At 66.4% G+C, this 57,671-nt stretch carries 39 protein-coding genes (2 of these 39 cut by a window edge); 19 read left to right on the top strand and 20 right to left on the bottom strand.

The features are described 5' to 3' along the window. Positions 1–25, bottom strand: the 5' portion of a protein-coding gene (locus ACCQ10_RS12445; protein ID WP_372360826.1) for a hypothetical protein. It extends 317 nt beyond the left edge of the window; the window shows 25 of its 342 coding nt (coding positions 1–25); its start codon is at positions 23–25; its stop codon lies off the left edge, out of view. A gap of 144 nt (positions 26–169) precedes the next feature. Here ACCQ10_RS12445 and ACCQ10_RS12440 point away from each other — a divergent pair, with 144 nt between their 5' ends. The 5 genes from ACCQ10_RS12440 (at position 170) to ACCQ10_RS12420 (ending at position 6,801) form a co-directional block, all read left to right on the top strand. Beyond that, the gene (locus ACCQ10_RS12440) at positions 170–796 is read left to right on the top strand and encodes a hypothetical protein (RefSeq protein ID WP_372360825.1); all 627 of its coding nucleotides are present in this window, start codon (positions 170–172) and stop codon (positions 794–796) included. Then, the gene (locus ACCQ10_RS12435) at positions 750–1,244 is read left to right on the top strand and encodes an imm11 family protein (protein ID WP_372363115.1); all 495 of its coding nucleotides are present in this window, start codon (positions 750–752) and stop codon (positions 1,242–1,244) included. Before ACCQ10_RS12440 ends, ACCQ10_RS12435 begins: the two co-directional genes overlap by 47 nt. A 158-nt stretch (positions 1,245–1,402) precedes the next feature. Further along, the gene (locus ACCQ10_RS12430) at positions 1,403–2,062 is read left to right on the top strand and encodes a DUF1629 domain-containing protein (protein WP_007964593.1); all 660 of its coding nucleotides are present in this window, start codon (positions 1,403–1,405) and stop codon (positions 2,060–2,062) included. 32 nt (positions 2,063–2,094) lie between these two features. Next, on the top strand, positions 2,095–6,111 hold the full coding sequence (locus ACCQ10_RS12425; protein WP_372360824.1) for a hypothetical protein: 4,017 nt from the start codon (positions 2,095–2,097) through the stop codon (positions 6,109–6,111). A gap of 39 nt (positions 6,112–6,150) precedes the next feature. Next, positions 6,151–6,801: a hypothetical protein gene (locus tag ACCQ10_RS12420; protein WP_039407376.1), complete on the top strand. Its 651-nt coding sequence runs from the start codon at positions 6,151–6,153 to the stop codon at positions 6,799–6,801. 236 nt (positions 6,802–7,037) lie between these two features. On the opposite strand, the gene ACCQ10_RS12415 is transcribed toward ACCQ10_RS12420, so the two are convergent. From ACCQ10_RS12415 to ptsP, 4 genes are all read right to left on the bottom strand, one after another. Beyond that, the gene (locus ACCQ10_RS12415) at positions 7,038–8,315 is read right to left on the bottom strand and encodes a carbohydrate porin (protein WP_372360823.1); all 1,278 of its coding nucleotides are present in this window, start codon (positions 8,313–8,315) and stop codon (positions 7,038–7,040) included. 173 nt (positions 8,316–8,488) lie between these two features. Further along, positions 8,489–10,222, bottom strand: a complete 1,734-nt coding sequence (locus tag ACCQ10_RS12410) for a PTS fructose transporter subunit IIC (protein WP_372360822.1) — start codon at positions 10,220–10,222, stop codon at positions 8,489–8,491. A gap of 152 nt (positions 10,223–10,374) precedes the next feature. Next, positions 10,375–11,331 carry a 1-phosphofructokinase gene (pfkB, locus tag ACCQ10_RS12405; protein WP_372360821.1) on the bottom strand — a complete coding sequence of 319 codons (957 nt, stop codon included), beginning with the start codon at positions 11,329–11,331 and terminating at the stop codon, positions 10,375–10,377. Beyond that, entirely contained in the window at positions 11,328–13,844 is a 2,517-nt protein-coding gene (ptsP, locus tag ACCQ10_RS12400; protein WP_372360820.1) for a phosphoenolpyruvate--protein phosphotransferase, read from the bottom strand. Before ptsP ends, pfkB begins: the two co-directional genes overlap by 4 nt. 161 nt (positions 13,845–14,005) lie before the next feature. Between ptsP and ACCQ10_RS12395 the strand changes: the two genes are divergently transcribed. Then, positions 14,006–14,998, top strand: coding sequence for a LacI family DNA-binding transcriptional regulator (locus tag ACCQ10_RS12395; protein WP_372360819.1), 993 nt, complete (start codon positions 14,006–14,008; stop codon positions 14,996–14,998). Between the two features lie 431 nt (positions 14,999–15,429). Here the strand turns inward: ACCQ10_RS12395 and ACCQ10_RS12390 are convergent, their stop codons facing one another. The 3 genes from ACCQ10_RS12390 to ACCQ10_RS12380 are packed head-to-tail and all read right to left on the bottom strand — an operon-like array spanning position 15,430 to position 20,582. Beyond that, on the bottom strand, positions 15,430–18,600 hold the full coding sequence (locus tag ACCQ10_RS12390; RefSeq protein ID WP_372360818.1) for a multidrug efflux RND transporter permease subunit: 3,171 nt from the start codon (positions 18,598–18,600) through the stop codon (positions 15,430–15,432). 12 nt (positions 18,601–18,612) lie between these two features. Beyond that, on the bottom strand, positions 18,613–19,908 hold the full coding sequence (locus tag ACCQ10_RS12385) for an efflux RND transporter periplasmic adaptor subunit (protein WP_166751160.1): 1,296 nt from the start codon (positions 19,906–19,908) through the stop codon (positions 18,613–18,615). Positions 19,909–19,922: 14 nt separating this feature from the next. Next, positions 19,923–20,582, bottom strand: coding sequence for a TetR/AcrR family transcriptional regulator (locus ACCQ10_RS12380; RefSeq protein ID WP_372360817.1), 660 nt, complete (start codon positions 20,580–20,582; stop codon positions 19,923–19,925). Positions 20,583–20,859: 277 nt separating this feature from the next. Between ACCQ10_RS12380 and ACCQ10_RS12375 the strand changes: the two genes are divergently transcribed. Together ACCQ10_RS12375 and ACCQ10_RS12370 are read left to right on the top strand one after the other, a co-directional pair. Then, complete coding sequence (locus tag ACCQ10_RS12375) at positions 20,860–25,869, top strand: NAD-glutamate dehydrogenase (protein ID WP_372360816.1); 5,010 nt, start codon at positions 20,860–20,862, stop codon at positions 25,867–25,869. A 517-nt stretch (positions 25,870–26,386) separates the two neighbouring features. Next, entirely contained in the window at positions 26,387–26,683 is a 297-nt protein-coding gene (locus ACCQ10_RS12370; RefSeq protein WP_033481698.1) for a hypothetical protein, read from the top strand. A 268-nt stretch (positions 26,684–26,951) separates the two neighbouring features. On the opposite strand, the gene ACCQ10_RS12365 is transcribed toward ACCQ10_RS12370, so the two are convergent. Continuing rightward, positions 26,952–27,953, bottom strand: a complete 1,002-nt coding sequence (locus ACCQ10_RS12365) for an NADP-dependent oxidoreductase (RefSeq protein WP_372360815.1) — start codon at positions 27,951–27,953, stop codon at positions 26,952–26,954. Positions 27,954–28,167: 214 nt separating this feature from the next. Then, positions 28,168–28,956, bottom strand: a complete 789-nt coding sequence (locus ACCQ10_RS12360; protein ID WP_372360814.1) for an SDR family NAD(P)-dependent oxidoreductase — start codon at positions 28,954–28,956, stop codon at positions 28,168–28,170. Positions 28,957–29,133: 177 nt separating this feature from the next. Here ACCQ10_RS12360 and ACCQ10_RS12355 point away from each other — a divergent pair, with 177 nt between their 5' ends. Then, positions 29,134–29,712 carry a TetR/AcrR family transcriptional regulator gene (locus ACCQ10_RS12355; protein WP_184440199.1) on the top strand — a complete coding sequence of 193 codons (579 nt, stop codon included), beginning with the start codon at positions 29,134–29,136 and terminating at the stop codon, positions 29,710–29,712. A gap of 173 nt (positions 29,713–29,885) precedes the next feature. Here the strand turns inward: ACCQ10_RS12355 and ACCQ10_RS12350 are convergent, their stop codons facing one another. The 6 genes from ACCQ10_RS12350 to aptA all read right to left on the bottom strand — a co-directional run bounded on the left by ACCQ10_RS12350 (position 29,886) and on the right by aptA (position 41,270). Further along, a complete protein-coding gene (locus ACCQ10_RS12350; RefSeq protein WP_372360813.1) occupies positions 29,886–31,319 on the bottom strand; it encodes a DHA2 family efflux MFS transporter permease subunit in 1,434 nt (477 codons plus the stop codon). A 614-nt stretch (positions 31,320–31,933) separates the two neighbouring features. After that, the gene (locus ACCQ10_RS12345; RefSeq protein WP_372360812.1) at positions 31,934–32,920 is read right to left on the bottom strand and encodes an HD-GYP domain-containing protein; all 987 of its coding nucleotides are present in this window, start codon (positions 32,918–32,920) and stop codon (positions 31,934–31,936) included. Between the two features lie 33 nt (positions 32,921–32,953). After that, complete coding sequence (locus tag ACCQ10_RS12340) at positions 32,954–37,048, bottom strand: CHASE domain-containing hybrid sensor histidine kinase/response regulator (RefSeq protein ID WP_372360811.1); 4,095 nt, start codon at positions 37,046–37,048, stop codon at positions 32,954–32,956. Positions 37,049–37,199: 151 nt separating this feature from the next. Next, entirely contained in the window at positions 37,200–38,504 is a 1,305-nt protein-coding gene (locus tag ACCQ10_RS12335; protein WP_372360810.1) for a DUF445 domain-containing protein, read from the bottom strand. Positions 38,505–38,699: 195 nt separating this feature from the next. Further along, a complete protein-coding gene (locus ACCQ10_RS12330; RefSeq protein ID WP_372360809.1) occupies positions 38,700–39,572 on the bottom strand; it encodes a plasmid replication/partition related protein in 873 nt (290 codons plus the stop codon). A 345-nt stretch (positions 39,573–39,917) separates the two neighbouring features. Then, positions 39,918–41,270, bottom strand: a complete 1,353-nt coding sequence (gene aptA / locus ACCQ10_RS12325; RefSeq protein WP_372360808.1) for an omega-aminotransferase AptA — start codon at positions 41,268–41,270, stop codon at positions 39,918–39,920. A gap of 201 nt (positions 41,271–41,471) precedes the next feature. Here aptA and ACCQ10_RS12320 point away from each other — a divergent pair, with 201 nt between their 5' ends. From ACCQ10_RS12320 to ACCQ10_RS12295, 6 genes are all read left to right on the top strand, one after another. Then, positions 41,472–41,654, top strand: a complete 183-nt coding sequence (locus ACCQ10_RS12320; protein WP_372360807.1) for a hypothetical protein — start codon at positions 41,472–41,474, stop codon at positions 41,652–41,654. Next, the gene (locus ACCQ10_RS12315; RefSeq protein WP_039407881.1) at positions 41,651–43,330 is read left to right on the top strand and encodes an OFA family MFS transporter; all 1,680 of its coding nucleotides are present in this window, start codon (positions 41,651–41,653) and stop codon (positions 43,328–43,330) included. The genes ACCQ10_RS12320 and ACCQ10_RS12315 overlap by 4 nt, the downstream gene beginning before the upstream one ends. Positions 43,331–43,336: 6 nt before the next feature. After that, positions 43,337–44,182 (top strand): formate dehydrogenase accessory sulfurtransferase FdhD, encoded by an 846-nt coding sequence (gene fdhD / locus ACCQ10_RS12310; protein WP_372360806.1) that lies wholly within the window; start codon positions 43,337–43,339, stop codon positions 44,180–44,182. Beyond that, on the top strand, positions 44,179–46,527 hold the full coding sequence (locus ACCQ10_RS12305) for an FdhF/YdeP family oxidoreductase (protein WP_179453917.1): 2,349 nt from the start codon (positions 44,179–44,181) through the stop codon (positions 46,525–46,527). The genes fdhD and ACCQ10_RS12305 overlap by 4 nt, the downstream gene beginning before the upstream one ends. After that, positions 46,517–46,795 carry a hypothetical protein gene (locus tag ACCQ10_RS12300; protein WP_372360805.1) on the top strand — a complete coding sequence of 93 codons (279 nt, stop codon included), beginning with the start codon at positions 46,517–46,519 and terminating at the stop codon, positions 46,793–46,795. The genes ACCQ10_RS12305 and ACCQ10_RS12300 overlap by 11 nt, the downstream gene beginning before the upstream one ends. A gap of 386 nt (positions 46,796–47,181) precedes the next feature. After that, entirely contained in the window at positions 47,182–48,489 is a 1,308-nt protein-coding gene (locus ACCQ10_RS12295) for an MFS transporter (RefSeq protein ID WP_372360804.1), read from the top strand. Between the two features lie 72 nt (positions 48,490–48,561). On the opposite strand, the gene ACCQ10_RS12290 is transcribed toward ACCQ10_RS12295, so the two are convergent. From ACCQ10_RS12290 to ACCQ10_RS12275, 4 genes are all read right to left on the bottom strand, one after another. Then, a complete protein-coding gene (locus ACCQ10_RS12290) occupies positions 48,562–49,023 on the bottom strand; it encodes a bacteriohemerythrin (RefSeq protein ID WP_372360803.1) in 462 nt (153 codons plus the stop codon). A gap of 128 nt (positions 49,024–49,151) precedes the next feature. Further along, complete coding sequence (locus ACCQ10_RS12285; RefSeq protein ID WP_039407869.1) at positions 49,152–50,450, bottom strand: diguanylate cyclase; 1,299 nt, start codon at positions 50,448–50,450, stop codon at positions 49,152–49,154. A gap of 100 nt (positions 50,451–50,550) precedes the next feature. After that, positions 50,551–51,867 (bottom strand): NAD(P)/FAD-dependent oxidoreductase, encoded by a 1,317-nt coding sequence (locus ACCQ10_RS12280; protein WP_372360802.1) that lies wholly within the window; start codon positions 51,865–51,867, stop codon positions 50,551–50,553. Beyond that, positions 51,864–53,243, bottom strand: a complete 1,380-nt coding sequence (locus ACCQ10_RS12275; RefSeq protein WP_372360801.1) for a glutamine synthetase family protein — start codon at positions 53,241–53,243, stop codon at positions 51,864–51,866. Before ACCQ10_RS12275 ends, ACCQ10_RS12280 begins: the two co-directional genes overlap by 4 nt. A gap of 147 nt (positions 53,244–53,390) precedes the next feature. Between ACCQ10_RS12275 and ACCQ10_RS12270 the strand changes: the two genes are divergently transcribed. The 4 genes from ACCQ10_RS12270 to ACCQ10_RS12255 form a co-directional block, all read left to right on the top strand. Further along, complete coding sequence (locus ACCQ10_RS12270; protein ID WP_372360800.1) at positions 53,391–54,146, top strand: gamma-glutamyl-gamma-aminobutyrate hydrolase family protein; 756 nt, start codon at positions 53,391–53,393, stop codon at positions 54,144–54,146. Positions 54,147–54,152: 6 nt separating this feature from the next. After that, on the top strand, positions 54,153–55,538 hold the full coding sequence (locus ACCQ10_RS12265) for a glutamine synthetase family protein (protein WP_372360799.1): 1,386 nt from the start codon (positions 54,153–54,155) through the stop codon (positions 55,536–55,538). Between the two features lie 254 nt (positions 55,539–55,792). Continuing rightward, positions 55,793–57,160, top strand: coding sequence for an aspartate aminotransferase family protein (locus ACCQ10_RS12260; protein WP_372360798.1), 1,368 nt, complete (start codon positions 55,793–55,795; stop codon positions 57,158–57,160). A 246-nt stretch (positions 57,161–57,406) separates the two neighbouring features. Beyond that, positions 57,407–57,671, top strand: partial view of a polyamine ABC transporter substrate-binding protein gene (locus tag ACCQ10_RS12255; RefSeq protein ID WP_039407856.1) — the start only. It continues 851 nt past the right edge of the window; the window shows 265 of its 1,116 coding nt (coding positions 1–265); the start codon lies at positions 57,407–57,409; its stop codon lies beyond the right edge, outside the window.

Below are 57,671 nucleotides of genomic sequence, written 5' to 3'. Positions count from 1 at the left end.
TGGCGCGGCCGAGCTTCAGCGACATGGTCTGTCTCAAGCCATCTCAAACGCTTACCACGGCGGACGCTTGACCATATCGCCGAGGGGCGTGGCCCTGGTTGAGAACACCTTGGGCGAGGAAGCCGCCAGGCCTTTGCGAGTTCCTCGCGGTCAAAGCGGCGCCGCTTCCATGGAAGTGCTGCTCGGCACGGCGTCGGCCAGCACCTTGGTGCGCTCGGGCGGATTGCTGGCCACCGGCGCAGATGCGGTGTTGACTGCCCGCCGCTCGGCCGAGTTGCTGGAACAGGGCAATGCCACGGCCGCGCAGTCCGAGGTCACTCATGCCTTGGCCCGTAACGTCGGCGGCTGGGCTGGAGGTGCGTCCACGGCAGCAGTGCTGAGCGGAAGCGGCTTCGTGCCCGCGGCGTTGGTGGTCGGTGACGCGCTGCTGATGAGCAAAGCGTTCGACAAAGGTGCCGATCTGCTGGACAACCGCGCCATCTACCACCAGACCGACAAAGCGGGCGTGGAGTGGCAGTTCAACGGTCGCAATTGGCAGCGCGAAGCGGCCATCGACCTCGCTCCGGATGGCCGGCGCACGAGCGGCGAGCAGCCCGTGGTGGGCAGCTACGAAAAATCGCAGGAACTGGGCGCGCTGGCCAACGCCAAGGCAGTGGAGCTGGCGCTGGGCAAAGCATCGCCACCCCAGGACCCGTTCAATCTCCCGGCCCAAGCAAGCGACCAAGTGGGATTGGACAACCAGAACTGGCATCGCAATCCGACCACCGAGCTCTGGGCGACGTCCCCCCAATTTTGACCCCAGCGCAGGCCCCGAGCCACGAGACCTGGAGGCAGGGTTCAGTGGCTATTTGCTGATATCCGCGCGCCTCCATGACGTGATGGCGTCGGTGGATCCCGAGGCGTTTGCCTTTGCGGAGGTGAATTACCGCATGGCCGATGGAACTCCAGGTGCCCGCCACTACCTTTGCGACGTAGTGCGCGAGCGAGATGCGCTCGATGAGGCTGGATCGCGGTTGAAGATCAAGATTGATGACGACTATGTGCGTGGGAAATTCTATTCGTTGGCTGGCGGCGCGAGCCTGGCTTTCCGCAGCGAAGCGCTGAAGGGGGCTCATGTGTTCCGCACGCCCTTCAACCCCACGGCCTTCTGCGACCAAGTCTTCAAGGCCGCGGTCCTCGCATCCGGCATTCCTGACAGCGCCGAAGCTAGCGGCATTTCTTTTGTCGACGCATCGGATATTTGATGCCGCCAGGCGACAAGGAAGGAGCTTGCGCCATGCCAAAATATATGCCTCATTCTAGGCAACCAACTATCTAACTTAACTAGGCATTCCAGAAGTTTCTTACTCTTTCATCGGTGGCTGGGAGGTAAGCTTTCCCAGCACGCAGAGGCCAACCCAAAATGGACGAGATCCAGCACATGGAATCAACCATCCCGAACAAGCCAGCGCCAGGCTTTTTTTTCATGTTTGTGTCTGACATGGAGAGCAACCGCCCCGTCTGCGGGGTTCAGTTCACCAACGAGCGCGAGCTTCTTTCGCCGCCACGACTGATCCTACGGCCGGAAGATGGTGGGTTTCCGCCCCTTCGCGAAAGGCCACTGCTGACCTATGAGCCAAACGCAGGCCCCGAGCCACGTGACTTGGAGGCGGGATTCAGTGGCTACTGGCTGGTTTCCGAACGCCTCCATGACGTCATGGTGGCCGTGGATCCGAAGGCGTTTGCTTTCGCAGACGTGGACTACCGTCTAGCCGACGGAACGCCAGGCCCGCGCCACTACCTCTGCGACGTGGTGCGGGAGCTGGACGCTCTCGATGAGGGCGCATCGAGGTTGCGGATCAAAATCGATGGCGACTATGTGCGCGGGAAGTTCTACGCTATGGCGGGTGGCGCGAGCTTGATATTCCGCCGAGAAGCGCTCGCAGGGGCTCACGTCTTTCGCACGCCGTTTAATCCCAAGGCGTTCTGCGACCACGTCTTCAAGGCCGCAGTCCTCGCTGCCGGCATTCCCGACGATGCGGAATCCAGCGGCATCTCGTTCATCGACGCGTCGGATATTTGATTCCACGAGGCAACGAGGAAGAAGCCTAGGCCATGCCAAGCAGCAATCCCCTGTTCCAGAGCCACCATGCTCTCGAACAGCAAGTGTTCTCCGAAGATCCCCTGTTGCGGACGTTGGTGCGGTCAGGGCGTTTCGACAAGGACGCGGCCACCAATCTCATCAACCTGCCAAATGACAGAGCGCTGGCCCATGCTTTGGGTGTGAGCCCCCATTCGGGTGGGCCGCTACGCGCATACAGAACTGGCACGATGCTGGCTTTGTCAGATCTGGCTTCAACGAAAGACGGCTTCGCCGCGTTGAATGGGGACCAGGGCGCGCTGGACCGGATGGCGATGAAGGTCCAGCGGTTAAGCGATGCGGCACAGGTGGCATTGATCAACGGGGAACTCCACACCAATGCCGGTCTGAACCAAACCAGGGACCAAGCACGGGCCATCACAAACGCTTTTTTCGATGACCCGATAAGTAACCTGCCGACGAGCTACGCCTCGAAGAATGTGGCGCAGATGGATGCGCACGGGCAGGCGAGCTGGAACATACGGCAATGGGCGGCCGTCACGCACAACGAAGGTCGGATCGTTTCCACGCTCAATCACCTTCAAAGTTCAGGGCAACCGTTGACCCGCGGCGGCAACCCCGAGCTTCAGCGGCATGGCTTAAGTCAGGCTATCTCCGATGCTTACCACGGTGGAAAGCTGACGCTATCGCCCGGTGGCGTGGCCGTGGTTGAGAACGCCCTGGGCGAGGAAGCCGCCAGACCTTTGCGAGTTCCTCGCGGTCAAAGCGGCGCGGCGTCCATGGAAGTATTGCTGGGTAACGCGTCGACCAGCACTTTGGTGCGTTCGGGCGGCTTGTTGGCGACAGGTGCTGATGCAGTGCAAACCGCCCGCCGATCGGCCGAGCTGCTGGAACAAGGCAATGCCACGGCCGCGCAGTCTGAGGTTACACATGCACTGGCACGTAACGTCGGCGGTTGGGCAGGTGGAGCGTCCACGGCAGCAGCCGTGGGAGGAAGCGGCTTCGTGCCTGCGGCCTTGGTGGTGGGCGATGCGTTGTTGATGAGCAAAGCGTTCGATAAAGGCGCGGACTTGCTGGACAACCACGCCATCTACCACCAGACCGACAAGGCGGGCGTGGAGTGGCAGTTCAACGGTCGCAACTGGCAGCGCGAAGCGGCCATCGACCTTGCCCAGGATGGCCGACGCACGAGCGGCGAGCAGCCCGTGGTGGCGAGCTACGAAAAATCGCAGGAACTGGGCGCGCTGGCCAACGCCAAGGCAGTGGAGCTGGCGCTGGGCAAAGCTCCTCCACCCCAGGATCCATTCAACCTCCCTGCACGGGCCAGTGACCAAGTGGGATTGGACAACCAGAACTGGCACCGCAATCCCGAGAGCCAGGCATGGGAACGCCAAGTCAAAACCGCCGTGTCCGGTGCCAACGACCGGGGCAGCTACGAACACCAAACCGCCTCCCCGGAACGCGCGCAGCAGCTCAACCAGGAAGCCTTGGCGCGCATCGAAAGCAACATTGCCACCGGGCGCGAAGCCATTGCCGCCGCCTACCTGGAAAACCACGCCGCGCAGCGCGCCCGCGACTATGGAGTGGAGGTGCCGGCAGCCGTGGAAAGCGCCCTCGCCAAGCAAGGTCTCGTGCTGGGACACGACGGGCAGGTCTACCAGCGGAGCGACGCTGGACAGTGGGCCGGCGGGGACGGAGTGGCCACTGGCAACCTGGCGGTGGAACTGGAGTTGACGAACCAGGTGCGCCAGCCGTCGGTGGAGCGTGCCCAGGAGACCCTGGCAGCGATCCAGGCGCTTCCCGCGCCCACGGCTGCGCAGATAGAGCACAACGAGCTGCTGCACCGTTACCGGGCCGCAGGCGTCGATTTGAACGTGAACCCTCAGACCCAGCAGGCAGTGGAGCTGGCCGCGCAGCGGACCAGGGACGCCAATGGCATCACCGGGCCGACCATGCAGCAGCTACAACGCAATGAGTTGGGGCAATACGGGTATGACAGCCCCATCGCGCACCTTCAGCGCGGCAGCGATGGGGTGACTCGCGTGGTGGCCGTCACCAGCAGCGAAGAGATCCGGCAAGCGTTGAGCGAGGCGCAAGGCAATCTACTACAGTCGCCAAGCCTAGGGCGCGTGCCTGAGGGAACGGCAGAGGCGGACACCTCGGCCTCCGAGTCGTCCAATCCGCAACAGGTGCTGGATATCCAGGCGCGCATGCAAGCCTCTGTCGCGGCGCAGGCGCGGCAAGAACGCGAACAGCAAGATCGTCTTGCGCAAGAGCAGCACGCCGCGCAGGTGCGCGAACACCTCCAACAGGCACAGCCGGAGCGCGAAGAGCGGGCGCAGAGCGAACAAGCCGTCCAGGCCCACGCCGTGCTGGAAGGTCAGCGACAAGCAGAGCAGCAGCGTGAGCTAGAAGAGCGCCAACTACAGGAGCGGCAGGCACAGACCAGCCAGCAACGCGAGCTGCAGGAGCGTGAGGAAAGGGATGTCCAGGAACGTCAGGTGCAGGAGCGCCAAGCCCAGGACAACCAGCAGCAGCAAGAGCGCCAGGCTCAAGAAGCCACGCGGGTTGAAGTCCAGGAACGTCAGGCGCAGCAAGCGCATCAGCAAGACCCCAGCCAGCATGCCTCGCAACAAGCCGACCCTCGGCCGCACGCTCCGACTGCGGCGCTGGCTCAGCAAACGCCGCAGCCCGAGTTGCAGCAGGCAGACGCCTACCAGCAGTTCGAGACGAATAACCAACCGGTAGGCGAACGCGCGGCTCACACTACGCTTGACCCACGGACGCAGGCGCCTGGTCCAGGCGACGCGCAGCCGCATCAAGCACAAGAAGCGGCACGCGCGCTGGAAACGCATGCGTTGGAGAGTCGCGATGCTGCGCACCTCCATGGGTCTCCCTCTGGGGGCGGGGAATCCGGCGACGAACCTATGCAAAGCGTGCAGGCCGATTCGGGGTCCCCGGCGCTGTCTCGCCATGTGCAAACGCAGCCGATGAAGATGGAGCAAGCGTCGGTCCGCCAGCAAGACATGGCACGTGAGCAGGAGGCGGCGCCGGTTCGTGTCATGGCCCCAACGACGCCTGCGTCAGCAGACTCGTTGATTGCATCGAAGGCCGCAGCGCTTACAAATCCTGAGCAAGAAACCAAGGCCGAGCAGCCCCGTCCCTCCGATGGCTTGCTCACTGAGCATGGAGCGAATGTAGGGCCAGCAGAACACTTTGCGCAGGCACACGAGCAGTCCTTGGAAGCCAGCGCTGTGAATCGCTTCCCCGCAGGGTCGGCAGAAGTGGAGGACTTGCGCACCCAATCGACCCCGACGCACGACCGCAGTGCCGCAGACCCGGGTGGCGCACTGTTCCTGGAAGAGACCATGCGCTCGCTGCGTCAACTGCAACAGGAGATTGAGGCGGCGGATCGGGAGGACGAACGCTTCCACCGTGAGTGGAGGGAGTATCGCGAGCGCGGAGAACCTTATCCCTTCGCTCAAAAGAGGGCGCTAGACCAGGAAGGTAGCAGCATGGATGCACTCAGCGCGCACCAACCAAGTCACCGCTCGCCCAGAGAAGCGGCCGCGCAAGCCGATGCATTCCCATCTCCAGTTCAGCGCTTTTCCGGTTCAGGCGAAGGGAATGCGCCAAACGACTCGTCGAAAGCTGAGCGCAAATCCATCACGGGCGACCCTGACGTGGACGAAGTGCTCTATGCGCTCGACAGCAAGAACGAACTGGCGATCGAGCAAGCGCTGAACCGAGTCTCCAACAGCGCAGCGACGCAGGCGCTCATCAAAAGAGGCAACGAGTTCCTGGAGGCGCAAGCCCTGCAGGAGGCCCAGGAGCTCGCCACCACACGTCAGGCGCTGGGGATGGATGTCTCAGCGGAAATCAACACCAGCCGCGGGCCGGTCATGGTGATGACGCTGCCGGAGTTTGCCAAGGGACCAATGCAGAGCGGTCCCCAAGGGGACGGCGGTGGGGGTGGAGACGGCGGTGGAGGCGGGGGAGGAGGCGGTGGTGGTGGAGGGGGCGGCGGTTAGTCAAAATCGCTCCCTGACCAGCCGAGCTCAGGAGACCTCATGGACAGGCAAGACGCCGCCGCAATGGCGGAAATGATGGCCACGTTGAATGCATCCAACACTTCGTTGCAAGAGACGGTCAAAGTGCTGACGACGCTGGTGGCATCCATGCAGCAGCGCGAACAACGGTTGCGCGAGGTGGTCGCCGAGCAGCTCCAAGTGCTCCAGAACGCGGTGGGCAGCGCCGACTTCAAAGTCAATCGGGTGCTCGAGAACGCACTGCCGCGGCTCACGCAGCTGACCAATCAAGCGTTGACGCAGACGCTGGAACCGGCAGCCAAGCGATTCAACAAAGAAATGGCCACTGCGGATGAGACATTGCAGCAAGCCACTCGACGTTACGCGCAGGCCCAGCAGTCCTTGGAAACAAAGATCACGCGACGCATGGGCATTGCATCCGCCACGATGCTCGTGGCCGGCGTGTTGGGCCTGGGTGCGGTGGCCTACTCGGTTGGCATGATCACCGAAAAGCGAACCGAATTCGCACAGCTTCGGGCGTCCATCGACTACCTGGATCGCGTGTCCCGTGCCGACCTAGCTCCCTGTGGCGAAGACCGGCTCTGCGCCACCTTCGAGAAGAATGGGCCGCGTTACGGCAACCAGCGGCAATACAGAGCGATCAATCTGCGCGCAACATCAGATTCGCAATGATGCGACGTCGTCATTACAGCCACTGGCTTGCGCGCGACAGGGGCGGCTGACAAAGCCACATCGCGTGCGGTCGCGCCTAAGCGGCTCATCGAACCCGTCGGCCATATCCGGCAAATGCCTAACCCAAACGGGTCGACGCAATGGGTTGCACTGCAGTAAATGCAACGCACCCGCCACTCACTTCAGGCAGTGGTGCCCGCCAAGCATGCGAGCAACACGCGCAGCTTCTCTACGGGTCACAGATTCCAGTCTATCCGCATGCCCGCAATCAATGCATTCTTCAGATCGGTGGTGCGGGTGGGTTCGTTGAACTGGTCTGGGTTGATGACGTAATGCAGGTTGGGGGCGATGCGCAGGCGCTTGGTGACCTGGATGCCGTAGCTGAGCTCCATCATGATCTGGTTGTCGGCCGGGGTGCCGGTGCCGCCGGCAGAGGCGCGCGCCAGGCGCAGGTTTTCCAGGGCTTCGTCGCTGTATTTCTGCTGGGTGATCACGAGCGCGATGTTGTCCTGCGGGCGGCTGGCGAAGGTGCCTTTCTGTACCAGGCCCAGTTGCACGAAGTGGTCTTCGATGGCCTGGCCGCCGGTGCTCTTGAGGACGGCGGCAAAGACGGTCAGGCCCTGGGTGCCGGACGGGTCGGGGTTGGTGACCTGTTGTTCGAAACGGCCGAACAGGCCCGAACGGCCTTGCTTGTTTTCATAGCCCAGGCCACTGAGCACGGCGGGGTTGCCGTTGCGGTCGCGCAGCGGGTCTGTGTAGTCGGAGTTGTCCTGCCAGCCGCCGAGTTCGTACATCGCCGCCAGCGTGCCGTCGCCGCCCTTGTTCTTGTAGCCGATGGCGTAGGGCACCACCACGCCGGTGGTGTCGTCGGTGCTCCATTTCAGGCCATGCTGGCCGTCCTGGGCCTGCACCGGGTTCACCTCGTACGCGCCCACGTGCACATAGACCTTGGGCGTGACCCAGGCGGTGGCGTGCGCGGCCCAACTGGAGACCGGCCAGTAGGTGAAGTTGCTGGTGCGGAACACGAAGGTGGGGTTGCCGCAGGCCGAGTTGCCCTGGAAGTACTGGCACAGGTCCGAGCCGAGGAAGTGGATGTTGGCGACGCTGCGGCCGGCTTCCAGTTCCAGGCGGTCGTTGAAGAGTTTTTGCAGCAGGGTGAAGTTGGCCAGGCGCGTGCCCTGGCCGCCGTAGATTTCCTGCACCGAGGTGCTGTTGCCGATGCTGCTGTTGGACAGGTTGGTGCCGTGGCGGTTGGTCACGTACAGCTTCACCGTGGCGCCATTCCAGCCGAACAGGCGGTCCATGTCGACATCGGTGCCGACCATCAGCTGGCCGGCGTAGGCGTCGCCATTCTTGCGGCCGCCATCGATCATCGAGGCGGCTTCGCCGGTGTAGCCCAGCTTGAGCTTGAAGGCATCGGCGGCATCCTGCGCGTGGGCAAAGGAGGGCAGTGCCATGGCAAGCGACAGGCACAGCAGACGATGGGAAGCGCGATGGGAGAGCAGGGCGGACATGGCAGGACTCCGAACAAAGAGGGCGTGGCCGATGTGGCGAACGCGACAGCAAGGGCATGGGCAAGCCGCTGGCGGCGCGCGATCACTACGCGGCGCGGCGGTAACAGCAATCAGGGGTGACGCGCGTCCGGCGCGTCGGATGCGGCGGCAGATGCCTGCCGCCGCGGGTTGGCTCAGGCGACGACGTCGGCCACCGGTTGCTTGAGCACGCGCAGCGCGATGGCAGTGACCACCACACCGGCCAGCAAGGCCAGCACATACATCGCCAGATGGGTCACGGCATTGGGGATCAACAGCACGAAGATGCCGCCATGCGGGGCCTTCAGTTCGGCACCGACCGACATCGAGATCGCGCCGGCCACCGCCGAGCCGATCACCAGCGCCGGGATGGTGCGCAGCGGGTCGCGCGCGGCATACGGAATCGCCCCTTCGGTGACGAAAGCCAGGCCGAGCACACCGGCGGCGGTGGCCGAGCCGCGCTCTTCCAGGGTGAAGCGGTTTCGGAAGACCCAGGTGGCCAGCGCGATACCCAGCGGCGGGGTCATGCCGGCCACCATGGCGGCGGCCATCGGCGTATAGACCTGGCTGGCGATCAGGCCGGTGGAAAACGCATAGGCGGCCTTGTTGACCGGCCCGCCCATGTCGAAGGCCATCATGCCGCCAAGCAGCAGGCCCAGCAGCAGCGCGCTGCTGCCCTGCATGCCGCGCAGCCAGGCGGTGAGCCAGGCCAGCAGGTCCGCCACCGGCTGGCCGAACACGTACATCATCGCCAGCCCGACCAGCAGGGTGCCCAGCACCGGCAGGATCAGCACCGGCTTGAGCCCTTCCAGGTTGCGCGGCAGGCGGATGTAGCGGTTGAGTGCGGCCACGCCGTAGCCGGCGATAAAGCCGGCGATGATTCCACCGAGAAAACCCGCATTGAGGTTGGCGGCGACCAGGCCGCCGATCATGCCGGGCGCGATGCCGGGGCGGTCGGCGATGGAGTAGGCGATATAGCCGGCCAGCGCGGGCACCATCAGGGTGAAGCCGGCCTTGGCGCCGATCTGGAACAGCGACCAGGCCAGCGTGCCCTGGTGCGCGTCGTCGCCGGCGTAGATGCCGCCGAGTGCAAATGCCAGCGCGATCAACAGGCCCCCGGCAGTGACGAATGGCAGCATGAAAGACACGCCGGTCATCAGGTGCTTGTAGGCGCCGGTGCGGCCGTTGGCCTTGCTCGCGGTGGCGCTGGCGGCCGTGCCCGAGGCCGGCGTCGCGCCGCCGTGCACGCTGGCTTCGGCCAGTGCCTTGTTGATCAGCGCCGGGCCGTCGTTGATCGCCGGCTTGGTGCCGCTCTTGAATACGCGCTTGCCAGCGAACCGGGCCAGGTCGACCTCGCGGTCGGCGGCAATGATGACCACATCGGCCGCGCGGATTTCGTCATCGGTCAGCGCGTCCTGCGCGCCCACCGAGCCCTGGGTTTCCACGCGCATCTGATAGCCCAGCTTCTTGGCAGCCTGCTGCAGCCCTTCGGCGGCCATGAAGGTGTGCGCGATGCCGGTGGGGCAGGAGGTGATGGCCACGATGCGCTTGCTGCCGGTGCCGGAGGCTGCCGACCCGACGGCGGAGGCGGGCACGGCCAATTGACCGACCGCTGCGGCCGGGTCGTCCAGCACGGCACCCAGGCTCAGGTGCAGCAACTGTGCGTCGCCGAAGCGCGCGCTGTCGGCATCGGCATCGCCGACCACCAGCACCTGGGTGGCCGCGCTGGTCAGCTCGCTCGGCAAGGCGCCGAGCACGCCCTGGTCGCTGCGGATCTCGATCGTCACGCTGCGCCCGGCGGCGGTGGCCGCACGGCGCAGCGCTTCGGCCGCCAGGACGGCTTCGGTACTGCGTTCGCCGGCGGCGATGACCACGATGGAAGAGGACATGGCAAGACTCCTGCTGTATTGCGGTCGCCGGTGTGGCCGGCGGGGGAATTCGATGGGTTAGGCGTGCGTGCGACGCGTGCCGGGCGTGCCATTGGTCGCTGTGCGCCGTGCGCGTGGCGACCTGCCGTCGGGCCGCACCTGCAGGGACCGGCTCACGACACGGTCTCGATCACGACCTCGGCGGCGGCACGCCGCACGCCGTCGGCGGTGAGTCGGCGTGCGTCGCCGCTTTCCAGCCGGCACATCGAAAACGCCGTGGCCAGCCGCGCGCACTGCGCCAGGTCGGTGGCGGCATCCAGCAGCGCTGCCGCCAGCCCGGCCACCATCGCATCGCCGGCACCGACGCTGCTGCCCTGGGCCAGGCGCGGGGGGCGCGCGATCAGGCGCTGGTCGCGCTGCACGAACAGGGCGCCGTCGGTGCCCATCGAAATGACCACCAGCTGGATGCCGCGCGCGAGCAGTTCGTGCGCAGCGGCGCCGAGCGCGGCGCGGTCGGTCAACGGCCGGCCGGTCCAGGCTTCCAGTTCGTGCCGGTTGGGCTTGACCGCATACGGCAGTGCGTCGCGTGCGGCATCCAGCGCGGCCACCAGCGGCGCGCCGCTGGTATCGAGCAACACCCGCGCGCCGGCCGCGCTGGCCTGGGCCTGCAATCGCGCCCAGCTGTCGGCGGGCAGGCCGGCCGGCAGGCTGCCGGACAGCACCACCGGTAGGCCGGGGCGCAGCAGCGGTGCAAGCTGATCGGCCACGCCTTGCAGGTGCGCGCCGCGCAACCGCAGGCCGGGCAGATTGATGTCGGTGGTGTCGTTGTTGCGCGCTTCCACCAGCTTGAGATTGGTGCGGGTTTCGCCGGACACGCGCTGGCAGTGATCGACGATGCCGCGCTCGCGGAACAGCGCTTCGAACACGCCGGCATTGCCGCCGCCGAGCACGCCGAGTGCGGCGACCTGGCACCCCCAGTCGGCCAGGCAGGCGGCCACGTTGATGCCCTTGCCGCCGGCATCATTGCGCACGCTGCTGGCGCGATGCACGGCGCCGGGTTGCAGGCTGTCGAGCTGGATGGTCTGGTCGATCGCCGGGTTCAGCGTGACCGTGATGGCCTGTAGGCTCATGCCGCGTCCTCGCGCTTGGCTTCCAATGCGCGCACCTGTTCGGCGGTTTCGCAGTCCAGCGCCTGCTCGGCCAACTGCTGCAGCTGGTGCATCGAGGCACCACGCAGGCGCGCCTTCACCGCCGGGATATCGTTGGGCGTCATCGACAATTCCTGCACGCCCAGGCCAGCCAGCAGGCTGGCGCCGAACGCATCGCCGGCCAGGCCGCCGCACACGCCGACCCAGCGGCCGTGCTTGCGCGCGCCTTCAATGGTGCTGCGGATCATGCGCAGTACTGCCGGGTGCAGGCTGTCGGCCTCGGCGGCCAGTTCCGGGTTCTGGCGGTCGATCGCCAGCACGTACTGGGTGAGGTCGTTGGTGCCGATCGAGAAGAAGTCTGCATGGCGCGCCAGCACGTCGGCCTGGGCGGCGGCGGCCGGCACCTCGATCATGATGCCGATCGGCACCTCCGGCGCCTCGAGCTCGGCGCGGAGGCGTGCGCAGATGTCGCGCAGGGCGATCAGCTCCGGCACCGAGGTGATCATCGGGAACATGATCGACAGCCGCGCCCCATCCTTGGCCGCGCGGTACAACGCACGCAGCTGCGGCTCCAGCAGGTCGGGGCGGCGCAGCAACAGGCGCGCACCACGCACGCCCAGGAACGGGTTTTCTTCGTGCGGCAGTTCCAGATGTGCCACCTGCTTGTCCCCGCCGATATCCAGCGCACGCACGATCAACGGGCGGCCATCCAGTGCCTGTGCCATCGCCAGGTAGGTGGCGTGCTGTTCGTCTTCGCTGGGGGTGCGGCCGCTTTCCAGGAACAGGAATTCGGTACGCATCAGGCCCACGCCTTCGGCGCCCTGGGTCAGCGCCATCGCCACCTGGTCGGGCAGGTTGACGTTGGCGCCGATGTCGATGTGGTGGCCATCGGTGGTTGCGGCCGGCAATGCGCGCTGCGCGGCTTCGCGCTCGCGGATGGCCTGCTGCTCGGCGATGTGGGTGCGGGCCGCGTCCAGATCCTGCGCGGAGGGGTTGAGGTATAGGCGCCCGTTGCTGCCGTCGATGATGGCGGTGACGCCGTCTTCGATATCCAGCAATTGGCCGCCTGCCGCCACCAGCGCCGGCAAGCCCAGGGTGCGCGACAGGATCGCGGTATGCGAGGTCGGCCCGCCCTGCGCGGTGGCCAGGCCAAACACGCGGGCGGTATCCAGATTGGCGGTGTCCGAGGGCGACAGGTCGCTGGCCAGCAGGATGCATGGCTGCTCGGGCAGGTCGGTCAGCCCGGCGCCGGCAGCGGCCGGGTCGAGCTGGGCCAGCACGCGGCGGCCGACATCGCGCAGGTCGGCCGCGCGGCCGGCCAGCACCGGGTTGCCCAGCGCGGCCAGGCCGGAGGCCATCTGTTCGACCGCCTGATGCCACGACCAGGCCACGCCGTGGCCTTCGACCATCAGCTGGCAGGTGCGGGTGATCAGGTCGGTGTCGTTGAGCAGTTCGGCCTGGGCCTTGAAGATGGCCGCGTCCGAGGCGCCAAGGCGGCGCTGGGTGTCGTCCTGGATGGCCGCCAGCTGCTGGCGGGTGCGGGTCAGCGCGTCGTGCAGCAATGCGCCGCCATCCCCCAGACCCACCGGTTGATCGGCCACGTCGGTCTGCGCGGCGCGCAGGCGGTGCACGATGCCGATCGCCACGCCCGGGCTGGCGCCGATCCCGACGATGGCCGGCTGCGCCTGTGGCGGGGTCCAGCCGACCACCGGCGCGGCGCGGCGCTGCGCGGCACGCTCGGCGTCGGCTTTTTCCTGCGCGGTCAGGCTGTCCATCACGGCGCGCAGGCGCTTGAGCAGGGCGGGTGCATCAGCGCCTTCGGCCGAAACGGTGATGCTGTCGCCGGCACGCAGGCCCAGCTGCAACAGGCCGACCAGGCTCTTGGCATCGGCGGCCTGGGCGCCAGCGCGTACTTGCGCCCGCGCGGAGAAGCCGCGGGCGGTCTCGGCCCAGCGGGTGGCCGGGCGGGCGTGCAGGCCGCTGGGATAGGTAATCGTCCACTCGAAGCGTTCGGCCAGGTCGCTGGCGGGCGCGGCGCTGGCGTCTGGCGCGCGGTCGCCGGTGAGCGCGGCCACGATGACGGCGGGGTCGTCGGTGCTGAACAGCGCTTCCAGCTGGGCCGGATCCTGGATCAGCCGGGTCAGGCGGCGCAGCAGGGTGATGTGGGTGTCGGACTGGGCGGCAATGCCGACCACCAGGCGGGTGGTCTGGCCGGGGTTCCACTCCACGCCGTCGCGCAGCTGCAGGACGGCGATGCCGTCGCGGCGCACCAGATGGCGGTCTTCGCCCACCCCATGCGGGATGGCCAGGCCGTGGCCCAGGAACGTGTTCGCCAGGCCTTCGCGGCGGCGCATGCTGGCGTCGTAGCCGGGCGCCACGCAGCCGGCGGCCACCAGCAACTGCGCGGCCTGGGCAATGGCATCGTCCTTGTCGCGGGCCTGCGCATGCAGACGGATGAGCTCGGGAGTCACGGGGGCGGGCGACGGAGAGGACAAGGCGGGCTCCGATTGGGGGATCAGGCTGGAAAGTATAGTGGGAACGTTCCCACGTTTCAGGTCAATGTGCGGTGCACAAAATCCTTGTAGTGCTTTCGGGTTAGGATCAGAGGCGACACCGCACCTGGGTCAGGTGCGCAAATGGAGCGGGAACGGTCCCAGTGAGTATCAGCATCAATGACGTGGCCCGGGTGGCCGGTGTGTCCAAGTCCACGGTCTCGCGCGCCCTGGGTACCGGGCCGGTGAGCGAGGAGGTGCGGGCCAAGGTCGAGGCTGCCGTCCGCCAGACCGGCTATCGCCCCAACCTGATGGCGCGACGGCTGCGCTCCCAGCAGTCCGGCATCCTGGGCGTGATCGTGGCCGACATCCGCAACCCGTACTTCACTGCGCTGATCCGCTCGGTGGAAGAGGTCGCTTACCGTGCCGGTATGCGCGTGACCCTGTGCAATACCGATGAAGATCCCGAGCGCGAGGCGCTGTATCTGGAGCTGATGCAGGAAGAACGCATCACCGGGCTGATCTTCGCCCCGACCCGGGTCACCGTGGGGCGCATGCACGAACTGGCCCTGGATTACCCCACCGTGCTGGTCGACCGTGCCGGCCCCGGCAGCCGCTACGACAGTGTGGTGCTGGACAACGCCGCGGCCATGGGCGAGCTGGTGGCGCATCTGCAGGGGCAGGGCTACCGGCGCATCGGCGGGTTGTTCGGCAGCACCAGCACCACGGCGGCCGAGCGCCGCGACGGTTACCAGGCCGCGATGCGCGCGCAAGGCCTGAGCCCGGATTACCGCGAAGTGGCACCCACCGCCGAGGCGGCCATTGTCGAGCTGGAGCGGTGGCTTGCCAACGATGACCGCCCCGAAGCGATTGTCACCAGTAACAGCCTGCTGTTGATGGGGGCGCTGAAGGCCGCACGCACGGCCGGCCTGCGCCTGCCCGACGACCTAGCCCTTGCCGGGTTCGACAACGAGCGCTGGACCGATCTGGTCGAGCCGGGCATCACCGTGGTCGAACAGCCGATCGAAGACATGGGCCGCGCGGCGATGTCGCTGCTGCTCGAGCGGCTGAGCAACCCGCAATTGCCGATCCGCCGCATGGTCATGACCGGGCGCTGCGTGGTGCGCGGCTCCACCGGCACGCGCCCGCGCACCTAGCCGCCGTCGTCGTAGGAGCGCACCCGGGCGCGACCGGCGTTACCGGTACAGCCCGTCGCGCCCGGGTGCGCTCCTACAACGGCGTGGCCGTCGTCGCGGATCGCGCTGTGCGGGTCTTTTCCAATCACGCCATGTCACCAATCCCCGCCACCCCGTAGGAGCGCACCCGGGCGCGACGGGGGGATCGGTGGAGCCCATCGTGCCCAGGGGCGCTCCTACAAGTGCCTGGCGGGTGTTGCGGATCGCGCAGTGCGGCCTTGCCCGAGCACGGCATGTCACCAATCCCCCATCGTAGGAGCGCACCCGGGCGCGATGGGCGTTGTCGGTCATGCCCGTCGCGCCCGGGTGCGCTCCTACGGGACATCACTGTTGCGCAGGCCAAAAAAAGCCCCGGCATTGCCGGGGCTTTTCGTTCTACGCCCTGTCCGGGATCAACGATCCGGGCGATGCGTGCCTGAGTCGTTCTGTGCGACCAGATATTCCTTGGACTGCTCGTCCAGCTTGTCGCCCAGCATGCGGCGTACCACCACGAAGAACAGCGGGATGAAGATCACGCCGAGCACGGTGGCGAACACCATGCCGCCGATCACGCCGGTACCGATGGAGTGACGCGAGTTGGCGCCGGCACCGGTGGAAATGGCCAGCGGCAACACACCCAGGATGAACGCGAACGAAGTCATCAGAATCGGGCGGAAACGCAGATGCGCCGCTTCCAGGGTTGCCTCGCGCAGGGTCTTGCCCGCCGCGCGCTGCTCCACCGCAAATTCCACGATCAGGATCGCGTTCTTCGCAGCCAGACCAATGACCGTGATCATGCCGATCTTGAAGTACAGGTCGTTCGGCAGGCCGCGGAGCATCGAGAACACGATCGCACCCAGCACGCCGATCGGCACTACCATCAGCACCGCCACCGGGATCGACCAGCTCTCGTAGAGTGCGGCCAGGCACAGGAACACCACCACCACCGACAATGCCAGCAGCAGCGTCGCTGCGTTACCGGCAATGATTTCCTGGTACGACATGCCGCTCCAGTCGAAACCGAAGCCCGGTGGCAGGTCGTTGTTGACGATCTCTTCCATCGCCGTCATCGCCTGACCGGAGCTGCCGCCCGGCGCCGGGTTGCCGACGATGTTGACCGCCGAATACCCGTTGTAGCGGTTCAATGCCGGCGAGGCGTAGGTCCATTCGGCCTTGACCACGTTGCTCAGCGGAATCATCCCGGGTTGGCCATCGGCGCCTACCGCGGTCGTGCTCGGGCTGAAGAAGTTGCGCAACGACTCGGGGCCGGTGCGGAACTGGTCGTCGGAGCGGATGTTGACGCGCTTGATGCGGCCTTCAGAGAAGTAGTCGTTGACATACACCGGTGCCAGCATCAGCTGGATCGAGTTGTAGATGTCGCTGACATCCAGTCCCATCGACTGCGCCTGCACACGGTCCACCGACAGCTGCAGCTGCGGCGCGTCTTCCAGTCCGTTCGGGCGCACGCCCACCATGGTGTCGGCCTTTTCGGCAGCCTTGCCCAGCACGATGTTGCGCGCCTGGGTCAAGGCCTCCTGGCCTGCGCCGGAGCGGTCCTGCAGCCACATGTCGAAGCCGCCGAACTGGCCCAGGCCCTGCACGGTGGGCAGGTTGACCACGAAGATCTGTGCGCCCTTGATGCCGTAGAACATGCCGTTGAGCTGCTTGATCAGCTCCTCCGCGGTCACATCGCGCTCTTCCCACGGTTTGAGCCGGATGAAGCCCATGCCCACGTTTTCGCCCGAGCCCAGGAAGCTGAAGCCGGCGATCTGCAGCATGCCCTCCACGGCCGGCTGCTTCTCCAGCACCGCACGCATCTGCGCAAAGGTCTCGTTGGTGCGGATCTTGGTGGCGCCCGGCGGCAGCTGCACGATGGCCAGCGCAAAGCCCTGGTCTTCTTCGGGCAGGAAGCTGCCCGGCATGCGGGTGAACAGGAAGCCGCACAACACCACCAGCACCACGAACACGATCATCCACGGCGGCGAGCGCTTCAAGGTGTGGCCAACCACGCCCACGTAGCGATGCGCCAGCTTGTCGTAGTACTTGTCGAAGGTGCGGTAGATCCAGTTCTTCTTGGTCGAGTGGGTCGACTTGAGGAAGGCGCCGCACAACGCCGGTGTGAAGCTCAACGCCAGGAACGCGGAGAACCCCATCGACATGGCGATGGTCAGCGCGAACTGCTTGTAGATCGCGCCCGATGCGCCGGGCTGCAGCGAGGAAGGAATGAACACCGCCGCCAGCACCACGGTGATGGCAACCACCGCGCCGGTGATCTGGGTCATCGCCTTCTGCGTGGCTGCCTTGGGCTCCAGATGCTCCTCGCTCATGATGCGTTCGACGTTCTCGATCACCACGATCGCGTCATCGACCACGATGCCGATCGCCAGCACCATCGCGAACAGCGTCAGCTGGTTGATGGTGAAGCCGATCACGTACATGCCAAAGAAGGTGCCCAGCAGCGCGACCGGAATCACCAGGGTCGGGATGACCGTGGCGCGGAAGTTCTGCAGGAACAACAGCATCACCAGGAACACCAGTACGATGGCTTCCACCAGCGTGTGGATCACTTCCTCGATGGAGATGCGCACGAAGGTGGTCGACTCGTACGGCGCAAACCAGCTCACACCCTGCGGGAAGGTGGGCTGCAGCTCGTCGAGCTTGGCGCCCACTGCCTCTGACACGTTCAGTGCATTGGCGCCCGGCAGCAGCTGGATGCCGAAGGCACCGGTGGGCTTGCCGTTGTACTGGGTGTCGAAGCCGTAGTTGCTCGGCCCCACGGTCACGCGTGCGACATCCTTCAAACGCACCGTCGCGCCAGTGGTGTCGGTGCGCAGGATGATGTTTTCGAATTGTTCGGGCGAGCTGAACCGGCCTTCCGCCGAGACGGTGGCGGTGAAGCTGATGCCTTCCGGGGTCGGGTCGGCGCCGACAGAGCCGGCGGCGAACTGCACGTTCTGGTTGCGTACCGCGGTCAGCACCTGGGTGGCCGACAGGTTGTAGCCCTGCAGCTTCTCCGGGTTCAACCAGATGTTCATCGCGTACTCGGCGCCGAACTGGTTGGTGCTGCCCACGCCGGGCACGCGCGAGATCTGTTCGAGCACGCGCGAACCGACGATGTCGTTGAGCGCGTCGCGGTCGATCGACGGGTTGTCCGAGCGCAGCGCCGCCACCATCAGGAAGCCGGCGTTGGCCTTGGCCACCACCACGCCCTGCTGGGTCACTTCCGAGGGCAGGCGCGGCGTGGCCAGCGACACCTTGTTCTGCACCTGCACCTGCGCGATGTCGGGGTCAGTGCCGGTTTCGAAGGTCAGGGTGATGGTGACGCGGCCGTTGGCGGCCGAGGACGAGTTGAAATACAGCAGGTGGTCGATACCGGTGAGCTGCTGCTCGATGACCTGCGTCACCGCTTTTTCGGATGTATCGGCGCTGGCGCCGGGGAAGTTGGCGGTGACAGTGACCTGCGGTGGGGCGATCGTCGGGTACGACTCGATACCCAGATTCAGGATCGAGATCACGCCCGCAAGCGAGATCAGGATCGCCACCACCCAGGCAAAGACCGGGTGTTCGATAAAAAACTTAGGCATGTCCGGGTTCCGTCACTGCTGCTTGGACTGGGAGTCGGCCGGCTGCGCCGCCGCATCGGGCTTGGGTTGCGCTTGCGCCGCCGGTGCGGCTGCATCGGCCTTGTCGGCTGGCGGAGCGGCCTGCGTCTGGCCGCCCTGGGCTGCGGCCGCAGCGCCTGGCTGGCCACCTTGCGCGGGTTTGTTCGGATTCCACGCAACGCCCTTGGCCGGCTGGCCTTCCTTGGCCTTCTGCACGCCGTCCACGATGACCTGGTCGCCCGGGGCCAGGCCGCCGGTGACGATCCACGCGCCCTTTTGCTGACCATCCACGGTGAGGTTCTTGCGCGCCACCTTGCCGTCCTTGCCCAGCACCAGCACGAAGGCGCCCAGGGCGTCACGTTGCAGGCCCTGCTGCGGCACCAGATAGGCGTTGTTGCGCTGGCCGAGGCTGGCCTTGAAGGTGACGAAGGCACCCGGCAGCAGCGACAGTTCCGGGTTGGGCAGGGTGGCACGCAGCGACACCGCACCGGTGCTGGGGTCCACCGTCACCGCCGACACGTCCAGCGTGCCGGGGTGCTGGTATTGGGTGCCGTTGCCCAGTTCCACGTTGATGGTGGACTTGCCGTCGCCGCTGAGCTGCACGTTGCCGCTGCTCTGGGCCTGGCGCAGCGAGGCCAGCTCTTCGCTGCTCATCGCGAAGTTCACGTACAGCGGGTCGATCTGGTCGACCGTGGTCAGCAAGGTGGCTTCGCCGGCACCGACCAGGGCGCCTTCGGTCACCCGCTGGATGCCGGCGCGGCCGGTGATCGGCGAGGTGACGCTGGCGAAGCCCAGCTGGATCCGGGCGGCCTCGACCGCGCCGCGCGCCTGCTGCACGTTGGCGCCGGAGGAGCGCTCGGTGGCTTCGGCGTTATCGATGTCCGCACGCGAGACGTATTGCTGCGGCGCCAGGCTGCGCGCGCGCTTGGCGGCGATCTGGGCATTGGCATAGGTCGCTTCGGCCGCGGCGAGCTGGCCCTGGGCCTGCAGCAGGGTGGCCCGCAGCGGCATCGGGTCGATCTCGAACAGCGGCTGGCCTTCCTTGACGTCGGTGCCTTCGGTGTACAGGCGCTTGAGCAGCACCCCGTCCACGCGGGCGCGCACGTCGGCCGAGCGGAACGCCGACAGGCGGCCCACCAGGTCGCGTTCCAGCGGCAGCGTCTGCGGCTTCATTTCCAGCACCGACACTTCCGGCGGCGGCGGCGCCTGCTGCTGTTCGGGCTTGCTGCAGGCAGCGAGCGCCGCGGTGATGGCCAAGGCCAGGCCGAAGGTGCGGAGCGGGGCAATCATCAGGAGGAACTCCGTTAGGGTCTTGAAGTGAGAAAAGAAAGCGGGGCCGGCGCAGGCGCGGCAGGTGTCGCGGCAAACGCCCGCAAAAAGGTGTCGACGGCGAACTGCGCCCACTGCTGCCTGGCGGGCAGGCCGGCGCGATGGGGAACCTGAAACCGTTGGCGATCGAAATCCAGCCCCACGATCATGCTCAGCAGCAGCTCGGCCATGAAGTGCGGATCGTCATGGCGCAGCTGACCGGCCGCCATGGCCTGTTCGAAGCGATGCGCCAGACGTCGCTGCATGCCGACCACGCCTTCGTGGAAAATTTGCCGGTACTGATCCGGGAACCGATGCGACTCGGCTTCCAGCAGACGACAGGTCTGTAGCACATCCGGGCTGTTCAGACGGTCAAGATGGGCCAGGGCAAAGGCCAGCAGGTCCTCGCGCAGATCGCCGGAGACCGCGTCCAGCGGCACCGTGGCCAGGTGCACGTGGTCCTGCAGCACATCGCGCAGCAGGTTCTCCTTGCAGCCATAGTGACTGTAGAGCGTCTGCTTGGAACAGCCGGCGCGCTCGGCCACCGCGTCCATGCTCAGCCGCATTCCGCGTTCGGCAAGCAAGGTATGCACGGCAGCATGGATGCGGCGATCGCAGTCCGAACGCCGGGCAGCACGGGGGGGGCGAGGGGTCATGGCGGTAGACTATACCGTCCAGTTTAGTTTTTAAACAGCCTTGACGTAGGCCGTCCTGTCTGTACAACGCCTTGTGTGCCAAGCGTCGCGCCGGACTTTGCCGGATCTGGCGATCGGCGGCGGCGCCCGGCCGGGCAGCGGCGGGAAACTTCAGACCCATACGGCTTCTGCACCCCCGCGATGCCTGCCGGGCGCTGAGCATTTGCGCTATGCAGCAAGGCGTCGTCACGGTCCATCGGTACAATTCAGCTTTCCTACCGAGCATCCCAGCGCTCTCATGACAGCCAAGAAAGCCGCTCCGAAATCGTCCACGACGTCGGTCAAACCGGTCGCCGAACGTGCCGTCCCCGTGCTTGCCACCGAACCGCAGGCGGTCACCCTCGAGCCGGTGTTTGCCGCACTGCGCAAGCGCTACCCGGCGGCCCGCCAGGGCGAGGTCCAGGCGTTCGCCGCCGACTTCTACCGGCGCATGGAAGAAGACGAGTTTCCCAATCATCCGCCCGAGCAATGGGCGGCGCTGGCGTCGGACATGCTGGAGTTTGCCCGCGTACGCAAGGCCGGCACGGTCAACGTGCGCGTGTTCAACCCCACCCTGAAGAGCCACGGCTACGAGTCGCCGCATACGCTGCTGCAGATCGTCAACGACGACATGCCGTTCCTGGTGGACTCGGTCAGCATGACCCTGTCGGACCTGGGCATCGGTGTGCACGTGCTGGGTCACCCGGTGCTGCGCATCGCGCGCGACAAGGCCGGCAAGCTGACCGCGGTGGGCGAGGGCAAGAGCGAATCGCTGATGGTGCTGGAGATCGACCGCCAGCCGGCCGATGAGATGCCCAAGGTGGAAGCGGCGGTGCGCAAGGTGCTGGCCGAGGTGCGCGCCATCGTGCAGGACTGGGCCGCGATGCGCGAAAAGATGGTGATGCTGGCCGACGACCTGGCCACCCGCCGCCTTCCCATCGACGACATCAGCCGCCACGAGGCGCAGGAGTTCCTGCGCTGGGCCGCCGCCGACCACTTCACCTTCTTCGGCTACCGGGAATACCGCGTGGAGAAGCAGGGCGGCCAGGATGTGCTGGCCCCGGTGGAAGAGACCGGCCTGGGCCTGATGCGCGGCCACGACACCTCGCCGGCGCGCCCGGTGACCACCCTGGCCGCGCACGGCCTGAATGCCTCGTCCAAGCTCAAGGACGCCTTGATCCTGACCAAGACCAATGCGCGCTCGCGCGTGCACCGCGTTGGCTACATGGATTACATCGGCATCCTGGAATTTGATGCCAAGGGCCGCATCGTCGGCGAGCAGCGCTTCCTGGGCCTGTTCACCTCCAGTGCCTACAACCGCCGCCCGTGGGAAATTCCGCTGGTGCGCCAGCGCCACGAATACGTGATGAGCAAGTCGGGGCTGACCCCGAGCAGCCACAGCGGCAAGGCGTTGCGCCACATCCTGGAAACGCTGCCGCGCGAGGAGCTGTTCCAGTCCAACGAGGAAGAGCTGTACCGCACGGCGATCGGCATCCTGGGGCTGCAGGAGCGTGTACGCAGCCGCATGTTCCTGCGCCGCGACAAGTACAGCCGCTTCATTTCCGCCTTGGTGTACATCCCGCGCGAGCGCTTCAATACCGATGTGCGCCTGCGCATCGAAGGCCTGTTGAAGGACGCGCTGCATGGCGAGTACATCGATTCGAGCGTGGTGCTGGGCGAATCGCCATTGGCGCAGCTGCATCTGATCGTGCGCCCCAAGAGTGGCGAGGCGCTGGAGTTCAATACCACCGAACTCGAATCGCGACTGGCGCACCTGCTGCGCAACTGGCGCGACGCCCTGCGCGAAGCGCTGGTGGCGCGCCACGGCGAGGCCAACGGCCTGCGCATGGCGGCCAACTTCGGCCGCGCGCTGCCGGCCGGCTACATCGAGGACTCGTCGATCGAGTCGGCGGTGTCCGATGTCGAGCACCTGGCCACGCTGGATGGTCCCGATGACCTGCATCTGAGCCTGCAGGAAATCCGTCGCGACGACGGCATGCGCCTGGATGCGGGCGAAGGCCTGCGCCTGAAGCTGTACCGTCAGCTTGACGACATTCCGTTGTCCGACGCGATGCCGATGATGGAAAACATGGGCCTGCGCGTGATCTCCGAGCGGCCGTATCGGCTGCAGGTGGGCGAAACGCCGGTCTACATCCAGGATTTCGAGGTCGAATCCACCGCCGGCAAGATCAACGCGGCCAACGCCGATGCCAGCTTCGGTGAAGCCTTCGAGCGCATCTGGAACGGCGATGCGGAAAACGACGGCTTCAATCGCCTGATCCTGGCCGCCGGCCTGCACTGGCGTCAGGTCGCGTTGCTGCGTGGCTACTGCAAGTACCTGCTGCAGACGGCGGTGCCGTTCTCGCAGGCCTACGTGGAAGCCACCTTTACCCGTTACCCGTTGCTGGCGCGCCTGTTGGTGGAACTGTTCGAAGCGCGCTTCGACCCGTCCACCGGCAGCGAGACCAAGGCGCAGATCTTTGCCGGCCAGGAGCGCCTGCGCGAAGAGTTGTCTGCGCTGGCCGCTGGCGACGAGGCCACGCTCAAGGCGCTGGAGCCGGTGCTCGAGGCCCGCGGCGGCGATCGCGCCGCGCAGCAGGAAGCCACCCGCGCCACGCTGCTGAAGCTGATGGACCGCGTCTCCAGCCTGGACGAAGACCGCATCCTGCGCAGCTTCATCGATGTGATCGATGCGACGCTGCGCACCAACTATTACCAGACCGACAAGCAGGGCAAGCACGCCCATTGCATCAGTTTCAAGCTGGATTCGGCGCGGGTGCCGGACCTGCCCAAGCCGCGTCCGTATCGCGAGATCTTCGTCTATGGCCCGCGTGTGGAAGGCGTGCATCTGCGCTTTGGCGCGGTGGCGCGTGGCGGCCTGCGCTGGTCCGACCGCCGCGAGGATTTCCGCACCGAGGTGCTGGGCCTGGTCAAGGCGCAGATGGTCAAGAACACGGTCATCGTGCCGGTGGGCGCCAAGGGCGGTTTCTACGTCAAGCGCTCGCCGGTGGGCGGGGACCGTGATGCGATCCAGGCCGAAGGTATCGCCTGCTACAAGCTGTTCATCCAGAGCCTGCTCGATATCACCGACAACATCGTCGGCGGCAAGATCGTGCCGCCGCCGCAGGTGGTGCGTCACGACCAGGACGACCCGTACCTGGTGGTCGCCGCCGACAAGGGCACCGCGACCTTCTCCGACATCGCCAATGGGCTGGCGCTGGACCATGGTTTCTGGCTCGGCGATGCGTTCGCCTCTGGCGGCTCGGTCGGTTACGACCACAAGGGTATGGGCATCACCGCGCGTGGCGCATGGGAGTCGGTCAAGCGCCACTTCCGTGCGATGGGACGCGATTGCCAGAGCCAGGATTTCAGCGTGGTCGGCATCGGCGACATGTCCGGCGACGTGTTCGGCAACGGCATGCTGCTCTCACGGCATATCCGCCTGCTGGCCGCGTTCGACCACCGGCATATCTTCCTCGACCCGTCGCCGGATGCCGCTGCGTCCTTCGCCGAGCGCGAGCGCCTGTTCAAGCTGCTGCGTTCCAGCTGGGCGGACTACGACGCCAAGCTGATCAGCGCCGGTGGCGGCATCTATCCGCGCACCCTGAAGTCCATCGACATCAGCGCGCCGGTGCGCGAGGCATTGGGGTTGGAGTCCAACGTCAAGCAGCTCTCGCCCAACGAGCTGATGAACGCCATCCTCAAGGCGCCAGTGGACCTGTTCTGGAACGGCGGCATCGGCACCTACGTCAAGGCTGCCAGCGAATCGCATGCCGATGTGGGCGACCGCGCCAACAACGGCTTGCGCGTCAATGGCGGTGAGCTGCGCTGCAAGGTGGTGGGCGAGGGCGGCAACCTGGGCCTGACCCAGCTGGGCCGCATCGAAGCCGCGCAGACCGGCGTGCTGCTCAACACCGACTTCATCGACAACTCGGCCGGCGTGGACACCTCCGACCACGAGGTGAACATCAAGATCCTGCTCAACGACATGGTGCAGGCCAAGAAGCTCACCTATGACGCGCGCAACAAGCTGCTGGCGTCGATGACCGACGAAGTGGCCGACCTGGTGCTGTGGGACAACTACCGGCAGAACCAGGCGATCAGCCTGATGGAGCGCATGAGCGTCAAGCGGCTGGGCTCCAAGCAGCACTTCATCCGCACGCTGGAACTGCAGGGCCTGCTCGATCGCCAGATCGAGTTCCTGCCCTCCGATGCCGAGCTGTCGGCACGCAAGGCACGCGGGCAGGGCTTGTCGCGTCCGGAACTGTCGGTGCTGCTGTCGTACTCCAAACTGGTGGCGTTCCAGCAGCTGCTGGAATCGGACATCCCGGAAGACCCATACCTGTCCAAGGAATTGCAGCGTTACTTCCCGCAGCCGCTGCAGAAGAAGTACGCCGATGCGATGGAGCGCCACCGCCTCAAGCGCGAAATCATCGCCACTGCGGTGACCAACACCACCATCAACCGCATGGGCGCCACCTTCCTGATGCGCATGCAGGAAGACACCGGCCGCAGCATCGCCGAGGTCGCCAAGGCTTACACCATCAGCCGCGAAACGCTGGATGCGCGCGCGCTGTGGACGCAGATCGATGCGCTGGACGGCAAGGTGCCCGAGTCGGTGCAGATCGATGCACTGGAAGTGATCTGGCGCCTGCAACGCTCGTTCGTGCGTTGGCTGCTGCTGCGTCCGGGCCAGATGCCGGGCATCACGGCGGCGGTGGAGCGTTACCACGGCCCGTTCAACGACATCCGTGTCGCCTCGGGCGTGTTGTCCGATACGCAGCGACCGCTGTACGAAGCCAGCGTGCAGGAGTGGCAGGACAAGGGACTGCCGCCGCAACTGGCGCAGCAGCTGTGCGAATTGCGGTACCTGGAACCGGCGTTCGACATCATCGAAACCGCCCGCACCCGCAAGCTCAAGCCGGTGGAAGTGTCCAAGGTGCATTTCCGCCTGGGCGACGCGCTGCGGCTGCCGTGGTTGTTCGAGCAGATCGACGCGCTGGAGGTCAACGGCCGCTGGCATGCGGTGGCGCGTGGTGTGCTGCGCGACGAACTGGCCGCGCATCAGCGTGCATTGGTGGGCCAGGTGCTGACCATGCCCGGCAGCAGTGCCGAGGACAAGGTGGCCAACTGGCTGGCGCGCGACGATTCCAGCCTGCGCTTCACCCTGGCCATGCTGGCCGATGTGGCCGAGCAGAAGACGCTGGACTACCCGACCGTGTCGGTGGCGGTGCAGCGGCTTGGGCAGCTGGCGGCGCACGGGATGTAATGACGTGCAGCGAGGTGATGGCGGAGCAGGTGCTTCGTCATCACCTAGGCTGAGCTGGTGCAGTTATGGAGTTGTCTGCCCATGCACAAGGCGGCCCAAGGGTCGCCTTGTTTACGTGCGGAATTGCTCCGTACGATCGCGAGCCCAATGCGTCGTCCGGGTGTCGGCCAATCGCGTGGTCCACATCCGGTCAGCGACGACACGCGCGCTGCCTTTCTGTGAGCATGTCTGCATGCCAGAGGCATGTCAGACGACGCACGCGAGTAGGTGAACAATCCCAGGCTTCTTGACACTCTCGAATAGTCCGATGAGTATCGCTTAGCTGCAGTAGATCCTGCAGACGGGTGTGGAAGCCCGAAATCCAAGGCGCACGAGCGCCGGTCAACGATGGCGGTGCTCTCCACTATCCAAGGAGATCCTCATGCCGCGTACCAATCCTGTCCATTCGGCCACTACTGCAACCGCCTCGCAGCCGACCGCCCATACCGTGGCCGATCATGGTGATGCGCGTGAGGACGTGTTCTTCCGTCGCCTGTCCGAGTCACGTGGTGCGGAAGCCACCAACGGCCTGCATTGGTCCGATCTGCCGATGCAATTTGGCCTGGCTCTCAAATGCGCGCATATCGATCACTGCTTGCTCGGGCTGCAGGGCGTGTTGGAGATGCTGCACGCCGGTGAGGCGGCCCGCGAGGCGGGTCAACCTGGCCTGGGTGGCGAGCTCACCGATCGCCTGCTCTACGCGTCGCGTGCGCTGGCTGCGTCGGGAAAGGATTCGCTGCATGCGTTGCAGGAACGTCTTGCAGCTGCATCGTAAGGTGCAGTGCGAACGTCGGTCATCAACGGCGTCGGACTTCCTCCATTCTGGCTGCGAGCAGCGTTGTTGGCGGGAGACCCGGATGCGCTGGACCGAATTGCGCTCAAGGTTTAGCGATTGAGTGATACAGCGCAGGTGGCGCTCATCGATGGCGACCTGCGCACGAATGCCGCGATAGTGTGGTCATCAGTGACTGAATGGCATTCGCCGTCGGTGCGACCTTTCGCATGCGTGGGTCTGCACCGATTGCCGTGACCAGTTCACTGCCTTATCTGATCTTGACGACCACCTTGCCCTTGGCGCGGCCTTGCGCCAGATACTCCAGCGCCTGCTTTGCCTGGTCGAACGCAAACACCGTGTCGATGACCGGGCGGATGCGTTCGGCTTCGAGCAGTTCGCCGAGTTTGGCCAGTTGCGTGCCGTCCGGGCGAACGAACAGGAATGCGTAGGACACGTCGCGCTTTTTGGCCAGGCGTTTGATCTTGCGGCTCATCAGCCCGAACACCAGCGTCAGCAGACCGTTCAAGCGCCGGGCGCGGGCGAAGGCCGCATCCAGTGGGCCGACGAGCGAGATGATCTTGCCGCCCGTCCTCAAGATGCCGAGCGATTTTTCCAGCGTATCGCCCTTGGTGGTGCCGAGTACCACGTCGTAGCCGCGCAGCACGTCTTCGAATTTCTGGGTCTTGTAATCGATCACCTCATCGGCGCCAAGGCTGCGCACCAGCGGCACATTGCCGGTACTGGTGGTGGTGCCCACGTGCGCGCCGATCTGCTTTGCGAGCTGGATGGCGAAGGTGCCGATGCCACCGGAGCCGGCGGGAATGAAGACCTTCTGGCCGTGCTGCAGTCTGGCGCGCTCCGTGAGCGCCTGCCAGGAGGTGAGCCCGACCATGGGAATGGAGGCGGCCTGCACGAAGTCCAGATTCGCCGGTTTCAGTGCGGCAGCGCTTTCGGGCACCACCGCAAATTCTGCGAGCGTGCCGGTGCCCAGATCGAACACGCTGGCGAAGACCGCATCGCCCTTCTTGAAGCGGGTGACGCGGCTGCCAACCTCGGTGACGATGCCTGCCAGATCGCTGCCCAGGGTGGCGGGCAGGTCGAAGGTGAGAATGGGTTTGAAGGTGCCGGCCATGATCATGTTGTCGACCGGGTTGACCGATGCAGCGTGCACCTCGACCAGCAATTCGTTGGGCTTGGGGGTCGGGCGTGGCAGCTCGGAAAAACCGACTCCGGGCGATTTGCCATAGCGCTGAAAGGTGAGTGCTTTCATGTGGTTGGAATCCAATCCTGTCGTCGGGATGAGTGACGGGTGCCCGAACCGCGGCTGCCGTCACCTGCCGTGCTCGCAACTCATTGGGTGCAGCTTGAGTGCCACGGGAGCGTTTGGTGGAATGACTGCTGGCGGCACGAGGCGCATCGGCATGCGCCTAGCCTGCCTGCCGCGGCGGCGGCATTGGCTACTGGCAGTGCACGGGGTTGAATCATCAGGGGCGTAGCTGGTAGCGCTCGGCTGCAGTCGCCTGCTTCAGATCGGACAACACTCCCTGACGTGCGCCCTCCAGTGCGTCCCAACGCTCGGCCACCTGCAGCGGCGGAATGGTCACCAGCTCGCGACGGTCGAAGCCGACCAGCGCGGCATCCACGAGTTCGCCAACATCCATCAGGTCGCTGAGCGTGTTGATGTCGATCCCTGCACGCTCCCAGATCTCGGTGCGCGTGCCGGCCGGCAGTACTGCCTGCACGTACACGCCCTTGGCACCCAGCTCCAGGTGCAGGCCTTGCGACAGGAACAGCACGAAGGCCTTGGTGGCGCCATACACGCTCATGCCGAATTCGGGAGCGAAGCCCACCACCGAGCCGAGGTTGACGATCGCGCCGCTGCCGGACTGCGCAAAGCGCGGGGCGACCGCAGCGGAAAGACGCGTCAGGGCAGTGATATTGAGCGCGATCAGGCATTCGATCGTGTCGGCGTTCTGCTCCAGGATGCCGCCGGACTGGGCGATGCCGGCGTTGTTGATCAACACGCCGATCTGCGCATCGTCGCGCAGGCGCGCCTCGACCTTGCCGACATCGGCCGGCTGGGTGAGGTCGGCCTGCAGCACATCGACGCTGATGCCGTGTGCGCCCTGCAGACGCGTGGCAAGCGCATCCAGGCGTGCCTGGTCGCGTGCGACCAGTACGAGGTCGTGGCCGCGTTGTGCGAAGCGTTCGGCGTAGACGGCGCCGATCCCGGCGGAGGCGCCAGTGATGAGGACAGCAGAACGTGGGGACATGGGAAACCTTGGCAGGAGGGGGAGCCGAAACGGAATGTGCGTGTCGCCCGGTCGCGCGGGACGCAACCGGGCAAGTGCCAATGATTGCCTTCATCATCTATAAGGTCAAGGTTTTGATGACGAGCGGCATCAATGTATGCTGGGCCTTTCGAGGAGGGTCCTCGTTAGAGGTTGGACATGAAGGTCAGCAAGGCGCAGGCACAGGCCAACCGAGCCCATGTGGTCGCCACCGCGTCCAGGCTGTTTCGCGAGCGGGGCTATGACGGCGTCGGGGTGGCGGACCTGATGGGCGCGGCCGGTTTTACCCATGGCGGCTTCTACAAGCAGTTCCGGTCCAAGGCGGCGCTGATGGCCGAGTCCGCTGTCTGCGGCATCGCACAGACGGTGGAGCAGAGCGCCCAGGTCGACGCGTCCGAATTCGTCAACCTGTATGTTTCGCGCTCACATCGCGACAACCCGGCAACCGGGTGCACGATGGCCGCGTTGGGCGCCGATGCCGCACGTCAATCGGAAGAAGTTCGAGCCGCCTTTGCAGACGGCATCGAGCGCATCGTGGCCGGGCTTGCCGCACACGACACTCAGGCAGGCGACGATGAGGCGGCGGCAACGCGTGCCAGGCAGCTGGACCTGATGGCGCACGCCGTCGGTGCCATCGTGCTGTCCAGGGCGTGCCCTGACGACTCTCCGCTTGCCGACGACATTCTTGCTGCCTGCCGACACGCGATCCTGGCCGCCCTGCCGCCTTCTGGCGCATAGGCGGGGCGCTGGCTGGATGCTGCGCCGTCCCGAAGCTGTGGCGGAGCGGCGCATCCTGCCCGCCCTGATGCGGTCACGTGCGACAGACGTTCGTGTTCCCGCGATTCAACGGGTGCCGCGGCACGTCATGTGCCCCACATGCACGTAATGCGCGTGCAAGGCGCCGGGATCGTTCAGCACTTGGCGCGGTGCCCACTCATTTCCTGTCCGGCATCCTTGTCGAAACGCACATGCCACCAGGTGGCACTGAGCGAGATCAGGCTGACCACGCAGAACGCCAGCGAGAAATCGCGCTGCGCCGGTTGGGTGTGGTCGCCGGCCAGCATGGCCAGTTTGAGGATCATCGCGCCGGCACACACGCCCACCGAGAGCATCAGCTGCTGCAAGGTGGTGTACAGGCTGCTGGCGCGGCTCATGCGCGCGCTGGGCACGTTTTCGTAGGCGATGGTGTTGTAGGCGGCGAACTGGAACGACATGAAGGCGCCGCAGCACAGCAGCAGGCCGAACATCAGCGCCGCTGGCCAGTCGGGGCGGAACAGCGCGCACACCATGTAGCCCAGGCTGGCCAGCACGCCATTGCCGATCAGGCTGTTGCGGTAGCCGAAGCGGCGCAGCAGCTGCGGGGTGATGCTGCGCATCAGCAGCGCGCCCAGTGCGGTGGCCAGGATCAGGCGGCCGCTGTGCGCGGCGCTCATGCCGAAGCCGATCTGGAACAGCAAGGGCAGCAGGAAGGGATGCGCGCCCTGGGTGATGCGCATCAGTGCGCCGCCGATCACCGACAGCCGGAACGAATCGATGCGCAGCAAGCTCAGGTCCAGCAACGGGGCGGGGTGGTTGCGCGCATGCCAAAGATAGCCCAGCGCAGCGGCCGCGCCGGTGGCCAGCAACCAGCTGGCCACGCCGATGCCGTCGTCCTGGCTGACCATTTCCAGGCCGAACAACAGGCAGCCCAGCGCCACGCCGCACAGCACGAAGCCGCGCAGATCGAAACGTGTTGGCGCAGTCTCGGTGGGAATCTCCGGGATGAACCGGCGCACCAGCAGGAAGCCGGCGATGCCGATCGGCACATTGATGTAGAAGATCCAGCGCCAGTCCAGATACGAAACGAAGAACCCGCCCAGCGGCGGCCCCAGCATCGGGCCGATGAAGGCGGGCACCAGGGTCCAGGCCATCGCAGAGACCAGATGGCGGCGCTCTACCGTGCGCAGCAGGATCAGCCGGCCGAGCGGGGCCATCATCGCGCCGCCAGCGCCCTGCAGCACGCGTGCGGCCACCATGGTGGGCAGGCTGTCGGCCAGCGAACACAGGATCGAGCCGGCGACGAACACCCAGATCGAGGCGCCGAACACGCGGCGCAGGCCGAAGCGGTCGGCGATGGCGCCGCTGGCCGGGATCAGCACCGCCAGCGCCAGCAGATAGCTGGTCATGGCGATGCTCATGGCCGGCGCGGCCACGCCGAAGTCGCGCGCCAGTGTAGGCAACGCAGTCGCCAGCACGGTGGCATCCATCTGCTCCATGAAGATGGCGCAGGCCAGGATCAGCGAAATGATGCGGTAGTCGGGATAACGCGGCGGGGCGGTGCCGGCGTCGGACACGCTGGAAGACATCGGACTCTCGGTTGCGGGGCTGCATCGACGGCGCCAGTGGGGCATCCGGATCGGCCCGCGTCGCACGGTGTTGTGCGGCGCAACATGGGTATTGTCCGCTGGTGGGGGGCGGGGTTCAAGGGCACTTGGGCAACAGTGCGTGCTTGTCGATGCAGACGCAGTGGTGTGGATGGTGGACGCTGGTGTTGATGCAGAGATTTGCGGCTGAAGCGGCTAGTGGTGAGGTAGCAGCGTGCGATGGCGATAGAGGGCGCGCGACGTGATGCGTCGTCGGCTGGTCGTCCCCAAGCTGCCCGCACCCTCATCCGGCGCTGCGCGCCACCTTCTCCCGGAGGGAGAAGGATCAAGCTGCCGCATGCGGAACCCTCATCCGGCGCTGCGCGCCACCTTCTCCCGGAGGGAGAAGGATCAAGCTGCCGCATGCGGAACCCTCATCCGGCGCTGCGCGCCACCTTCTCCCGAAGGGAGAAGGATCAAGCTGCCGCATGCGGACAGTGATGGCACCTGGGCAAAGCCCCTTCTTCCGGCGGGAGAGGGGTTGGGGTGAGGGTACGGCGGAAGACCGCCAACCCGACATCGCGAATGGGCGGTTGTCTTGGCTACCCGAATCAGCGCTATGCAGCAGGGCTGTCCCAGGCGTCCTTGATCTGCAGGATCTGCGGCAATGCCTCGCGGAAGTGCTGTACCAGGCGCGGTTCCAGCTGCTTGCCCGCCATGCTCTCGATCTTGCGCATGGCGTCTTCCACCGTCCACGGCGCCTTGTACGCGCGCCGGCCGCACAGCGCGTCGAACACATCGGCCACCGCCACGATGCGCGCCGCCTCCGGGATGGCTTCGCCGGCCAGCCCTTGCGGGTAGCCGCTGCCGTCCCAGCACTCATGGTGATGCAGGGCGATGTCGGCGGCCAGCTGGAACACCGGCCCGCGCCCGTGGCGCAGCAGGTCGTGCCCGGCCTGCGGGTGTTGCCGTACCACCGAGCGCTCGTGCTCGTCCAGCGCGTCGGGCTTGTGCAGGATGCTGCCGGGCACGGCGATCTTGCCGGCGTCGTGCAGCGGTGCGGCATCCTGCAGTATCTGGGCCTGCTGCGGCGGCCAGCCGGCGGCTTCGGCCAGCACACGTGCGTATACCGCCATGCGCCAGATATGTGCGCCCGTGTCCAGGTCCTGGCCCTGGCCGGCCGTTCCCAGCAGGTGGATCGCGTCGCGGTATTGCTGCGCCAGGCGTGTGCATTCGGCCAGTTTGAGTTGCGTGCCGATGCGCGCCTTGAGCAGGGCCGGCGAGTAGGGCTTGCTGACGTAGTCCGCCGCGCCGGCGTCCAGCCCGGCGCGTTCGTCCTGTTCGCTGCTGCGCGCGGTCACGAACAGGATCGGGATGGTCTGGCTGGCCGGCTGCTGCTTGAGCGTGCGAGCCACCGCGTAGCCGTCCATGTCGGGCAGTTCCACATCCAGCAGGATCAATGCCGGTTGATGGCGCGTCACCGCATCCAGCGCCTCGCTGCCGGTCTTGGCGAAGACCAGCGGAAAATCGTCGCGCAGCAGCTGGCGCAAGGTGGCCAGGTTGCTGGATTCGTCGTCGACACAGAGCAGGGGACGGGACGGCATGGAGGATCCTTGCAGTCGGGCAGGAGATCGCGGTCAGCGTGGGTGGGTGGCGTGCCAGTCGCGCAGGGTGGCTTCGGCGCGGCGGAAGTCGAAGTCCTCCACCGCGCGCTGCAGTTCCTCCTGCAGGCTGCGCGGCAGGCGCGGTGCGCAGATCAGCAGTGCGTGGTCGATCTTGTCGGCGTCGTCGCTGGCGAAGGCGGCCTGCAGGATCTGCAGGCTGTCGGCATCCAGCGCAACGCCGGCATCGTCGCTGTCGGGCTCCTGCGCATCGTCCTGCACGAAGGCGCGAATCGCGTCGGCGGTGCGCTGCATCACGTCCTTGAGCGCGAGCAACGAGGCGGTGATGTCGTGGCCGTCTTCGATGCGGGTTTCCAGATCGCCCGCCGCGCCGGCCAGGGCCGGCAGCGCCAGCGAGCCGGCAGCGCCACGCAGCTTGTGCGCCAGCGCGCCGATGGCGGGCAGCTCGTTGCGGCGCAGGTGCTCGGCCGCCACCTCGGCCGGGTCCGGGTTGTCGCGCAGCAGCTTGAGCAGATAACGCACGTACGGCTCGCGGTCGCGCCAGAGGCTGTGCGCACGCGCCGCGTCCAGCAGCTCCGGTGTGTCGTGCATCCACGCCGGACCGGCCGCCACGGCGGTTTCGTGCGGCAGCGACGGAATGCGCTTGGCCCCGGGACGCATGAAATGGCGGATCGCGGTGACCAGTTCCTCGACGTTGAACGGCTTGGCGATGAAGCCGTTCATGCCGGCCTCCAGCGCTTTTTCCTGTTGCGGGCGGAAGGCACCGGCGGTCAATGCAATCACCGGCAGACTGGCCAGGGCAGGAATCTGCCGCAGCCGGCGGGTGGCTTCGTAGCCGTCCACCACCGGCATCTGCACATCCATCAGCACCAGGTGGAACAGATCGGGCGCGCGCTTGAGCGTGTTGACCGCCTGCTCGCCGTCATGGGCGACGGTGACCATGGCACCTTCGCCTTCGAGGATGCGTTGCGCCACCTCGCAGTTGATGTCGCTGTCGTCCACCAGCAGAAGATGTGCGCCTTCCAGCCGCCTTGCGACGAAGGTCGGCGCCACCGGGCGCGCGCCCGGACGCTGTTCCACCAGTTGCTCCACCAGCCGATGCAACGCGGCGGTGGTCACCGGCTTGGTCATCACCGCGTCCAGGTCCTGTTGTTCTGGGTGTTGCTCCAGCAGGCGCCGTTCGTAGGCGGTGACCATCACGATCACCGGGTGCGGACCGGGCGCTGCGCGCGCGCGGATCTGGCGGGCGATCGCCACGCCGTCGATGTCGGGCATGCGCCAGTCGAGCAGGAAGATGTCGTACGGCTCGCTGGCCTGTTCGATGGCGGCCAGCGCGGCCTGGCCGTTTGCCACTGCGTCCACGCGCCAGCCGAGCTCGGTGGTGATACGCACCAGGTTGTTGAGCGCCGCATCGTGGTCGTCGGCGATCAACACCCGCGGCATCGCCTCCGGCGGCAGCGCCGGGAGCTCCTGATGCGCAGTGGGGGGCGCGGCCTTTTCCAGCGTCACCACGAAGTAAAACTCGCTGCCGCGGCCGGGCACGCTTTCCACTTCCAGCTCGCCGCCCATCAGCTCGATCAGGCGTCGGCTGATGGTCAGGCCCAACCCGCTGCCGCCATAGCGACGGCTGGTGGAGGTGTCGGCCTGCAGGAACGGGGAGAAGATCAGGCTCTGCTTTTCCTTGGAAATGCCGATGCCGGTGTCGCGTACCGAGAACAGCAGCTTGACCTTGTTGGGGTCACCGCTGGGAAAGCGCCGCACCGACAGCACCACTTCGCCTTCCTCGGTGAACTTGATGGCGTTGCCGACCAGGTTGACCAGCACCTGGTTGATGCGCAGTGCATCGCCCAGCAGCCAGCGGCCCTCGCGCGGCAATAGCTCCACGATCATCTCCACCGGTTTTGCACTGAGCGAAGAGCGCATCAGGTCGGCGATGTTGTCGAACAACTGGTTGAGGTCGAACGGCGCATGTTCCAGATCGATTCGCCCGGCTTCGATCTTGGAGAAGTCCAGGATGTCGTTGATGATTTCCAGCAGGGTGCGCGCGGAGCGATCGATCTTGGTGACCATGTCCTGCGCCGCGCCGGGAAGTTCGCTGCGCTGAAGCAGGTACAACATGCCCAGGATGGCATTCATGGGCGTGCGGATTTCGTGGCTCATGTTGGCCAGGAAATCGGACTTGGACTGGTTGGCGCTCTTGGCGGCATCCATCGCAAGGCGCAGCTGTTTTTCGTGCAGTTTCTGCTCGGTCAGATCCACCGCGACGCCGAGGTAACCGATCACCTGGTCGTTGTCGTCGCGCAAGGTGCTCAAGGTCAGCAGCACCGGCAGCCGGCGGCCGTCGTGACCGACGTAGGTCCATTCGCTGGTGTCGCTGCGCCCCAGGCTGGTCAGCGCGGCAACCGCCTCCAGGGTGGGCGCCACCGGGACGCCGGTCTGTTCTGACAGCCGGTGCGCGCGTTCCTGCAATTCTTCGGCTTCGACGAACTGGCTGACCTTGCGACGGCCGATCACATCCTCGGCGGTGTAGCCCAGCAGTTTTTCCGCAGCCGGGTTGAACAGCGTGACAAAGCCGCTGGAGTCGGCGGCGATGATGGCGTAGCCGGCGTGCGCCAGGATCGCGCGCTGCAACACCGAGAACTTCACCAGTTCGCTGGTGCGCTCGGCCACCTGATGTTCGAGCGAGGCATTGAGGTCGACGATGCGCTGATGCGAGCGCACCCGGTCGGAGATGTCGCGGAAGAAGTGCGAATGCCCGCTGAGCGTGCCATCGGCATCGATGATCGGTGCCTTGCTGGCCAGCACGTGCACGTGCTGGCCATCGCGGTGGCGCATGCGCTGCGCTGCAGAGGCGTTGCCCAGACGCGCATCGTCGGCGTGGTCGACCTGCGGCATCGCATAGGGCTGCGGTGACAGCAGTCCTGTCAGGTCCTGGCCGATCGCCTCGTCGGCGGTGTATCCGAACATGGCCTCGGCCGCCGGATTCCAGTGGGTGATGCGGCCGTCCGGTGTTTCGGCGACGATGGCCTCGCTGGAATGGCTGACCAGCGCGGCCAGTTCCATCTGCTTGCGCAGCACTTCTTCGCGACGCAGCCCGTTGCTGAAATACAGCGCAAGCAAGGCGGCAAACAACACCGAGGTAGCCATGACCAGGCCGCCGACCAGCCAGGGCGAGGTCTGGTTGAGCGAGGCCACGAAACTGGCGGTCGGCTGGGCGGTGATGACCCAGGTGCGGCCATAGATGGGCAACAACTGCACCACCGGCGGGCGCCGCGCACTGTCGCTGATCGGCGTACCGCTGCGATAGAAATTGTGGGTCGGCTCGTTGCGGTCGGACAGGTCCAGCGCCACGTCGTTGCGCTCGCCCAGCGCGCTTTGCACCATCTGCTCGACACTGAAGGGCGCATACACCCAGCCGCTGGTGGCCGCCATGCGTTGCTGCGGGGTCTGCAGCGGCATGCCCTCGCGATAGACCGCCAGCAGCACCAGAAAGCCGCTTTCGGTGGGCACGCGGTAGCCCGACAACGAAATCGGCGAGGTCATGATCGGGGAGCCGCTGCGCGCGGCCTGCAAGGCGGCGGCGCGGCGCCGTGGTTCGGAGGCGATGTCCAGACCGATCGGGCGGTTGCCCGAGGATTCGGGCTCGAAATACAGCACGAGGTAGCGCTCGCCTTCCCACGGCGCGAGCAGGCGCCGGTGGATGTCCGGTGCGCCGTCGGCGCGTGCGGCCTGCAGGAACGCGGCCTCCTCGGACGGTGCGACCCGGTGGATATAGCCGTACCCCAGCACGCCGGGGAACTCGCGCGAATAATCCCGCGAGCGGCTGTAGAGGGTGAAGCGCTCTCGACTGATCACATCGCTGCCGGCGCCGATCACCGCGCCACGCGCACCGCGCAGGCCGTGCTCGAAGGTATACATGCGCTCGCTGATGTTGCGCGCCAAGGTGCGCACCACAGACTGAAAACGCTGCTCGCGCTCGAGCTCGTTGTGCCGGTGGAGCCAGACTCCGGTGGCGATGGCCGCAATCAGGCCTGCGGTGAGAATCAGCAAGACGCTGGCAAACGCGCGGCGCCCGTATTTCCTGCGCAGATCCCAGCGGCCGTTCGGCATCTTCGTCCCTTTGCCTTGCCTGTTGCGTGCCCAGTGTGCTGGCCGACAACACTGTCGGCTTCGTGGTACCGCCTGACGATCATCCGGCTGCGTGCAGTGTCCCCCGCGGCATCGGCCGCACCGTCTGGGCGATCATCGTCGTGTCAGTGCATCAGAACGATAGCCAGATCGACAGTGCGTGAAGGGCAAGGCCGATCAGTCCACCGACCAACGTTCCGTTGAAGCGAATGTATTGCAGATCGCGGCCGACACCCAATTCCAATTGTTCTACGAGGTGACGTTCGTCCCAACTTTTCATGGTCGACGCGATGTGCTCGGTGACCGATGCGCGCAGCCGCGTGGTGAGTTTGTCGGCGGCCTGCAACATATGCTGGTTGAGCGCCTCGCGCAGTGAAGGATCCTGCGACAGGGCCTGGCCGAGCGACTGCATGGAGCGCTCCATGTGCGCGGCCATCGACGACTCTTCACGCGCCAGGTCATTGCGCAGTGCATCGCGAATTTCGCCCCACAGCCCCTGCACATATTCCTGCAATGCCGGATGTTCGATCGCGCGCTGTTTGAGGTCTTCCACGCGCGCGGCCATCTCCGGCTCGTCGCGCAGGCGCGCGATGTAGCCCTGCAGCCAGGCCTCGTAGTCGAGCCTGATGGGATGGTCGGGCGTGGTGAGGATGTCCTGCAATTCTTCGAGCGCGGCCCGCGCCATGCGGTCGGCCAGGCTGTCGCCGATCTCCTCGATCGGCTTGACCCAGTTCACCGTGCCGACCAGCTTGGGCCACTCGCGTCGCGCATAGCGCACGATCAGCGCGGAGGCGCGTGTCTTGACCTGTTCCTGGTCCAGCCATTGCCCCAGCCGCAGCAGCACTTCGTCCAGCAACTTCTGATGGCGGCCATCGGTGGTGAGCAGGGCCAGGACATCGCCGACGGTGGCGGCGGCATTCCATTTGCGTAGGCGGTCCACGACAAACCGCTGGATGGCACGCCGCACCGCCGCTTCGTCCAGCAGTTCCAGCGCCTGCAACATCCAGCCGCGCGCCATCTGCGCCAGCATGCGTGCCTGCTCGGGCTTGGCCAGCCACTCGCCGAGGCGGCTGGCCGGGTCGAACACGCGCAGCTTGTCCATCAACGCCTCGGGCGCCAGGAACTGATCGCGCACGAACACTGCCAGCCCATCGGCCAGGCGCTCCTTGCCGCGCGGCAGGATGGCGGTGTGCGGGATCGGCAGGCCCATCGGGCGGCGGAACAGCGCCACCACCGCAAACCAGTCGGCCAGTGCGCCGACCGTGGCCGCTTCGCAAAACGCCGACACCCAGGCCCAGATGCCTTGCTCGCCCATCAGGTGGCTGACGACAAAGCCGGCGAACATGGCCAGCAGCAACGCTACTGCGAGTAGCTTCATGCGCTGCAGCTGCGCGCGACGCGGATCGATGGGGCGGGGAGTGCTGAGACTGGGTTCCATGACCGAAGTGTACTCAGTCGTTTGACCAGGGCATGTCCACGACCACACGCCATACCGGCGTCACCTGGCGCGATCCCTCTCCCTGCACGTAGGAGCGCCCTTGGGCGCGATTGGGCGTTACTGGGAATGCCTCATCGCGCCCAAGGGCGCTCCTACGCAGGGCAACCAGGGTCAGGCGTTCCATCGGTCGCTTACTCAGCCGCGCAGGCGCTCCAGCTGCGATTGCAGTGCGGCGACCTTGGACTGCAGGGCGGCGTTTTCGTTTTCCAGCTCGGTGACGCGGCGTTGCAAGGCCTTGAGGTCGCGGCGTTCGGCTTCGCCGGCTTCGGCCTCGTCGGACTTGGGCTTGCGCTTGGCGTCGCGTACGCGCTTGGCGGCCTGCTTCAGTTCGGCCTTGCCCGCCTGTGCGGCGGCGCGCTGTTCGTCTTCGGACAAGGTGGCCACGGCAGCAGCGGCGCTGATGGAAATCTCGCCGGACTTCACCGCCTGCACCACTTCCGGGGCGGCCTGTTTGTGGATGCGCTCGATCATCACCACCTGGTTGCTGCTCAGGCGCGCCTCGCGTGCCAGCTCGGCGCGGCTGACCGGGGTGGAGGTCTCTTCCCACGGCGGGCTGTCGGTGTCTTCGGTCGCTTGGGCGGCGCTGCTGTCACGCATGGCGCCGTCATCGCCGCTGCTTGCCGCGTGCGCGTCGGCCTGCAGGGGCGCTTCGGCGGCGGCATCGGCATCGCGCTGGGTGCGCTGGCGCAGCGCCAGGATCTCGCGCTTGCGCAACGCCAGCACGCCACGCTGGAAGTCGGAGACGCTGCGCCGGCCCAGGTGCTGCTCGATCATCCACAGATGCACGTCCTGCATCGACTGGAAGCGTGGGTTCTGCACGGTCTGGAATGGCAGCCCGTGCTTCTGGCAGATGCCATAGCGGTTGTGGCCATCCACAAGCACATCGCCCCACAGCACCAAGGCGTCGCGGCAGCCCTCAGCCAGCAGGCTGCGCTCCAGCGCCTCGTGCTCGTCGGGGGTCAGCGGGTCGATATAGGCCTTGAGTTCTTCTTTAACAACGATGTTCATGCGGCAACGGCGGGGGAGTGCGGGGCCGGCATTGTAGTGAGCCTGCCCCGGCTTTGCGCGCTTGACGTGCTGCCTGCGGCGTGACACGCGAGCACGTTTGGATGGCGAACGCGGCAGCGGGCCGGCGGTGCCGCAAACGGACTGCCTGACTGCCGCACGCAGGCGGCACGATCCGTGCGCGGTGCCGCCGGCCACTGCCGCGACCCGGATGGATGCCGCGGCGTTGTCGAGCATGTGCTGGAAAGGCCGCTTCCCGCCAAGCGCCCCATCGCACGGCGAGTCGAACAGAGCAGTGCCGTTGCGGCCACGCCCGCTACGCACCCGGGCTGCCCCCCTCGGCCACACTTACTCCAGCTGACGCAGGATCCCCGCCAGCGTCTGGACCATCTGCCCGATCTGTTCGGGGCTGACGATCAGTGGGGGTGACAGCGCAATGACATCCCCGGTCACCCGCACCAGCAGGCCGCCGTCGTGAAAGCAGCGCTCGAACACCTCGTAGCCGCGCGCACCGGGGGCGCCGTCGCGCGGCGCCAGCTCGATCGCACCGATCAAGCCGATGTTGCGGATGTCGATCACGTGCGGCAGGCCGCGCAGGCCATGCAGCGCTGCTTCCCACTGCGTGCCAAGCGTGATCGCACGCGTGAACAGGTCTTCTTCGGCGTAGGTATCCAGGGTGGCGATCGCCGCCGCGCAGGCCAGCGGGTGGCCGGAATAGGTATAGCCATGGAACAGCTCGATCGCCTGCTGCGGGCCGTGCATGAAGGCATCGAAGATGGCATCGGCCACCAGCACCGCGCCCATCGGCACGGTGCCGCTGGTCAGCCCCTTGGCGGCGGTGATGATGTCCGGGGTGACACCGAAGCGCTGCGCCGCGAACGCTTCGCCGACCCGGCCAAAGCCGGTGATCACCTCGTCGAACACCAGCACGATGCCGTGGCGGTCGCAGATGGCGCGCAGCCGCTGCAGGTAACCCTCCGGCGGCAGGATCACCCCGGCCGAGCCGGACACCGGCTCGACGAACACGGCGGCGATCGTGGAGGCATCGTGCAGGGTGATCAGCCGCTCCAGATCGTCGGCCAGCTCGGCACCGTGCACCGGCAGCCCGCGCGAATAGGCGTTGCGCTGCAGATCCAGGGTGTGGCGCAGGTGGTCGGTGCCGGCCAGCAACGGGCCGAACCACTTGCGGTTGTTGGGCAGCCCGCCGATCGACATGCCACCAAAGCCCACCCCGTGGTACGCCTTCTCGCGGCCGATGAAGCGGGTGCGCTGGCCCTCGCCGCGCAGGCGGTGATAGGCCAGCACGATCTTCATCGCGCTATCCACTGCCTCCGAGCCGGAGTTGGTGAAGAACACATGGCCCAGGCCGGGCGGGGCGAGGGCGGCCAGGCGTTGCGCCAGCACGAATGGCAGCGGTGAGCCCATCTGGAAGGTGGGGGCAAAGTCCAACGTGCCGGCCTGGTCGCGGATTGCCGCCACGATCCGCTCGCGTGCGTGGCCGGCGTTGCAGCACCACAGGCCGGCGGTACCGTCAAGGATCTGCCGGCCATCGACATCGCGGTAATACATGCCGGCGGCGGAGGCGAGCAGGCGAGGGCGCGCCTTGAACTGGCGGTTGGCCGTGAACGGCATCCAGAACGCCTCCAGCGGCCCGGGTGCAGGCAGCGCAGGCGCGTCGTCGTGCGCAAGTGGGTCGTGCATGGCCGGCTCCGTTGCGGGGTGTCGCCCCGACTGTACGCAGGCATCGTGTCGGCCGTCACCCGGGCGATGGCGGGAATGCGGCACATGGCGCGGGGCGCCCGGCCGGCGCCTGTGGAGTTAGTCCATAAGAACTAGTCAATTAGTCGCAGCCCCGGCCGCTAACCTCTCAGAACGCCTGCGTGGCGTGGGGATGGCCATGCGATGGAACGCTACGGGGGCGTCGCCAAGCATTGCAAAGCGGCAAGGATTGTCGATGATGCGCCAGACAACCGCCAGTTGGGCCTGGTTGTCGTCGCTGCCCTTATCGCAACACGCCAATCGATCGCAGCCGTCAATCGTCTTTATCGCAGTTCATCGCACTTTATTTTTGGGGAATGGGAATGACGCAAGGGTCCACCGTGGCGACAGCCAGCGGCGCTGACGCCGGTCTGCTGTCCAAGGAGCGCATCGTTGCGCGGCCGGGGTTCAATCGTTGGTTGGTACCGCCGGCAGCATTGGCGATCCACCTGTGCATCGGCATGGCCTACGGCTTCAGCGTGTTCTGGCTGCCGTTGTCCAAGGCGCTGGGCATCACCGAAGCGATTGCCTGCCCGGCCGACATGGGCCTGTTCGCGCGCATGGTAGCCACCACCTGCGACTGGAAGATCAGCGAGCTGCAGTGGATGTACACGCTGTTCTTCGTGCTGCTGGGCTGTTCGGCGGCGATCTGGGGCGGCTGGCTGGAACGTGCCGGCCCACGCAAGGCCGGCGTGGTCTCGGCGCTGTGCTGGTGCGGCGGCCTGGTGATCTCGGCGGCCGGCATCCACTTCCATCAGATCTGGATGCTGTGGCTGGGTTCGGGCGTGATCGGCGGCATCGGCCTGGGCCTGGGCTATATCTCGCCGGTGTCCACGCTGATCAAATGGTTCCCGGACCGTCGCGGCATGGCGACCGGCATGGCGATCATGGGCTTCGGTGGCGGTGCGATGATCGGCAGCCCGCTGGCCGACGCGCTGATGCGCCACTTCGCCACGCCGACCTCGGTGGGCGTGATGGAAACCTTCCTGGTCATGGCCGCGCTGTACTTCGTCTTCATGATGGCCGGCGCGTTCGGTTATCGCGTGCCGCCGAGCGGCTGGACCCCGGCCGGCTGGACCGCGCCGGTGGCCAGCAACAACGCCATGATCACCGCCAACCATGTGCACGTGAAAAAGGTCTGGGGCATCCCGCAGTTCTGGTTGCTGTGGGGCGTGCTGTGCCTGAACGTCTCGGCGGGTATCGGCGTGATCGGCATGTCTTCGCCGATGCTGCAGGAAGTGTTCGGCGGCCGTCTGATCGGGGTGGACGTCGGCTTCGGCAGCCTGGATCCGACCCAACTGGCCAGCATCGCGGCCATCGCGGCCGGCTTCACCGGCCTGCTGAGCCTGTTCAACATCGGTGGCCGGTTCTTCTGGGCCAGCATGTCCGACAAGCTCGGTCGCAAGAACACCTACACGCTGTTCTTCGTGCTGGGCATCTGCCTGTACGCCGCGGCGCCGTCGGCCGGTGGCGTGGGCGGCATCGCGCTGTTCGTGGGCATCTTCTGCATCATCCTGTCGATGTACGGCGGCGGTTTTGCCACCATTCCCGCCTATCTGGCCGATCTGTTCGGCACCCAGATGGTCGGCGCCATCCACGGCCGTCTACTGACGGCGTGGGCCACCGCCGGCATCCTCGGCCCGGTGGTGGTGGGGTATATGCGCGAGTACCAGCTGGCGCACGGCAGCCCGCCGTCACAGGTCTACAACACCACCATGTACATCCTGGCCGGCATGCTCGTGCTCGGCCTGATCTGCAATCTGTTGGTGCGTCCGGTGGCCGCGCGTCACTTCATGACGCCCGACGAGCTGGCACGCGAAAAGCAGCTGGCGCACGAGAAGGTCGACCGCAGCGGGCATGCGGTGCTGCCGCCGGAGCAGATGGCGCGCATCGGTCATGGCGGCAACCCCGCACTGGTGGCGTTTGCTTGGCTGGCTGTTGGCATCCCCATGGCCTTCGGCATCTGGGTGACCCTGCAGAAAGCCTTCGTGCTGTTCCATTGAGGTGAGATGACCAGTCCGTCTTCCCGCACGGTGCGCCCGGGTAGTGTGGTGCGCAGCGTGATCCGCCATCGCGGCGGTCGCGGTGCCACGGTGCAGGACATGGTGGCGGCCGAAATGCCGGTTGCCCTGATCTATAACCAGGTGCCGTTCGCGGTGATGATGGCCACGCCGGAGGACCTGGAGGATTTCGCCCTCGGGTTTTCCTTGAGTGAAGGCATCGTCGATCACGCGCAGGACCTGCGCGTGGTGGCGGTGGAGACGTTTCTGGAAGGCGCCTCGCTGCAGATCGAGGTGCCGCCCGAGCGCACGGCCGCGTTGGACCGGCGGCGGCGCAATCTGGACGGGCGCAGCGGTTGCGGCGTGTGCGGCAATGAATCGATCGAGGCGGTGCTGCGTGTGCCGCCGGTGGTGCAGTCCACGCTGCGGATCGATGCGGATGCATTGGCGCGTGCGCTGGAGGCCTTGCATGCGCAGCAGCCGATTGCCGCGCAGACCGGTGCGGTGCATGCGGCTGCTTGGGCCGATGCAAACGGCGTGGTGCAGCTGGTCCGCGAAGACGTGGGCCGGCATAACGCCCTGGACAAGTTGATCGGTGCATTGGCGCGCGCGCGCATCGATGCATCGCAAGGGTTTGCGGTGGTGACCAGCCGCGCCAGTTACGAAATGGCCATGAAAGCCGCGCAGGCCCGGATTCCGCTGCTGGCAGCGATTTCGGCACCGACTGCCCTGGCGATCAGCCTGGCCGACAGCGCGGGACTGACCCTGATCGGGTTTGCCCGCAATCACGATTGTGTTGTTTACAGCCATCCACAACGCTTGGACCTGGGTGTTGCCGTGGGAGAGCCCGCATGAGCAAGAAGACCATCAAGCAGTACGACAATCCCGCTGGTGGCTGGGGCGCCTTGCGCTCGGTCGCCAAGCACCTGATGGAACAGGACATCGCGGTGCAGGGCGCCAAGACGCTGCTGCATGCCAACCAGCCGGACGGCTTCGACTGCCCGGGCTGCGCCTGGCCCGACCGCGATCACACCTCCACCTTCGAGTTCTGCGAGAACGGCGCCAAGGCCGTTGCAGCCGAGTCCACCGCGCGCCGCGCCGGACCGGAGCTGTTCGCCTCGCACAGCGTCAGCCTGCTGTCGCAGTACAGCGATTACTGGCTGGAAGGCCAGGGCCGCCTGACCCACCCAATGCGCTATGACGCGGCCACCGACCACTACGTGCCGGTGAGCTGGGACGCTGCGTTTGCGCAGATCGCCAGCCATCTCAATGGGCTGGCATCCCCGGACGAGGCGATCTTTTACACCTCCGGGCGCACCAGCAACGAGGCGGCCTTCCTGTATCAGTTGTTCGTGCGCGAGTTCGGCACCAACAACTTCCCCGACTGCTCCAACATGTGCCACGAGCCGTCCGGTACCGCGCTGCGTTCGCAGATCGGCGTGGGCAAGGGCACGGTGTCCTTGCACGATTTCGAACTGGCCGATGCCATCTTCATCTTCGGCCAGAATCCGGGCACCAATCATCCGCGCATGCTGGGCGAGTTGCGTGAGGCCTCCAAGCGTGGCGCGGCGATTGCGGCCTTCAATCCGCTGCGCGAGCGCGGGCTGGAAAAATTCGCCGACCCGCAGGACAAGCTGGAGATGTTGCACAACGGCTCCACGCGTATCGCATCGGACTATTTCCAGCTCAAGATCGGCGGCGATTTGGCCGCGCTCAAGGGCATCATCAAGCATGTGCTGGAGCGCGACGCGCAGGCCCAGCGCGAAGGCACGCCGCGGTTGCTGGACCTGGATTTCATTGCCGAGCACACCGCCAACTTCGACGCCTTCGCGGCCGATGTGCAGGCCGAGCGCTGGGACACCATCGTCGAGGAGTCCGGTCTGGACGAGGCGGCGCTGCGCAAGGCCGGCGAGATCTATCTCAATGCCGAGCGCGTGATCGCCTGCTGGGGCATGGGCATCACCCAGCACAAGCATTCGGTGGCCACCATCCACATGATCACCAACCTGCTGTTGCTGCGCGGCCACCTGGGCCGTCCGGGCGCGGGCGTGTGCCCGGTGCGCGGGCACAGCAACGTGCAGGGCGACCGCACGATGATGATCTACGAAAAGCCGCCCGCCGCATTCCTGGACAAGCTGCAGTCGGTGTTCGGCTTTGCGCCACCGCGCGCAGACGGCTTCGACACCGTGGGCGCGATCGAGGCGATGCTGGACGGGCGCGGCAAGGTGTTCTTCGCGATGGGCGGCAATTTTGCCGCGGCCACGCCGGACACCGATGCCACGCACCGCGCGCTGCGCAACTGCGAACTCACCGTGCACGTCACCACCAAGCTCAATCGCAGCCATCTGGTGCACGGGCGCGATGCGCTGATCCTGCCGTGCCTGGGCCGTACCGAGATCGATATCCAGGACGCCGGCTCGCAGGGTGTGACGGTGGAAGATTCGATGAGCATGGTGCACCTGTCGGCCGGCATCAATCCGCCGGCTTCGCCTGATTTGCTGTCCGAGCCGGCGATCGTGGCGCGCATGGCCGAAGCCACGCTGGGCGCGCGCAGCGCGATCCGCTGGCGCTGGCTGGTGGGCGACTACGACCGCGTGCGCGACCTGATTGCGCAGGTGTTCCCGGACTTTGCCGGCTTCAACGAGCGCGTGCGCACACCCGGTGGGTTCCGCTTGTCCAATACCGCGCGCGATCGCCAGTGGGTGACCCCGGAACAGCGCGCGGTGTTCAAGCCGCATGCGGTGCCGACCGACAACCCGATCCATCGCGCACGGCGTACCCGGACCGACCAGATGGTGTTTACGCTGGCCACCACGCGCTCGCACGATCAGTACAACACCACCATCTACGGGCTGGACGATCGCTACCGCGGCGTGTTCGGCGAACGTCGCGTGCTGTTCATCAATGGCGCCGACATCGCGGCGTTGAACATGAAAGCCGGCGACTGGGTGGACCTGGAAAGCCTGTGCGATGACGGCGTGCGGCGCGAGGCACGTCGCTTCCTGCTGGTGGACTACAACATCCCGCGCGGCTGCCTGGCGGCGTACTACCCGGAAACCAACGCATTGGTGCCGCTGTCGAGCTTTGCCGACGAAGCGCGTACGCCCACCTCCAAGTCGATTCCGGTGATCGTGCTGCCGCATCGCGCCGAAACTGCGGATGCAGCGCCACGCGACATCGGAGCGGTGCTTGTCCGCTGATCCGCAGCTCACCGCCCAGCTGTTGCATACCCTGGCCGACGCGCCCGAGGGCGTGTCGTTGCCGAAGCTCTGCAAGCAGCTGGGCGTGCGCATGAGCGTGCTGCTGCGCACGCTTGCCTGGTTGGGGACGGCAAACCTGGACGGGCAACCCGGTCCGGATTGGGTGCGCGTGGAAGATCGCGGCGAGCGGCAGTTTGCGGTATTGACGCCGGTCGGTTTGGCGGAACAGATGCAGCGATCAGCAGGGCAGTCGTCACAGGGCGGCTGAGCCAGTTCCTGCTGCTTTGAAAGCTGTGCAGAACGACCAACCCAACTGGTCCTTGCCCGCCCACCGTCGCGGGACCTTTGGCGGCATGGATGCCGCCACAGAGCCACAAGAACGTACTTGCGGCGTGTCCTGCGATGGTGGGCGGGCAAGGGCCCTGCAGCAGACGCAAAGACTTCACACCTCACACCTTGCAGGTCAAGCAGGTGACAGTCTCCGGTGACGCGTTGCCGGACACTTGGTCGGACACATCTGGTTCAAGACGAGCAGGACGCGATCCACAGCCCCATCGGTCACGCCTGTAACTTTTCACCGACCCGTTTGCCTGCGCAAAGCGTTGCCCCGATCTGCCAGAATCGGCCGTCTCGTTCCATGGATGCCGACCCACGATGACTGCCGCTGCGCCGCTCGCCACACCCACCAATTCGCCTGCGCGCGTGCTGTTTGCCAGCCTGATCGGCACCACCATCGAGTTCTTCGATTTCTATATCTATGCCACCGCTGCGGTGCTGGTGTTCCCGACGTTGTTCTTTCCGGCCGGCGATGGCAGTGCGGCGATGCTGCAGTCGCTGGCGACCTTTGCGGTGGCCTTCATCGCGCGGCCGGTCGGCTCGGCGGTGTTCGGGCATTTCGGTGATCGGGTCGGGCGCAAGGCCACGCTGGTGGCGGCCTTGCTGACGATGGGCCTGTCCACGGTGGCGATCGGGCTGCTGCCCGGCTACGCGCAGATCGGCGTGCTCGCGCCCGCGCTGCTGGCGGTGTGTCGCTTCGGTCAGGGCCTGGGCCTGGGCGGCGAATGGGGCGGGGCGGTGCTGCTGGCCACCGAAAACGCGCCACCGGGCAAGCGCGTGTGGTACGGCATGTTTCCGCAGCTGGGTGCGCCGCTGGGGTTCTTGTTGTCCACCGGTACCTTTCTGGGTATGGGCGCGGTGCTGGACGATGCCGCCTTCATGGCATGGGGCTGGCGCGTTCCGTTCCTGGCCAGCGCGTTGTTGGTGCTGACCGGCTTGTGGGTGCGCCTGAGCATTACCGAAACCCCTGACTTCCAACGGGCGCTGGATCGCAAGACCCGCGTGCGCCTGCCGCTGGGTGCGGTGCTCTCGCGGCACTGGCCGGCGTTGATCATCGGCACGCTGGGTGCGTTCGCCACCTTCGTGCTGTTCTATCTGATGACCGTGTTCGCGCTGGGCTACGGCACCAAGACGCTGGGCTACGACAAGGAACAGTTTCTGTTGCTGCAGATGGCCGGCATCGTGTTCTTTGCCGCCGGCATTCCAGTGTCGGCCAGGTTCGGCGACCGCCATGGCGCGCCGCTGGCGATGATGCTGGCCAGCATCGCCATCATCGCCTTCGGCCTGGCGTTCGCGCCGTTGTTTCAGGCCGGTCACCCGTTGCAGGTGCTGGCCTTTCTTGCGCTGGGCTTCTTCTTCATGGGGTTGACCTACGGCCCATGCGGCACCTTGCTGGCGGAGTTGTACCCCACCGAGGTGCGCTACACCGGCGCATCGTTGTCGTTCAATCTGGCCAGCATCCTGGGTGCGGCGCCGGCACCGTATGTCGCCACGCAGCTGGCCGCACGCTACGGCGTGCAGGCGGTAGGTCATTATCTGGGCGCTGCCGCGGTGCTGAGCCTGCTGGCGTTGATGGTCGCGCGGCGATCGCATCGCCGGACGATGCAGCGCACGCCGTTCGCATAGGCTTGATGGCGCGCGCTGGACTCCTGCGAGACCGGCTTGTCGCGCGCGGACGCGTTTCCGACGGAAGGATCGCTAGCGGAAGATCCGCTTCAGGGTGCGTCCCAGCCAGCTGCCGTGCTGGTGGGTGCGCGCGAACTGGTTCAGATGGGCGATGACCTGCGGCGCGTACGCCTGGTCGTCGCCGCGGATGTGGTTGAACAACCAGCGCGAGAGCATGTTGCGGAGGTCTTCGCTGACGTCCTCGCCTGCCTGAAAGCGCAGCCGATAGTCGCCAACACGCTTGCCGAAGACCTGGTGCACGCGCGCGTGCGCCAGGCTGAAGGGGTAGCCGGATTCCTGCATCAATTCTTCTTCGAACGCGAAATGCGACAGGGTGTAGTCGATCAGCTCGTCGATCACCTCGCCCACGGCCAGGCGCTGCAGGCTGGTGTGCGCCACATGCAACTGATTGATCATGTCCACGATGCGCCGGTGTTGGTGATCGATGACCTCGATCCCGGTGTTGAGGTCGTCCTGCCAGACCAGCCGTGCCATCGAAGTACCTTGCCCAATGCGATGGGCACAGGCTAGGCCGCACGCGCCGACAGCGCGTTGATCTGGATCAAGGCGTTGGTGAAGCGCGTCATCTGCAGGCGCCGCCCGGACCTGCGGTCAAGGCGGGATCAGCTCGCCAGGCGCACCTGGTTGCGGCCGCCGGCCTTGGCCAGATACAGATGCTTGTCGGCTTCGTTCAACAGGTGATGCAGTGACTGCTCGCCTTCGGTCGCAATGCACACGCCGATGCTCACCGTCATGCTCAGGGTGTCCTCGCCGATCCGCACGCGCAGCGCGCTGATGCGTTCGCGCAGGGTTTCGAAGTAGCTGGTGGCATTGGCTGCATCCAGCCCCGGCACCAGCAGGCAGAATTCTTCGCCGCCGAAGCGCGCCACCAGGTCCTGCGGGCGCGCATGTCCGGACACCGAGGCCGCCACCGCACGCAGCGCCTGGTCACCGGCTTCGTGGCCCCAGGTGTCGTTGATGTGCTTGAAGTGATCGATGTCGAGCATCGCCGCGGTCACCGACTGGTCCTGCGACAGCAGCTTGGGAATCACCCGCTGGCTCTGCTCCAGGAAGTAGCGCCGGTTCGGCAGGCCGGTGAGGAAGTCGCGCGTGGCCAGATCCTGCAGCGTGCCGATCAGTTCCAGCTGGTCCACGTTCTGCGAGACCCGGCAGAAGAATTCCTCGCGCGAAAAGGGCTTGCGCAAGAAGTCGTTGGCGCCGTTCTTCAGAAAGCGCGGGATCAGCGACGAGTCGCTGTTGCCGGAGATGCCGATCACCGCCACCTTGTCGCGCGAGCGGATCGCACGCAGCCGGCGGGTGAATTCCACGCCTTCCATGCCCGGCATTTCCTGGTCGACGATGGTCAGGCGGATGCCAGGATCGCGTTCGATCGCTTCCAGCCCGGCCGCGCCGTCGGCCGCCAGCACCACCCGGTAGCCGTACATCGACAGCAGCGCGGCGGCGTAGGTGCGTGCGGACAACGAATCGTCCACCACCAACGCACCGATGCGGCGATTGCGCTCCAGGCGCTGCACCAGCCAGGCCAGGTATTCGATGCTGCCGGGCGCGTTCTTGAGCACGTAATCGATGATCTGCTGCTGCAGCACGCGCTGGCGCAGGTCTTCGTCGTAGACGCCGCTGACCACCACGGTCGGCAGGTTGCGCGAGAGAAAGAATTCCACGACCTTGTCGCGGTCGCCGTCGACCAGCACCAAGCCGGTCAGGACCAGAAACCAGCCATCCTCTTCGTCGAGCACGCGTGCGGCTTCGGCCAGGGTCGAAACGACCGTGACCGGCAGTTCCACGCGTTGCTCGATGGCTTCGCGCAGCATGCTGGTGAACGTGCGCGAGTTCTCCACCAGCAACACGCGCTGCGGCAGGACTGCACTTTCACTGTTGCGATGGAGGGTACCTGGGGACATCGGCTGGCCGTATGGATCGAACCGTCAGATCAGCTAACGGCTCTGCTCGCCAAAACTTGAGCGCTGTATCGCTGCCTGTGCGGCGGCACTGCAGGCGCGCTCACCACAGCGCATCGCGCAGCCGGTACCAGCTCATCGCCGCGACCAGCAGCGGTGTGCGCAGCCGCTGCCCGCCGGGGAAGCGGCGGTGCGGGATGCGCGCAAAGACATCCAGCCGCTGGCTATGGCCGGCGATCGCCTCGGCGATGACCTGGCCGGCCAGGCCGGTGGCGGCCACTCCGTGGCCGGAGAAGCCTTGCGCGAAGTACAGATTGGGCGCGAGCCGGCCCCAGTGCGGCGCCCGGTTCCGTGAGATGTCCACATAGCCGCCCCATACCGTCTCCAGCGGCACGTCGCGCAGCTGCGGGAACACGGTGTGCATGCGCTGCGTCATCAGGCGCTGCAGGCCGCGCGGCGGGCGCGCGGAGTAGCTGGCGCGCCCCCCGAACAGCAGGCGGTGGTCGGCGCTGAGGCGGTAATAGTCCAGCGCCCAATTGGTGTCGGCCACCGCCATGTCGTTGGCGATCAGGCTGCGCGCGCGTGCCTGGCCCAACGGCGGTGTGGCCCCGACGTAGGTACCCACCGGCATGATGCGCTGCTGCAGGGCCGGCGCCAGGCCCTGCAGCAGGGCATTGCCGGCAATCACGCCGAATGCGGCGCTCACGCTGCCTTCGGCGCTCTGCAGGGTGACCCGGGCGCCCTGGTCCAGGTGGGTCACCGCCGAGTCCTCGTAGATCCGCACCCCGGCGGCGAGCGCTGCACGCGCCAGCCCGAACGCATAGGCCAGCGGGTGCAGGTGGCCGCTGGCGGGGTCGAACATCGCACCCAGGTACAGCGGGCTGTCCAGTACCGCGCGCGTGCGTGCGCGGTCCCACCACTGCAGCGGGTAGTCGTAGCGCTCGGCCATGCGCACGATGCCGTGCTGCAACGCGCGCGCCTGACGCGGCTTGAGCGGGACGTGGGCATGGCCGTCGCGCCAGTCGCAGGCGATGGCGTGGCGCTCGATGCGCTGGCGCAACAGGCGCATGCCATCGCGCGAGAAATCGAACAGCAGGCGTGCATCGGCGTCGCCGACCAGCGCTTCCAGGGTGTCCTGCTCGCAGCCGTAGCCGACGATGGCCTGGCCGCCGTTACGCCCGGAGGCGCCCCAGCCGATGCGCCGGGCTTCCAGCACGCTTACCTGGTAACCGGCCTCGGCCAGCGCCAGCGCCGCGGTCAGGCCGGTATAGCCGGCCCCCAGGATGCATACGTCCGCGCGCTGGGCGCCACGCAGGCGCGGTTGCGCGGGCAGCGCCGGCGCACTGCGCGCGTACCAGCTGTCCGGATACCCGTCCGGCGGCCTGGTCTGCGGCACAGCGGCGTCCGGCCTGGTCATCACACGACGCGCAGGTACCGGGCGTAATCGATGTCCGGCACCAGCGCCTGATAGTCGAGCAGCTCACGTTGCTTCTGCTGGCCGTACACGTGCCGGAACTGGCTGCCCAACTGCGCCTGGATGAACTCGCTGCCCAGGAACGCATCGACCGCGCCCTGCCAGGTGCGCGGCTGGAACACGCCCTGCGCATAAGCGTTGCCGATGACCGGCGGGGTCGGTTCGGCCGGGCGCTGCACGCCGTCCAGGATGCCGGCCAGCACCGCAGCTGCGGCCAGATACGGGTTGGCATCGGCGCCGGCGATGCGATGTTCGATGCGGGTGTTGCGCGCGTCGCTGTGCGGGATACGCAGCGCCACGGTGCGGTTGTTGAAGCCCCAGCTGGCATCCAGCGGCACGAACGCATTGCTGACGAAGCGCCGGTAACTGTTGGCATGCGGGGCGAACAGCAGCAACGACGCCTGCGCATGCCGTTGCAACCCGGCGATGGCATGGCGCAGCGGCCCGGCAGGCATGTCGGCGGGGCCGGCGAGCAGGTTGTTGCCGTCCGCATCGAGCAGGCTCACATGCAGGTGCAGGCCGCTGCCGGCCTGGCCGGCGAAGGGCTTGGCCATGAAGCTGGCGAGCTTGCCCTGCTGCTGCGCGATGGCCTTGATGGTGCGCTTGAGCAACACGGCCTCGTCGCAGGCCGCCACCGCATCGGCGCGGTGCTGCAGGTTGATCTCGAACTGGCCCGGCGCATATTCGGCCACCGCGGTGTCGGCCGGGATGCCTTGCTGCCGGCAGGCGGCGGTCACCGCATCGGTGAAGCCGCGCTGCTCGTCCAGATCCTGCAGCGAATACACCTGGGTGCTGTCGCTGCGCGCGCCGGTGACTGGGTCGCGCGGGGTCTGCGGGCGCCCCTGGGCATCGGGCACCGCGTCGAACAGATAGAACTCCAGCTCCACCGCCACCACCGGCGTGAGGCCACGTGCGGCGAAGCCGGCCAGTACACGCTGCAGCACCGCGCGCGGAGCCACCTCGAACAGGCCGCCATCGGCGGTATGCATGGCCAGCAGCAATTGCGCCATCGGCTGCGGCGCCCAGGGCACCGGACGCAGCGAGCCGGCAATCGGCCGGCAGATGCGGTCCGCATCGCCGATCGCGTAGCCAAGCCCGGTCTCCTCCACGGTGTTGCCGGTGATGTCGGTGGCGATCAGCGACATCGGCAGGCACACGCCATCGCGATAGACCTTGCCCAGTGCATCGGCGGTGACGCGCTTGCCACGCAGCACGCCGTTGGTGTCGGGCAACAACAGATCCACCGAGGTACAGCCGGGGATGCGCGCCAGGGTGGCGGCGTCGGCAGCGGGCAGGGACGCGACGGAGTTCTCGGAAGCCATGGACACTACCTGCGAGGTCGCTGGCCAGCCTAGCAAAGCAGGCGTGAGCGGTCGCCGGCCGGCGAAGCAGCGGCCCTGGCAATGGCGGCGGTGGCGCGGTAAGTTCGAGCGCATCTGCCGTTCAACACACCGCATCGGGATGTCTGCATGGCTGTCGTTCCCCTGGTCGGGCTGCCGACCAATCGCGTCCTGCATGGGCCGCATCCGTTCCTGGCCGCTGGCGAAAAATACATCCGCGCCGTGGTGGATGCCGCCGGTGCCATGCCGGTGTTGCTGCCCAGCCTGCGGCCGAGCCTGGACGCCAGCGCCTGGCTGGACCGGCTGGATGGCCTGCTGCTCACCGGGGCGGTCAGCAACGTCGAGCCGCACCACTACAGCGATGAGGCCAGCTGGGAGGGCAATCCGCACGACCCGGCGCGCGATGCCACCAGCCTGGCGCTGATTCCGCAGGCGCTGGCACGCGGCCTGCCGCTGCTGGCGATCTGCCGCGGCCTGCAGGAAGTCAACGTCGCGCTCGGCGGGCGCCTGCATCAACGCGTGCATGCCGTGCCCGGGCTGGCCGATCACCGCGAAGACCGCAGCGCCGCACTGGAGGCGCAATACGGCCCGGCCCATCCGGTGCAGTTGCAGCCGGGCGGCTGGCTGGCCGGCATGCATTCCGGGTCGGAGGTGCTGGTCAATTCGCTGCACGGGCAGGGCATTGCCACGCTCGCCGCCGGACTGGTGGTCGAAGCGACCGCGCCGGATGGCCTGGTCGAAGCCTTTCGCGGTGCCGGGCCGGGGTTCCTGCTGGCCGTGCAGTGGCACCCGGAATGGCGTGTCACACAGCATCCGTTCTACCGTGCCATCTTTCAGGCCTTCGGCGAGGCCTGTCGCCGTTACGCCGCTCAACGCGGTCAGTGAGGTCGCATGTCCATCCGCACCCGTTCGCGCACCGCCACGCCCAAGCAGCCGGAGAGCGCGCTGCGGCGCTGGCTTAAGGAACGCCACATCACCGAGGTGGAATGCCTGGTGCCGGACATCACCGGCAATGCGCGCGGCAAGATCATTCCCGCCGACAAGTTCTCGCACGACTACGGCACGCGGCTGCCGGAGGGCATCTTCGCCACCACCGTCACCGGCGATTTTCCGGAGGATTACTACGCGCTGACCTCGCCGTCGGATTCGGACATGCACCTGCGCCCGGATGCCTCCACCGTGCGCATGGTGCCGTGGGCCGCCGACCCCACCGCGCAGGTGATCCACGACTGCTACACCAAGGACGGGCAGCCGCACGAACTGGCCCCGCGCAACGTGCTGCGCCGCGTGCTCGATGCCTACGCGCAGCGCAAGCTGCAACCGGTGGTGGCGCCGGAGCTGGAATTCTTCCTGGTGCAGAAGAACACCGACCCGGACTTCCCGCTGCTGCCGCCGGCCGGGCGCTCCGGCCGCCCGGAAACCGCGCGGCAGTCGTATTCGATCGACGCGGTCAACGAGTTCGACCCGATCCTGGACCTGATGTACGACTACTGCGATGCGATGGAGCTGGACGTGGACACCCTGATCCACGAGTCCGGGGCTGCGCAGCTGGAAGTCAATTTCACCCATGCCGATGCCCTGTCGCGCGCCGATCAGGTGTTCCTGTTCAAGCGCACCATGCGCGAAGCGGCGCTGCGGCATGGCGTGTATGCGACGTTCCTGGCCAAGCCCATGGAGACCGAGCCGGGCAGTGCGATGCATATCCACCAGAGCCTGCTGCACGCCGGCACCGGCAAGAACGTGTTCAGCGGCAAGCGCGAGGGCGGCTTCAGCGACACCTTTGCGCATTATCTGGGCGGCTTGCAGAAATACGTCCCGATGGCGATGGGGCTGCTGGCGCCCAACGTCAATTCGTACCGTCGGCTGATGTTCGGCGAGGTGTCGCCGAGCAATGTGCTGTGGGGCTTCGACAACCGCACCTGCGGGCTGCGGGTGCCGATCGATGCGCCGCAGAACATGCGGGTGGAAAGCCGCTTCGCCGGTTCCGATGCCAACCCGTATCTGGCGATGGCCGCGACCCTGGCCTGCGGGTTGTTGGGGATTGCCGAACAGCTCGAACCGACCGCGCCGATCAGCAGCAACGGCAAGGAGCAGGGCTACGATCTGCCGCGCTCGCTGGGTGAGGCGCTGGATGAGCTGGAAGGCTGCGATGCGTTGCAGGAGATATTGGGGCGACGCTTCGTGCGCGCCTATATCTCGGTGAAGCGCAAGGAATACGAAACGTTCTTTCGGGTGATCAGCTCGTGGGAGCGAGAGTTCCTGTTGTTGAATGTGTGAGGCGCTTCGCCTGCGCGGTGTGCTGCACTGTTTCCTTCTCCCATCGGGACATTGTCCCCCTTTATGGGGGAGAAGGTGCCCGAAGGGCGGATGAGGGTACGGCGTATGACGATGCCTGACGCCTCGCGCGTTTGACATTGCGCACCGCCCCGCCTGCGTGTTTCCACGCCCGGAGTCCGGCGCGTGCAACCGGAAGCACCTTTGTGTCCGGCCGATCGGCCATAGACTGCATGGACCCCGCAGCCGGAGTGGCCATGGATCCGCAAGCACTGAAGACCTTGCAACAGCTCGATGCCGCCCATCATCTGCATCCGTTCAACGACAACGCGGCATTGGCGCAAAAGGGCACGCGCATCCTGACGCGCGGTGAGGGCGTGTATGTCTGGGATGCCGACGGCAACAAGTTGCTGGATGCATTTGGCGGCTTGTGGTGCGTCAATGTCGGCTATGGACGCAAGGAGCTGGCGCAGGCAGCTGCGCGGCAGATGGAGCAGCTGGCGTACTACAACAGCTTCTTTCAGTGCACGACCGAACCCACCATCCAGTTGGCGGCCAGGCTGGCGGAGCTGGCACCCGGCGATCTGAATCATGCGTTCTTCGCCAACTCCGGGTCGGAGGCCAACGACACCATCCTGCGCCTGGTCCGGCATTTCTGGGCGGTGCAGGGGCAGCCGCAAAAACGCATCTTCATCGGTCGCCATGATGGCTATCACGGCACCACCATGGCCGGGGCCAGCCTGGGCGGCATGCAGGGTATGCACAAGCAGGGCGGCTTGCCGATTCCTGATATCCACCACATTACGCCGCCGTATCACTTCGGCGATGGCGGGGAGATGGACCCGGAAGACTACGGGTTAGTCGCGGCGCGTCGTCTGGAAGACACGATCCTGCAGCTCGGGCCGGATAACGTCGCCGCCTTTATCGGCGAGCCGATCATGGGCGCGATTGGCGTGTACATCCCGCCGCGCAGTTACTGGCCTGAAATCGAGCGGATCTGTCGGCGCTACGACGTGCTGCTGGTGGCCGATGAAGTGATCTGCGGGTTCGGGCGCACCGGCGCCTGGTTCGGTGCGGACTACTTCGGCTTTCAGCCCGATGTGATGACGCTGGCCAAAGGCATTACCTCCGGCTACATCCCGCTGGCGGCAGCCATGTTCAACGATCGCGTGGCCGGCGTGCTCAAGGCGCAAGGCGGCGAGCTGGCGCACGGTGGCACGTATGCCGGGCATCCGGTGTGCGCGGCCGTGGCGCTGGAGAACCTGCGCCTGCTGCAGGACGACGGCATCGTGGACACCGCGCGCACGCAGGTTGCGCCGTATCTTGCGCAGCGCTGGGCCGAGCTCGGCGAGCACCGTCTGGTGGGCGAGGCGCGCATCGCCGGGTTGATCGGGGCGCTGGAGCTGGTGCCGGACAAGCGGCAGCGTGGGGTGTATTTCCAAGGGCGTGGGCGCGTCGGCGCGCTCTGCCGCGACTTTGCGTTGCGCCGCGGCCTGATCCTGCGTGCCACCTACGACGCCATGCTGCTGTCGCCGCCGCTGATCATCACCTGCGACCAGGTGGACGAGCTGTTCGACAAGGCCTGGGCGGCGCTGGATGACACCGCGCATGCGTTGGGCAAGTAAGCGATGGCGGCTTGCCGCCAACGCATCGGTGCGCGCTGACGCGCGTTGCCACGGCAATATGGAGACCGGCATGTCGATCCGCCGTACGGCATCGCCGGCGTCGGGCTCGCCGACGGACGGCGAGCAATGACTCCCGCTGCCCGGCGCGAATGCCTGCCGCAGCCGCTGTGCAAACTCGGGCACGGTGGGTAGTCTGGCGCCAGACCGGCCCCGCGCCGGACCGCCCCACCGTGCCGGAGACCTCCCATGACGCTGCGACTGCTCGCCCTGACGCTGTCCCTCACCCTGCTGTCCGGCTGCGGCGGCGATGGCGCCGCGGGCAAGGCCGAGGCGCAGGCCAAGGTGCTCAACGTCTACAACTACTCCGACTACATCGCCGAAGACACCATTCCCGCGTTCGAAAAGAGTACGGGCATCAAGGTCACCTACGACGTGTTCGACAGCGACGAGATGGTGGAAACCAAGTTGCTCGCCGGCGGCAGCGATTACGACGTGGTGGTGCCCACGCTCA

It is taken from the genome of Xanthomonas sp. NCPPB 1325, assembly GCF_041477645.2.
GTDB lineage: Bacteria > Pseudomonadota > Gammaproteobacteria > Xanthomonadales > Xanthomonadaceae > Xanthomonas > Xanthomonas cannabis.
The sequence above is the reverse complement of the archived record's forward strand: the minus strand, read 5'-3'. Positions and strand labels throughout refer to the sequence as shown.

What these genes read in the sequence shown, in the direction of transcription:
- aptA (WP_372360808.1), bottom strand. Translation starts at nt 41,270, where the DNA reads ATGCACGACCCACTTGCGCACGACGACGCGCCTGCGCTGCCTGCACCC.
- ACCQ10_RS12425 (WP_372360824.1), top strand. Translation starts at nt 2,095, where the DNA reads ATGCCAAGCAGCAATCCCCTGTTCCAGAGCCACCATGCTCTCGAACAG.
- ACCQ10_RS12410 (WP_372360822.1), bottom strand. Translation starts at nt 10,222, where the DNA reads ATGTCCTCTTCCATCGTGGTCATCGCCGCCGGCGAACGCAGTACCGAA.
- ACCQ10_RS12270 (WP_372360800.1), top strand. Translation starts at nt 53,391, where the DNA reads ATGGCTGTCGTTCCCCTGGTCGGGCTGCCGACCAATCGCGTCCTGCAT.
- pfkB (WP_372360821.1), bottom strand. Translation starts at nt 11,331, where the DNA reads ATGAGCCTACAGGCCATCACGGTCACGCTGAACCCGGCGATCGACCAG.
- ACCQ10_RS12265 (WP_372360799.1), top strand. Translation starts at nt 54,153, where the DNA reads ATGTCCATCCGCACCCGTTCGCGCACCGCCACGCCCAAGCAGCCGGAG.
- ACCQ10_RS12275 (WP_372360801.1), bottom strand. Translation starts at nt 53,243, where the DNA reads ATGGCTTCCGAGAACTCCGTCGCGTCCCTGCCCGCTGCCGACGCCGCC.
- ACCQ10_RS12340 (WP_372360811.1), bottom strand. Translation starts at nt 37,048, where the DNA reads ATGCCGAACGGCCGCTGGGATCTGCGCAGGAAATACGGGCGCCGCGCG.
- ACCQ10_RS12390 (WP_372360818.1), bottom strand. Translation starts at nt 18,600, where the DNA reads ATGCCTAAGTTTTTTATCGAACACCCGGTCTTTGCCTGGGTGGTGGCG.
- ACCQ10_RS12360 (WP_372360814.1), bottom strand. Translation starts at nt 28,956, where the DNA reads ATGTCCCCACGTTCTGCTGTCCTCATCACTGGCGCCTCCGCCGGGATC.
- ACCQ10_RS12345 (WP_372360812.1), bottom strand. Translation starts at nt 32,920, where the DNA reads ATGCCGTCCCGTCCCCTGCTCTGTGTCGACGACGAATCCAGCAACCTG.
- ACCQ10_RS12385 (WP_166751160.1), bottom strand. Translation starts at nt 19,908, where the DNA reads ATGATTGCCCCGCTCCGCACCTTCGGCCTGGCCTTGGCCATCACCGCG.
- ACCQ10_RS12415 (WP_372360823.1), bottom strand. Translation starts at nt 8,315, where the DNA reads ATGTCCGCCCTGCTCTCCCATCGCGCTTCCCATCGTCTGCTGTGCCTG.
- ACCQ10_RS12375 (WP_372360816.1), top strand. Translation starts at nt 20,860, where the DNA reads ATGACAGCCAAGAAAGCCGCTCCGAAATCGTCCACGACGTCGGTCAAA.
- ACCQ10_RS12350 (WP_372360813.1), bottom strand. Translation starts at nt 31,319, where the DNA reads ATGTCTTCCAGCGTGTCCGACGCCGGCACCGCCCCGCCGCGTTATCCC.
- ACCQ10_RS12285 (WP_039407869.1), bottom strand. Translation starts at nt 50,450, where the DNA reads ATGTCCCCAGGTACCCTCCATCGCAACAGTGAAAGTGCAGTCCTGCCG.
- ACCQ10_RS12355 (WP_184440199.1), top strand. Translation starts at nt 29,134, where the DNA reads ATGAAGGTCAGCAAGGCGCAGGCACAGGCCAACCGAGCCCATGTGGTC.
- ACCQ10_RS12260 (WP_372360798.1), top strand. Translation starts at nt 55,793, where the DNA reads ATGGATCCGCAAGCACTGAAGACCTTGCAACAGCTCGATGCCGCCCAT.
- ACCQ10_RS12440 (WP_372360825.1), top strand. Translation starts at nt 170, where the DNA reads ATGGAAGTGCTGCTCGGCACGGCGTCGGCCAGCACCTTGGTGCGCTCG.
- ACCQ10_RS12320 (WP_372360807.1), top strand. Translation starts at nt 41,472, where the DNA reads ATGGAACGCTACGGGGGCGTCGCCAAGCATTGCAAAGCGGCAAGGATT.
- ACCQ10_RS12315 (WP_039407881.1), top strand. Translation starts at nt 41,651, where the DNA reads ATGACGCAAGGGTCCACCGTGGCGACAGCCAGCGGCGCTGACGCCGGT.
- ACCQ10_RS12290 (WP_372360803.1), bottom strand. Translation starts at nt 49,023, where the DNA reads ATGGCACGGCTGGTCTGGCAGGACGACCTCAACACCGGGATCGAGGTC.
- ACCQ10_RS12295 (WP_372360804.1), top strand. Translation starts at nt 47,182, where the DNA reads ATGACTGCCGCTGCGCCGCTCGCCACACCCACCAATTCGCCTGCGCGC.
- ACCQ10_RS12380 (WP_372360817.1), bottom strand. Translation starts at nt 20,582, where the DNA reads ATGACCCCTCGCCCCCCCCGTGCTGCCCGGCGTTCGGACTGCGATCGC.
- ACCQ10_RS12420 (WP_039407376.1), top strand. Translation starts at nt 6,151, where the DNA reads ATGGACAGGCAAGACGCCGCCGCAATGGCGGAAATGATGGCCACGTTG.
- ACCQ10_RS12330 (WP_372360809.1), bottom strand. Translation starts at nt 39,572, where the DNA reads ATGAACATCGTTGTTAAAGAAGAACTCAAGGCCTATATCGACCCGCTG.
- ACCQ10_RS12365 (WP_372360815.1), bottom strand. Translation starts at nt 27,953, where the DNA reads ATGAAAGCACTCACCTTTCAGCGCTATGGCAAATCGCCCGGAGTCGGT.
- fdhD (WP_372360806.1), top strand. Translation starts at nt 43,337, where the DNA reads ATGACCAGTCCGTCTTCCCGCACGGTGCGCCCGGGTAGTGTGGTGCGC.
- ACCQ10_RS12335 (WP_372360810.1), bottom strand. Translation starts at nt 38,504, where the DNA reads ATGGAACCCAGTCTCAGCACTCCCCGCCCCATCGATCCGCGTCGCGCG.
- ACCQ10_RS12305 (WP_179453917.1), top strand. Translation starts at nt 44,179, where the DNA reads ATGAGCAAGAAGACCATCAAGCAGTACGACAATCCCGCTGGTGGCTGG.
- ACCQ10_RS12430 (WP_007964593.1), top strand. Translation starts at nt 1,403, where the DNA reads ATGGACGAGATCCAGCACATGGAATCAACCATCCCGAACAAGCCAGCG.